Consider the following 57,671-nt stretch of genomic DNA (forward strand, 5'->3'; position numbering starts at 1 on the left):
AGGCCTGGCGCTGCTGGCGGAGGGCGTGGCGCCCGCGCTGATCGAAAACGCCGGCCTGCAGGCTGGCATGCCGGTCGGTCCGCTGGCGCTGACCGATGAAGTCTCGTCCGAATTGATCTGGAAGATCGACCGCCAGACCCGCCTTGACCTGGGCGATGCCTACAAGGCGCGTCCGGGCCACGAAGTCGCCGCACGCATGGTGGAGCTGGGCCGCATCGGCAAGAAGGCCGGCAAGGGTTTCTACGACTATCCGGAAGGTGGCAAAAAGGTCCTGTGGAGCGGTCTGGCGGAGCTTTTCCCCCGTGCCGAAGTTCAGCCCGACGTGAGCCAGGTGGTCGAACGCCTGACCGTGGTGCAGGCCGTCGAAACCGCGCGCTGCATGGACGAAGGCGTGCTGCGTTCTGCGCGCGACGCGGACGTCGGTGCTATTCTCGCATGGGGCTTCCCGCCATTCCGCGGCGGTCCATTGAGCATGATCGACCATGCCGGTTCGGCGGCCTTCGTGGCGCAGTGCGAACGCCTGGCGGCCGCCCACGGCGACCGCTTTGCGCCACCTGCGCAGTTGAAGGCGATGGCCGCTACGGGTGCGGCTTACTACACGGAGCGTTGAGATGGGTGTGCTGTCCGGCGTCAGGATTATCGAAATTGCGGGCATCGGCCCGGGTCCGTTTTGCGGCATGCTGCTGGCGGACCTGGGCGCGGACGTGATCGTCGTGGAGCGTCCCGGCCCGGCGGAGATTCCGACCGCCGGCATCCTGCGCCGTGGCAAGCGTTCGCTGGCGCTGGACCTCAAGGAACCCGGCGCGATCGACACCGTGCTGCAATTGATCGAGGGCGCGGACGGCCTGATCGAAGGCATGCGGCCCGGTGCGATGGAGCGCCTTGGCCTGGGTCCTGAGGTATGCCTGGCGCGCAATCCTCGCCTGGCCTATGGCCGCATGACCGGTTGGGGCCAGGACGGCCCGCTCTCGCAGTCGGCCGGGCACGACAACAACTACATCGCGCTGTCCGGCGCGCTGCATTACGCGGGGAGCGGCGAAGCGCCGCCGGTCGCACCGCCAACGCTGGTAGGCGACCTTGGCGGCGGCGCGCTTTATCTTGCGCTGGGCATTGTCTCCGCTATCCTGCATGCACGCGGCGGCGGCAAGGGACAAGTGATTGATGCCGCCATCGTCGATGGCTCGGCGCACTTGATGAACCTCCTGCTTGATTTGTCCGGCGCGGGCCTGATGCGCGAGCAGCGCGGCACATCGGTGCTGGATGGCCCGCATTGGTTCAATACTTACCGTTGCAAGGACGGGCGCGACATCACGGTCGGTGCCCTGGAAGCCAAGTTCTATAGGCTGCTGCTGGAAAGACTCGGCCTGGCCGGAGATCGCCGCTTTGCGTCCCAGCACGCGGCGGGCCAATGGCCGCTTCAGCGCGCCGCGTTTGCGGAGTTGTTTGCGATGCGCACGCGCGACGAATGGTGTGCCCTGCTGGAGGGCAGCGACGCCTGCTTCGCTCCAGTGCTGGCGCCATCGGAAGCGGCGCAGCATCCGCACATGCAGGCGCGCGGCGTTTATTCCAGCGAAGGCGTATTGCAGGCGAACGCCGCGCCGCGGTTCTCCGCCACGCCGGCACCGGCGGCGCCAAATGCGATTCCCGCCATCGGCCAGCACAACGAGGAAATCTTGTCGCGGCTTCGCTGATGGCGCTAGAATCCCCTATTTCATGAAATTTAAACAACTCCTGCTGGCGCTGCCGCTTGCGTGCCTGATGCACCTCGCCTCCGATGCCATGGCCCAGCCCTCGCCTGAGTCGGCCCTGGCGCAGGCGCGCGCCGGATTCACCACCAAAATTATTCGCCAGGGCGAGAAGTTCCCAGCCCTCCCTGCGCCACCGGCAGGTGTCTTCGAACGCGTGCACTACAAGTCGCCGGCTGGCGCCCTGGCAGCTTATGTCACGCCGAAGCCGGACGGCAATGGCAAGTATCCCGCAATCATCTGGATCGCCGGCGGCGACAGCAGTTCGCTGGAAGAGATGTGGAAGCCGAGGCCGCGCGAAAACGACCAGAGCGCAGCGGCCTATCGCAAGCCCGGCCTCGTGCTGATGCTGCCAAGCCTGCGCGGCGGGAACGACAATCCGGGCCGGCGCGAAGGCTTCTACGGTGAAGTGGATGATGTGATCGCGGCCGCGGATTACTTGGCCAGTTTGCCGTATGTGGACCCGCAGCGTATCTACCTGGGCGGGCACAGTACGGGCGCAACCTTGGTGATGCTGGTCGCTGAAAGCACGAAACGGTTCCGCGGCGTCTTTGCTTTCGGGCCGGTAGCGGCGGCGCATTATTACGGCGAAGACTACAACTACTATGACATCAAGGATATGCGGGAAGCGAAGCGCCGCGCTCCGATCCTGTGGATGGATTCAGTCCGCAGTCCGCTGTTCGTACTGGAGGGGGCCGTTGGCGGCAACGTGCAGGACCTGCAGGAAATGCGACAGAAGAACAAGAACAAGGCCATCCACTTCATGGAAGTGGCGAACAAGTCCCACTTCAGCATCCTTGCTCCCGCCAACGACATGATTGCGGCAAAAATTGTCTCCGCCGCGCGTAGTGGCGGCGAAGTCGATATCAGCCCGGCAGATATCAGCGACCTGTCGCAGCGCCGCTAACGAAACTGCGGAGGAAGTCGAGCAGCACCTGTGCTGCGACTTCCGCATCGTCGGCCGTCATGGTCTCCAGCGGGTTGTGGCTGATGCCGCCGTTGCCGCAGCGTGTGAACAGCATGCACACGTCGGTGATTGCGGCGATTGCCATCGCATCGTGGCCGGCGCCGGACAGCAGGTCGAAGCGTGGCAGGCCGCTGCGCTGGACTGCATCGCCCAGCTGCTGCATCAGCCACGGCGCACATGGGGCGGCCTTGGCTTCGACAATCTTCTCCACCTTGAAATCGATGCTGCGCCGCGCGCAAATTGTCGCCAGGCCGTCCAATACATCGCGCACCGCCGCCTCGCGCACTGCATCGTCGGCAGCGCGGATGTCGAGCGAGAGCTTGCAGGCGCCAGGAATGACGTTGACGGAACCGCCCGGCACCTGGAGCTGTCCGACCGTGCCGACCAATGCTTCACCCCGCGCGCAGCGCTGCTCGACCAGCAACACGATCTCGGCTGCCGCCGCAGCTGCGTCTTTGCGCATATGCATCGGCGTGGTACCGGCATGGCTGGCCACGCCTTGCAGCTCGACCAGGAAGCGCGAACTTCCCGCGATGGCCGTTACAACACCGACTGGCAGGCCCCGTTTCAGCAATACCGGGCCTTGCTCGATGTGGACTTCGACATAGGCGGCGATATCCTCGCGCCGCCGCGCTATCGCAGGAATGGCTGCCGCGTCGTGGCCAGCGGCGGCCAGTGCGTCGCGCATCCTGATGCCGTCGGCGTCCACAGCATCCAGCAGGGACATGTCGAACTTGCCGGTGACCGCATTACTGCCGAGGAAGGTGCTGCGGAAGCGCACGCCTTCTTCTTCCGCAAAGCCGATCACCTCAAAATTGAACGGCAGCCTCTCGCCCTTGGCGTGCAGGTGGCGCACGATTGCGATCGGCAGCAGGATGCCAAGCCGGCCATCGTACTTGCCTCCGTTGCGCACCGTGTCGTAATGGGAGCCGGTGAGGACGGTTTTCGCACCCGGCGCGCCGGACTGGTAGCGGCCAACGACGTTGCCGACAGCATCAATCTCGACCTGCATGCCGGCCTCGCGCATCCAGCTGGCCAACTGCGCGGCGGTGGCGCGGTGAGCATCGGTCATGTAAGCGCAGGTGAGGGCGCCAGCCTCGTCGCTCCACTGTGCCAGGTCTTCCGACCATTGCATGATCTGCGGGCCGAACTCCAGCTTCACGCCCAGCAGGTCGTTCAAGCGTATTTCGGCAATGCGGTGGATCTGGCGCAGGCACTCCGCCATTTCGTCGGCCTTCTGGTTTTTCAGGCGGCGCGCGAAGGCGGCGATGACGGCTTCACGCGTCAAGCCTTGTCCAGTCGGGCCTTTGACCGCCAGGATGAACGGGAAGCCGAACTTCGCGTTGTAGTCGGCGTTCAGCTTGTGCAGGGTGGCGAATTCCTCCGCGCTGCACAGGTTCAAGCCGGACCTGGCCTGTTCGCTGGTTGATTCGGCTGTCAGTTCGCCTGCGATGGCCGCCTTGCCCGCCAGTTCCGGGTGCGCGCGGATCAGGCCAAGCTGCTCGCCTTCAGTCGCGCTGGTGACCACGCCTTGCAAGGCCTGTTTCAACGCCGCCAGCGTCGCAAATGGCCGCTGCGCCGCCGCCCGTTCCGGAATCCAGGGCGAATGCTCATAGATGCCGCGCAGGTGGTCGATAAAAGCAGCCGGACTGCAGGAGTTCAGTTCAGTAAGAGTCGTGGTCATCGCATTTGTCCTATCTTGAACAATCGATCATACCCAGTCCCGAGCGCCCCGCCATAATCGCTCCTTTATACCTGCAATTATGAAAGTCGGGGTCAGGTCTGGCAATCCGCCACATTTTTCGCATAGCGAAAAATGTGGCGGATTGCCAGACCTGACCCCGACTTTCAATTAGAGCGCCTTGGCGGCAGCAGTGACCTGGTCGCGCAGCCATTTGTGCTCGGGGGCCTGGTGCACACGCTCGTGCCACAGCTGGTAGAAGCGCATCGGCGGGAACTTGACCGGGGGCGTAAAGACCTTGAGCGGCAGCGAGTTTTCGTAGAAGCGCAGGAACTGGCGGCCGGTGGTCAGCACCAGGTCGGTCTGCGCCAGCATGTACGGGATCAGGCTGAAATAGGCTGATTCCACCGCCACATTGCGCCGCATGCCCTGGCGTTCCAGGAAGGAGTCGATCACGCCGCCGTAGCCGGGCACCATTTGCGATGGTGCGACGTGGGGGAGGGTGAGGTAGTCGTCCAGCGACATCGCATCGCTGGCGGTGCGCTTGGCATAGGGGCTGCCGGCGTGCATGGCGCAGATGATCGGGTCTTCGAACAGCTTGGAGATGTGCAGGTGCTGCGGCGGCTCGTCCCAGTTGGCGATGACCAGGTCCATGTCGCCGTCCGACAGCAGCCGCAGATAGTCTGTACCGGGACCGATTGAGTGGATCACCACGCGGCTCCTGGGCGAGCCTCGGCGTAACAAGGCCACCACGTTCGGCAGGAACTGGCTGTCCAGGTAGTCGGGTGCGGCGATATTGAAGGTGCGCGCTTCCTCCTGCGCCACGAAGGGCGTCTTCTTCACGAACAGCGATTCCGTTTCGTCCAGGATGCGCTTGGCCGGCTTGAGCAGGCTTTCGCCGTGCTGGGTCGGCACCATGCCGCGCGCGCCGCGCACCAGCAGCGGGTCGCCGGTCAGTTCGCGCAGCTTGCGCAAGGACGCCGAAATGGAGGGTTGCGGCTGGTTCAGCTTGAGCGCCACGCGCGATACGTTCTTCTCGACCAGCAGCAGGTAGAGAATGCGAATGAGGTGAATATCGAGGTGTTGCGGCAGGCCGGACATCTTGCTTACGTATATGAATTCGAATATCTTGAATATACGACATATTTCATGTTGTGGGGGCTCGAAAACGCGTATCTTCGATAGATTGCCACTTCTTCAACTCAAGGATTTACATGGATTACCTGCTGCCCTACGGCCTGGAATGGGCGAACCTGCTGGTACGCTGGCTGCACATCATCACGGGCATTGCCTGGATCGGCGCGTCGTTCTATTTCGTCTGGCTGGACAATTCGATCCGGCCACCGGCGCCGGGCTCGGACCTGGCGAAGAAGGGCGTCTCCGGCGAATTGTGGGCGGTGCACGGCGGCGGTTTCTATAACCCGCAGAAATACCTGGTGGCGCCGGCCGAACTGCCGAAGGAGTTGCACTGGTTCAAGTGGGAGGCTTACAGCACCTGGCTGTCGGGCATCGCGCTGCTGACCTTCGCCTATTATTTCAACGCGCAGGCGATGATGGTGGACAAGCAGGTGGCGGATCTCTCCAGCCTGCAGGCTGTCGGCATTGGCATCGGCTTCCTGGTGGCAGGCTGGGTGGTGTACGACGCGTTGTGCCGCTCGCCGCTGGGCAAGAGCGAGAAGTGGCTTGGCCTGGTGGTATTCCTGCTGCTGGTTGCCGCGGCCTATGCGCTGACTCACCTGCTGAGCGGGCGTGCTGCCTTCATCCACATCGGCGCCATGATCGGCACGATCATGGTGGCCAACGTGGCAATGCTGATCATTCCTGGCCAGCGCAAGATGGTGCAGGCGATGCAGGCGGGCAGCCTGCCGGATCCGATCCATGGCATCAAGGCCAAGCAGCGCAGCGTGCATAACAACTACTTCACGCTGCCGGTGCTGTTCATCATGATCAGCAACCATTATGCGATGACTTACCAGAACAAGAATGCCTGGCTGGTGCTCGGCTTCATCATGGCCGCCGGGGTCTTCATTCGCCATTTCTTCAACCTGCGCCACAAGGGCCGTATAGAATGGCGCTATCCCGTCATTGGCGTAGCGCTGCTGCTGGCGGTTGCTGTGGCGATTGCGCCGTCCAAGCCTGCTGTCGTGAGGCCAGCCGCCGACCCTGCTGCGCAATTCGCGAAAGTGAAAGCGATCGTCGATCAGCGCTGCCTGGCCTGCCATTCGGCCACACCGACGCAGCCCGGCTTTGCCACGGCGCCGGCTGGCGTGATGTTCGATACGGCCGATCAGGTGCACGAGCGTGCAGCCCAGATTCACAAGCGCGCTGTGGAGCAGAAGGACATGCCGATCGGTAACCTGACCAATATGACCGAGGCGGAACGCGCCGAACTGGGCGCATGGTTCGCCGCAGGAGCGAAATAATGAACGACAAACTCACCCAATGGATCGACGACCATTTCGACGAGGAAGTGGCCTTCCTGCAGCAGGTGCTGCGCGTGCCGACCGATACGCCGCCCGGCAACAACACGCCGCATGCGGAAACCGTGGCGGGCATGGTAAAAGCCTATGGCTGGAACGCCGAGAAGCACGCCGTGCCGGAACAGGAAGTGCGGGACTACGGCATGGAGTCGATCACCAACCTGATCATCCGCCGCCCGTACGAAGCCGGCGGCCCGACGATCGCGCTGAATGCCCACGGCGACGTGGTGCCGCCGGGCGAGGGCTGGACGTATCCGCCCTACGGCGGGGTGATCGACGACGGCTATATCTACGGCCGCGCAGCAGCTGTATCGAAATGCGACTTCGCTACCTACATCTTCGCCGTGCGCGCGCTGGAAGCGCTGGGCGTCAAGCTGAAAGGCGGCGTGGAGCTGCATTTCACGTATGACGAGGAATTTGGCGGCCTGCTGGGCCCAGGCTACCTGCTGCGCGAAAAGCTGACCAGGCCGGATTACGTGATCGCGGCAGGCTTCAGCTACAACATCGTTACCGCGCACAATGCCTGCCTCCAGCTTGAGATCACGGTGCACGGCAAGTCTGGCCATGGCGCCATGCCGGAAACCGGGCATGACGCGCTGCAGGCGGCAACGAAGATCCTGAATGCGGTCTACGGCCAGTTGCCTGAGCTGAAAAAGATCAAATCGAAGGTGCCAGGCATCGATTCACCGACCATGCTGGTGGGCCGCATCGACGGCGGCACCAATACCAATGTCGTGCCGGGCAAGGTCGTGATGAAGCTGGACCGCCGCATGATCCCGGAAGAGGACCCGGTGGCGGTGGAGGCGCAGGTGCGCAAGCTGATCGAAGAGGCAGTGCAGGGTGAACCCGGGATTCGTCTCGAGATCAAGCGCCTGTTGCTGTCGCACGCCTTGCGTCCGCTGCCGGCCGGCGAAAAGATGGTGGCCAGGCTGCAGAAGAACGCGCGCGAGGTGCTGGGCGAGGATATCCCGGCGGTCGGCACGCCGCTGTACGCCGATGCGCGACTGTACGGCGAACAAGGCATTCCCGCAGTACTATATGGCGCAGGGCCGCGCAGCGTGCCCGAATCGAATGCCAAGAAGGCAGATGAAAAACTGCTGCTGGAAGATTTGCGCAAGGCGACCAAGATCGTGGCCCTGACTTTGCTGGACTTCCTCGCAGCCGAGTAAGGGGGAGTGGCAATGTTTGAACGCAAGATGCTGGCCGGCTGGGGCGATATGGATTTCAACAGCCATATGGCCAACACGGCATACCTGAACAAGGCGGGCGATATCCGCATGATGTTCCTGGGCGAGAATGGGTTCCCGATGGCGGAATTCAAGCGCCTGAATATCGGCCCGGTCGTGATGAAGGACGATATCGCGTATTTCAAGGAAGTGCTGCTGATGGATACCATCACCGTCACGCTGGCGCTGGCCGGGATGTCTCAGGATGGCAGCCGCTGGATGCTGCGCAGCGACGTGTATCGCAGTGATGGCAAGCTGTCCGCCCGGATCAACAGCTCGGGCGGCTGGCTGGACCTGACGGCGCGCAAGCTGGTCACGCCGCCGCCGGCGCTGCTGGCAGCCTGGCACTCGCTGTATCAGACAGACGACTTCCAGGCGTTGCCAAGCAGCGTGGCGAAACCTACTTGAGGGTGCTCTCGAACAGCTTGTAGATGCGGCGGTACTGGTCGTACCAGCTCTCAGGCTGGACGTAGGCATGGCGTTCCATTGGATACGCCGCCAGTTCCCAGTTGTCCTTTTTCAGTTCGATGAAGCGCTGCGCCATGCGCACCGAATCCTGGAAGAACACATTGTCGTCCACCATGCCGTGGGCGATCAGCAGGTGGCCTTTCAGCTTGTCCGCGTACTCGATCGGCGAAGATTTGCGGTAAGCCTCCGGGTCGATGTCCGGCGTATTCAGGATGTTGGCGGTGTAGCCGTGGTTATAGGTGGTCCAGTCGGTCACCGGGCGCAGCGCGGCGCCGGCCTTGAACAGCTCCGGTTCGCGCAGCAGCGCCATGAAGGTCATGAAGCCGCCATAGCTGCCGCCGTAGATACCGACCTTGTCGATGTCGCCCTGGTGGTTCGCTGCCAGCCATTTGGCGCCGTCCACATAATCGTCCAGTTCAGGATGGCCCATCTGGCGATAGATCGCCGTGCGCCAGTCGCGTCCATAGCCCTTCGACGCGCGGTAATCCATGTCCAGCACGATGTAGCCCTTTTCAACCAGCAGGTTGTGGAACATCTGCTCGCGGAAGTAGTTCGGGAAGCGGTTGTGCGTGTTCTGCAGGTAGCCTGCGCCGTGCACGAACATCACGATCGGGTACTTCTTGCCCGGTTCCAGCGTGGCCGGGCGATACAGCTTGGACCAGATCGGCTGGCCAGCGCCGTGGGTCGACGGCACGGCCACCATCTGCGGCTGGATCCATTCGCGTGTCTTGTATTCGGCGCTGCGGGTATCGGTCAGCCTGGTTGCTGCGCCGCCGGTAGCAGGCACGGTAGCCAGTTGCGAAGGGACGTAGGCCGATGAATAGTGGACCAGCAGCTTGCGCTGGTCAGGCGACAGGTCGAACTGTTCGACGCCTCCATTGAGCTGGGTGACTTCGCGCACGGTGGCGTCCTTGGCTGAAGCGGAGCACACCTCGTATTCGCCGGGCGTGCGGCGGTTGCACAGCATATAGGCCAGGGTGCCGTCGGCGTTCCACTTCACGTTCGATGCTTCCCATTTGCCGCTGGTCAGGGCGCGCTGCTTGCCGTCGGCGCCGAGGGTGTACAGGTGGGCGTATCCGGTTTCCTCGGACATGAACCACAGCGTGTTGTTGTCCGGCAGCCAGCCGAAGTCGTTGTAGCTGTAGTTGATCCAGGCATTGTCGGTCAGGCGGTGCAGGGACTTCAGCTTGGCGCCTTCCAGGTCGATGCCGGCCAGCCAGCGGTCTTTATTGTCCACGGTGCGCAGCATGACGGCGACCTTGGCGCCGTTGTCGCTCCAGGCAATGCCGTCGCCTTCATCGGCTTCCAGGCGGGTGGCGCGGTTGCCCTTCAGGGCCGGCTGCTTGGCTGCTTCGCGCAGGCTGGCCAGCGGGTCGGTGGCGATGCCCGGCAGGGAATCGAAGGACAGGTCCTTGATGGCGCCGGTGCGCAGGTCCACCAGTTTGAGCGATTGCGCCAGCGGCAGGTTGCGGCCAACGCGAGCACGCTGGTCGTCGAATTCTTCGTAGCCCGACTCGGTCACGTAGCGCGGCATCTTGCCGACGCGGCCGTTCTCGCTGCTTTTCGGCGAAGTGGCGACCACCAGCCAGCGCCCATCTGGCGACAGAGATGAGGCATCGATGGATACCTTGTCGCCAAAGTAAAGCGGCGCCGGCGCGCGGGTGGCGTCGGCAGCGCGTTCGGCTTTGGCGCGGGCGCGTGTCTCGTCGCGTTCATCCTTCTGGCGCTTGAGGGTGGTGATCAGGCGCAGCTGCAGGTCGCGCAAGTAGTCTTCATCCGGTGCGGCGGCCGGGTCCTTGGCGGCGCGCGGCAAGGCGACAGGGGAGAGCAGGCGCTCGGCGCGGCTCCAGCTGAACCAGTCGTTGCCGACCTTGAACTGCACGCTGCGGCCATCTGCCGAGTACTGGGGGGAGGAAGCGTTGGCAGTGCCGCGGCTGATCTGCACCAGGGCGCCGGATTTCAGGTCGCGTTCGAACAGGTCGCCGTTGCGCAGCACGATGGCGCGGGTGCGCTCGCGATTGAACACCATGTTCGGGCTGTCCTGGTTGGACAGCTCGGAGTCCGCCACCAGGCGCGGCTTGTCGCCGGCCTGGAAGGTGTCGCGCAGCGAGGAGCCGACGCGCTTTTGTTTATAGAAAATCTGCTTGCCGTCCCAGCTCCACCATGCCGCTTCAACTGGCGTGCCGATCCAGTCCGGGTGGGACATGGCCTGGTCGAGGGTGATGGGGGTTGGGCTAGTGGCAAATGCGGGGGCTGCCAGCAGGGCTGCCAGCAAGGGAAGTGCAAGTGGTCGCATGGTCTCGAAAGGGAAATGAAGAACTTCGAGGAAGGATTCTAACAGCCGCCCCCTGTACGAAAAGTATCAGGCTTGTAACAGGGTAGCGCCGGCGCCGCCGGGCCTCTAGAATGTCGGGCATTCAGCACATTCAGGAGACAAAATGGCAAAAAGCCATGTAGCGGCGCTGGTCCTGGCCTTGATGGCCGCCGGCGCGATGGCGCAGCAGCAGCCTGCCATGCAGTGGGAAACCGCGGCATTGGCGGGCTCTTATAAAGAAAACATCAGCGAGGATGAAAAGGTCGCCGGCCTGTCCAAGCTGTGGTCGGAAGTCAAATACAACTTCGTCGATACCGCCACCCTGGAAAAGCTGGACTGGGACAAGCTGTACCTGGAAGCCCTGCCGCGCGTGCGCGCAACGCGCAGTACTGAAGACTATTACCGCGTGCTGACGGAACTGGTGGCCAGGCTGAAAGATGGTCACACCAACGTGATGGTGCCAAACGAGCTGTCCGACCGCATGGGCGGCCTGCCGCTGCTGGTGACCCGGCCGGTCGAAGGCCGCGTCATCGTGACCGAAGTCCTGGACCCCGGCTTGCGCGCCAAGGGCATCATGCCCGGACTGGAAGTGGTGGCGGTGGATGGCGCCGAAGTGAAGGCTTACGTAGCCCGCGAGATCACGCCGTATGTGAGTGCCTCCTCGCCGCAGGACGAAGCACTGCGCGCCTTCGGCACCCAGTTCCTGCGTGGTGCGGCCGGCTCGGCCGTGCGCGCGACCTTCCGCGATGCTGCTGGTAAGCAGTTCGACCAGCAGCTTGCGCGCGTGGGCCGGGAAGCCCGCAAGGCCGCTGCCGCCAACTTTCCTTCGTTTGAGTTCAGCATGCTGCCGGGCGACGTTGCCTACGTTGCGTTGAACAGCTTCGATGACAACAGTGCGGCAGACGCCTGGATGGCCGCCTTCGCCGACATTGCCAAGTCTTCGGCGCTGGTGATTGATGTGCGCCGCAATGGCGGTGGCAATTCGGAAGTGGGCTACAAGATCCTGTCGACGCTGGATGACAAGGCTTTCCTGACCAGCCGCTGGGCCACCCGCGACTATAAGCCGGCCTGGCGCGCCTGGGAAAAGGCACAGCCGATGTACGCCGAAGCTTCCGATGTGGTGCAGCCCGACCCGCAGCGCCAATACAAAAAGCCGGTGCTGGTGCTGACCAGCGCAGCGACCTTCTCGGCGGCGGAAGATTTTGCCGTGGCTTTCGATGTCATGCAGCGCGGTACCCTGGTGGGCGAGGCGACCGCTGGCAGCACCGGCCAGCCGCTCTTCATCAAACTGCCGGGCGGCGGCAGTGCGCGCATCTGCACGAAACAGGATACTTATCCGGACGGCCGCGCCTTCGTCGGCGTGGGTGTGCAGCCGCAGCACCTGGTCAAGCAAACGGTTGAAGGCGTACGGGCAGGCCGCGACGAAGTCCTGGAAGCAGCCCTGGCTTCACTGCAGCCCAAATAGAAAAAAGCCACCGGACCAGGTCCGGCGGCTCTCTGTGCGAAGCAACAGCTTAGAAGTGGTAAGCCACGCCAGCGCTGATGTTGTTCGAGCCGCTAATTGGACGCTGCCATTCAACACGGCCGCTGATTTCTTTGGTGAACTGGTAGCTCACGCCAACGCCGAACAGCGCTTTGTTTTCGTGTTCTTTTTCGCCAAGAGCCTTGGCTTCAACGCGGTTGTAGCCCACGCGGCCGTACACGGCAACTTGGTCAGCCACTGGTACGGAGCCGATTACGGACAGTGCCAGTTGGTTGGTTTTCAGGTCAACGCCCAGGATGTCCCACTTACCCAGGTTGCGGTAGCCGGCTTCAATGGCGAAGTTCTCGTCGAACTGGTAGCCTGCGAAGATGCCGTAGGAGGCTTTACGGCCGTCCAGGTCTTCGTGCTTGCTCGAGCCCACGTCGCCGCCGACGTAGAACGATGGTTCAGCTGCGGATGCAGCGAAGGATGCTACTGCCAGCAGGGTGGCAGCGGTGATTTGCTTGATCATTTTAAGTGTTCCTATTTCTAGTTAGGTTGCCTGCTCTTGATACAAGGCAACATACTATTCTAGCAATGTTATTTTAATGTTGCAAGTGTACTGTGCTTGCATACAGTATAATTTCAGCATGCCTGGTTTTATCCTCACCCGCGCCTGGCGCGACGCCCGCGACGGCACGGAAATCGAGTTCTGGCTCGCGACCGACGACGGCCCCCGCAAAATATTGCTGACAGCACAAGCTTCGGTGGCTTTCGCCGAGGCTTCGCTGCGCGAAACGATTGCGACCCTGGTGGCGGGCATGCCGGGCATCGACATTCGCGAAGTTGCACTCAAGACATTCCAGCGCGAGCCGGTGGTCGGCATCTACGCCAGCCATTACAAGCAGTTGCTGGCGCTGGAGCGCAAGCTGGGCGAGCGCGGCATCCGCCTGTACGAGGCGGACATCAAGCCGCCGGAACGCTACCTGATGGAACGCTTCATCACGGCCGGCGTGGACTTCGAGGGTGGCAAGCTGCGTCCCGCGCCGGCATACCGCCCGCACCTGCGCATGGTGTCGCTTGATATCGAAACCAGCGCTTTCGGCGACCTGTACTCGATCGCGCTGGAAGGCTGCGGCCAGCGCCAGGTCTACATGCTGGGCGAACAGCCGGCCGCGCCGCCCGCGGTGGATTTCGACCTCGAATACTGCCCGACCCCGCGTCGCGTGATCGAGAAACTCAACGAGTGGTTCCGCGTGCACGATCCGGACGCCATCATCGGCTGGAGCGTGGTGCAGTTCGACCTGCAAACGCTGCAAAAGAATGCCGAAAAATACAAGGTGCCGCTGCTGCTGGGCCGTGAAGGCCGTCCGGTCGAATGGCGTACCCACCAGGCGCGCGACGGCTACGTGTTCGCCACCATTCCTGGCCGCATCGCCATCGACGGCATCGAGGCCTTGCGCGCCGCGTCATGGAGTTTCCCTTCCTTCAGCCTGGAGAACGTGTCGCAAGCCTTGCTGGGGGAGGGCAAGGAAATCGGCAGCGACTACGACAAGATGGCCGAGATCGAGCGCCGCTTCCGTGAAGACAAGCCGGCCCTGGCCACCTACAACCTGAAAGACTGCGAGCTGGTGACGCGCATCTTCGAGAAGACGCGCGTGATGGACTTCATCCTGGAGCGCTCCCACGTGACGGGGCTGGTGCCCGACCATATGGGCGGTTCGATTGCCGCTTTCAGCCACCAGTACCTGCCGCGCATGCATCGCGAAGGCTATGTGGCGCCGAATGTCGGCGAAATTCCGGCCGTGGCGTCGCCCGGCGGCTTCGTGATGGATTCACGCCCCGGCCTGTACGACTCGGTGGTGGTGCTGGACTTCAAGAGCCTGTATCCGTCCATCATCCGCTCCTTCCTTGTCGACCCGGTCGGCATGGTCGAAGGCGAGGCGGAGGCGGAAGCCGGCGGCGATTCCGTACCCGGCATGCGCGGCGCCCAATTCTCGCGTACCCGCCACTGCCTTCCTGCCATCACCACCCAGCTCTGGCAGGGCCGCGATGCCGCCAAGCGCGAAAAGAACGATGCCCTGTCGACCGCGCTCAAGCTGCTGATGAATTCCTTCGTCGGCGTGCTCGGTTCCACCGACTGCCGCTTCTACCACCCGCAGCTGATTTCCTCCGTCACCTTGCGCGGCCACGAACTGCTCAAGCTCACGCGAGAGCTGGTGGAAAAGGAGGGCTATGAAGCGATCTACGGCGATACCGACTCCATCTTCATCTGGCTCAAGCGGCCGCATGAAACGGAGGAGGCGCTTGCAATTGCGCGCGCGCTGGTTGCCAAGATCAACAAATGGTGGAAGGATCGCTTGCACAGGAAATACAAGCTGCAGAGCTACCTGGAGATCGAGTTCGATACGTACTACCGGAAGTTTTTCATGCCGACGATCCGCGGTACCGACATGGGCAGCAAGAAGCGCTATGCGGGACTGACCAGCGACGGCGACATCATTTACCGCGGCCTGGAAGTGGCGCGCAGCGACTGGACCCCGCTGGCGCAGCAATTCCAGCAAGGCCTGTTTGCCCGCATTTTCCGCAACGAGCCTTACCAGGACTTCGTGCGCGAATATGCGCGCGATACGCTGTCCGGCGCCCACGATGAACTGCTGGTGTACCGCAAGCGCTTGCGCCATCGTCTCGACGAATACCAGGTCAACGTGCCGCCGCAGGTGCGCGCCGCGCGCCTGGCCGATGAATTCAACAAGGCACAAGGCCGGCCGCTGCGCTACCAGAACGGAGGCCGTATCAGCTATGTCGTCACCACCAGCGGACCGGAGCCGCTGGAAGTGCAGCGCTCACCGATCGATTACCAGCACTATCTCGACAAGCAACTGCAGCCGATCGCCGACGCCATCCTGCTGCCGCTGCACGACAGTTTCGCTGCCCTGACCACGGCGCAGCAGGCACTGTTTTAGTTGCGCGGCATCGACAGGCGCATGACCCATTTGGTGAAGAACAGCAGCAAGACAGTGCCGGCCAGGTCGCCCAATGCCATCACGGCAAAGCCTTGCAGCAGGTGGCCGCGCCCCTCGTACAGGGCAAACCAGATGTGGTGCAGCAGGGGGCTGGCCACGGAATAGGCGAAAGCGCACGCCAGCACCTGCCAGGCGGCCAGGCTGGCGAGCGAGCCTTGCAGGTCGAGCCAGCGCCTGGCGCCAAGGTAGACCAGGTAGGGCGCCGCGCTGGCCAGGATGCCGCCGGCAAAGGCACGCACAGGATCATGCGGGAAGAGGACGAGGAAGCAGTAAAGCCAGGAAACGGCCAGCAGGCCTATCGCGCCTGCTTCGGCAAAAAGCAGGGTGGCCAGCAAGCGCACGCCGGCCGGCAGGTAGATCCAGTTGATCCCTTCGGCGAACTCGAGTTGCTTGAACAGCAGTTCATTGATCAGCAGCGCGGCGCCGAACATGACCATTGTGGCGAGGATCATGGAAAGGTTCTGGCGGATGCTTGCCATGCTGATAGCTTGTCGTGGACGAATCGCCAAATCTTACCGAAAATGCGTGGCCCGGCGCAATCAGCCGTCAAATGGCCATGACAAATTGCGCGCCCCCAGCAACAGAGCAGCGATCGTGCATCAATGCTGCATTGCGATGCACAAGCTGCCCGGCCGTCGCGCCGGGCGTGCGTCGCCGTCAGCTTGAGGCATTCCTCCCGTGGGCTAGCGCGCAGGTGGCCACGCCTGCCACAAGCAAGGCCATTGCAGCGGTCTCGATTGCGGTTGGCCAGCGCGCTTCCCAAAGGAAGCCATACAGCGCCGCAAACAGCGTCTCGAACACGATCATCTGGCCGGTCAGCGTCAGCGGCAAGGCACGGCTGGCATAGTTCCAGAAACCGTTGCCGATGATGGAACAGAGTATGGCAACGCTGGTCACGACCGCTGCGAAGTACAGCCATTCCGAATTGCTGTGCTGCGGCGCTGCGGACGACAGGGCCGGCACCGCCAGCAGCAGCGCTTCGGCGCCGGTGACCAGGCCGGTGAGCATGCTCCATTCATGCGGCGTGACGGTCCCGAGGCGCGCCAGCCAGCGGCTGTTGCCGACTGCGTAAGCCGTCCAGGAAGCGAGGGCGCCGCTGGCATACAGCACGCCAGCCAGCGATCCGGTTTGAAGGTGCTGCCAGCTGATGCAAAACAGGCCTGCGGTGCTGAGGGCAATCGAAGGCAGCAGGCTGCGCAAGGGGACGGCGCCGGCATCGCGGCTGCCGACCAGGGTGATCACCACCGGCAGCAGGCCGATCACGATCGAGGCCATGGCGATGCCGCCAGTCTGCACCGCCTGCGCCAGGAAAAAGTAGTAGACGATATTGCCCGAGAAACTGAGCCAGGCGAGCGCCTTCCACTCGCGCCAGGCCAGCCTGGCGAACAGGCCGCGCCACGAGCGCGATACCAGGATGGCTGCGATCAGGCCGTAAGCGACGTAGCGCCCAGCCGAGAGCTGGATCGGCGTGAAGCCGCGCGTCAGTTCGGGCGCGAGAAAAACCAGTCCCCAGAATGCACCGGCGATGATGCCGGCAATAATGCCAAGTGAAATATTCAACGTCCATCTCCCAAATGGGACATGGTGGACGTCGCGCACTGCATGGTCTTGGCGCGGCCTACTGGATTTTTGTCGCAGGCTCCCGTCCCTGGCGACGATACGCCGCCGGCGTGGTGTCGAGCCGGCTGCGCATGGCGCGGGTGAGGGCGCTCTGGTCGCCGAAACCGCTATTCAATGCAATGTCCGCAATCGGCAGGCCGGTATGGCGCAGCAGTTCGCAGGCGCGATTGAGGCGCATGGAGAGAAGCCAGGCGCGTGGGCTGGTATTCAGCTGGTCCTGGAACAAGGCGTGCAGGCGGCTTACGCTCATGCACGCAAACTGCGCCATCGACTCGGTCGTCCAGGGCAGTGCAAGATTGGCTTCAGTATGCGCCAGCAGGGCGGCCAGGCGCGATTGCAGGCGTGGCGGCTCAAGCATGAGCGTATCCAGCATCAGCGGAACCCAGCCCTGGAGCAGCGATGGCGGCGCGGCGTGCGCTGCGACGGAAAGCTGCATGAACTCGACCAGTTTGCGCGCCGCAGGGCTGATGTCGGCAAATGGCCGCTGCGCGATGCGCTCCCAGATCGGGTGCACCATGGTGGCTTGGTCGACGTCGACGATCAGGGAGTGATTCGCCACGGCGCTCTGCTGCGAATGCCATGCACCCGCCACGACGACAGCACCTCTCAAGGGATTCAGGAGCGCGCCTTTGCCTTCGATGTCGAGCTCCACTTCGCCGGACAGTGGCAGCACCAGCTGGGCAAACGCGTGCTGGTCCGCCGCCCACCGCTCGCCGTAGCTGCGGATGTCGATAGCGGAGGAAGGCGGATGGATGATAGGCACTGCGACACCTGAAATGCTGGATTGATGGCTCCAGTTTACTAAAGTTCGCTAAAGTGTGGCCAGAATGTGCGGAGCCTGTTGAACAGGTCTTGTCTCCTTGCTATAACTTTTGCCGAGACATGGAGGGACACCTGGATGAAGGAAGTTGTGACAGCATTCGCGGCCCTGCTGGCCGCCGCCATTCCTGCCGTGGCCGCGGATTCCTCGCCGCTTGCCTATGAATGCCTGCGGGCTGCGAGCCCGATCATTATTGACGGAAGGCTGGACGACCCTGCATGGAAAAATGCGCCATGGACTTCCGATTTTGTCGACATCGAAGGCGAGCGCAGGCCCAAGCCGAAATTCCGCACCCGCGTGAGAATGCTGTGGGACGACCAATACCTGTATATCGCGGCCGAACTCGAAGAGCCGGAGGTGAAGGCGACGCTGACCCAGCGCGACTCGGTCATTTTCAAGGACAACGATTTCGAGGTCTTCATCAAGCCGCTGCCTGCCACCAAAAGCTATTACGAATTCGAGATCAACGCCCTCAACACGGGCTGGGACCTGCACCTGCCCAAGCCTTACAACGAAGGCGGACAAGCGGATAACAGCTGGGACATCAAGGGACTGAAGACGGCCACCGCCGTGTACGGAACCCTGAACCGGTCCGGCGACAAGGACCGGGGCTGGAGCGTGGAAATCGCCTATCCGCTGGATGCCTTCGCCTCGCGCCAGGCAGTGCCGCATCCCCGCCCTGGCACCACCTGGCGCATCAATTTCAGCCGAGTGGAATGGACCGCGGGCCAGCCAAAGGAGGACAACTGGGTATGGGCGCCGCAAGGCGTGATCGACATGCACGTGCCCGGCCGCTGGGGCTACCTGCGCTTTTCCGAAAATATTTCCACACTAAACAAATAGTCGCAAATCCGCCGCACTCTTGTTTACTAATCAAAACTAAACTTCATTCATTCTCTGAAAGTTTGTTGAAGTGCCATAGCCTCCTTTGTAAGAATTCTCCTTGAGTGGACGCGATCCCATCGATGTGCAGACGGCATCATCGTCGTTTAGTAAATCGAGGATCCGAGGCTTGCTACCGCGATATAAAGCCCGCAAGAGGGCATAACCAGGAGACCCGCATGACGTTCAGAACCCATCTCGCATCACGGCAGCGCGGCTGCCGCGCGACGCCCATCGCCATGGCGGTGAGCGTGGCACTGCTTTCCCTTGCAAGCGCCCAGGCGCAGACCGCGTCCACCGGGCAGGCGTCCGAGCAAAAGGCCGACCCGAATACCGTGGTCGTTACCGGTTACCGCTATGCGATCGAGAAGAGCCTTGACCAGAAGCGAGACGCCAATTCGATCGTTGAAGTGATCACCGCCGAAGATATCGGCAAGTTCCCGGACAAGAACGTGGCCGACGCGCTGCAGCGCGTGCCGGGCGTGGTGGTGACCCGCAGCGGCGGCGAGGGCAAGAACGTCAGCGTGCGCGGCCTGTCGTCGGAACTGACCCTGACCCAATTGAATGGCAACTATATCGCCACCGCAGAATCGAATGGCGATCCATCGCGCTCGTTCAATTACACGCTGCTGCCATCGAATATGCTGTCCAGCGCGGAACTGTTCAAGACCCCGGAAGCGCGCATCGATGAAGGCGGAGTTGGCGGTACCGTGATCTTGCATACCCGCCGTCCGCTGGAAGTAAAGTCCGGTTCCGGCTTCGTTTCCGCCGAGGGCACCTGGGCCGACACCACCAGGAAGACCGACGGCCAGTTCTCCGGCCAGTACGCCTGGCACGACGAGGACAACCGCTTCGGCATCCTGGTCGGCCTGACCAGCCAGAAGCGCACCACCCGCACCATGGGCGCCAGTACTGAGAACTGGCAATGGTATGGCGACGATTACGACGCCCACCCTGCCACCGACGTCAATGGCAAGCCTTCGGACCTGAGCTCTTACTGGTGGGGCCAGTCGGGCTTCTACGACCAGGGCGGCAAGTACTACGCCAACTTCATGATGCCGACTTCGGTCAACCTGAGCGTGAAGAACGAGGAGCGTGAACGCAAGGGCGGCCAGATGACGCTGCAGTTCAAGCCGGTCCGCAACCTGACCCTGACTGCCAATTACTTCCGTTTCGACCTGAAGCAGAATTCGCAGACCAATATCCTGAAGGTGCCTGAGTGGAATTTGGCCCGCTACAGCGGCGACGGCAACTGGCCGGGCGGCCGCATGCTGGATGGCCTGACTTTCGACCGCAGCGGCACCCTGGTGACCGGTGCGCAGTACAGCGTCCACCCCGGCAAAGCCTATTATTGCAGCGAGGCGCAAGCGGCGGCGGCCGGCCAGCAGCCTGGCGGCTGGGGCCCGGACGATTGCACCATTCCGACGCCGCAAATCACCGGCAGCTACAACCACGAGAAGTCGCTGTCGCAGACCGCCGACTTCGAAGCCGAATGGCGCGGCAAGTCGATGGACGGCATTTTCAAGTTCGGCCGTACCTGGGCCAACGGTGGCCCGCAAATGCAGATGACGATGCCGATCAAGCCGCGTGTCCAGAATGCGGACGGCAGCTGGACCCTCGGCAACTACGCCAGCTCCTGGAACACAGTCGGCACGCCGGCCATGGTGTTCTCGCCGGAGCTGATGGCCAACCTGGCCAAGGGCATCGGCGAAATCGACCTCGGTTCCACCTCATCCTCGTGGACGAAGAACAGCACCCAGCAGAAGTACGCCCAGGCCGACATGACCTGGCATGCCGACAGCAACTGGCTGGATTCGCTGCAGTTCGGCGCCAAGTATCGCAAGGGCGGCACCCATCGCGCCACCGGAAACAACTACTGGGTTTGCAAGGGCGCGGATCCAAAGGATTACGACATGCGCTACCAGGCAGGCTGCGATTCGAGCGCGAACAAGTTCCAGCCGCAGTTCCTGTACGGCCAGTCCCTGGGCAACCTGGCAGGCGGCATCAATGCCAGCGCATTCCCGGCGATTGACTACCCGGCCTATATCTCTTTCCTGAACCAGAACTATGGCCAGATGCAGACGCGTAACGAAGACAACTTCGTCTACAACGTGGACGAAAAGATCTCTTCGGCATATCTGCAGGCCAATGTGAAGGCCGATCGCCTGCGCGGCAACGTCGGCGTGCGCCTGGTGCGTACCCGGCAGCACGCCGATTCGACCGACCAGGTGGAAAGCTACAAAGACTACTTCTTCAACGGCGCCAATGGCAGCCCGGCACCTTGCCAGGCCGGCGGCTTGCCGGCTGCCGGCGCGCCTGCCGGTTCCGGCTGCACCAGCGGCTTTACCCGCCTGCCGGACAGCATCGCCCGTGATTCGTCGTTCGTGGTCAGCTCGCTCGACCGTACCTACAACGACGTGCTGCCAAGCTTTAACCTGGCCTATGACCTGACCTCGAACCTGCTGCTGCGTGCCGCCGCCTCCAAGGTGATCTCGCGTCCAAGCTACAACGACATCGCTTCGCCAGGCGCCCTGCGCTATTACAGCCAGGAGTACGTCAACGACCGCCGCCTGATCGGCGGCGGCGACCAGCAAGGCTGGTTCGGCGAAGGCAGCAACAAGCAGCTCGAGCCCTACAAGGCCAAGCAGGTCGACTTGGGCCTGGAGTGGTATTTCCATCGCGGCTCGGTGCTCGGCATCGACTTGTTCCGCAAGAACGTCAGCAACTTTGCGGTGCCGGTGGTGCGCGACGTGACCCTGAACGTGGGCGGCCAGAACGTGACCGTGCAGCGCTACTCGACCAGCGCCGGCGGCCGCGACGGCGTGTCGAAAGGCGTTGAGCTGTACGCCCAGCATACGCTGGACATGGGCCTGGGCTTCCAGTTCAACTACACCTACAACAAGACCAACCAGGCCGACATCACGATGGAAGATGGCACCAGGATCGGCAAGTCGCCGCTGGTCGGCAGCGCCAGGAACCAGGTGAACCTGACCGTGTTCTACGAGACCGACAAGTTCCTGGCGCGTGCGTCGTACAACCGTCGCGGCGAAGTGGTCGATGGCCTGGTCAACGGCTTGAACGTGTATGAAGAGCCGTACTACCAGGTCGACCTGAACGTGGCCTACAACATCACCAGGGAGTTGAGCCTGACCGCCTCGGTGCTGAACCTGACCAGGGAAGAGACGCGTTCCCACCTGGGTAACGACACCAAGGACCGCTTCTACTCCAACGGTTATGCCGGCCGTATTGCCTACTTTGGCTTGAACTACAAGTTCTGATGCTTCCCTCTTTCCTCCCCATGCCGTGCGGCTGGGGAGGTTTTTTCCTGTTTTGGGCCTGCCATGAACCAGCACAACCGAATCAGCAAGATCACCATCGCCGGCGGAGGGAGCGCAGGCTGGCTGGCCGCGGCAGCCCTGGCCACCTACCTCGGCAAGGGAGCCTCGGTGCGCCTGGTCGAGTCCGAGGAAATCGGCATCGTCGGCGTAGGCGAGGCGAGCGTGCCGCATATCCGCCTGTTCAATGGCCAGATGCTCGGCATCGATGAAGCAGAGTTCATGAAGCGCACCCAGGGCACGATCAAGCTCGGTATTGAATTCAAGGACTGGAGCCGCATCGGCGACAGCTATATCCATGGCTTCGGCACCATAGGCCGCTCGGTCGGGCCGCTGCCTTTCCACCAGTTCTGGCTGAAACTGTTCCAGTCCGGGCGCGCCGCGCCCATTGGAGAATACTCGCCGCAAACCGTGATGGCGCCGCAAGGCAAGTTCGCGCCCGGCGATCGCCGTGCAGCCCAGGGCTCGCCGCTGGCCGACATCGCCTATGCCTACCATTTCGACGCCAGCCTGTATGCGCGCTTCCTGCGCGAGCTGGGCGAGCAGCGCGGAGTGCAGCGCATCGAAGGCAAGATCGTTGGCGTCAAGCAGCGCGCCGACGACGGCTTTATCGAATCGGTGACGCTGGAAAGCGGCCAGGTAGTCGATGGAGAATTGTTCATCGATTGTTCCGGCTTCCGCGCGCTGCTGATCGAGCAGACGCTGAAAACCGGCTATGTGGACTGGTCGCACTGGCTGCCATGCGACCGCGCCATGGCCGTGCCTTGCGAAGGCGTGGCGCCGATCGCACCGTACACGCGTTCCACCGCCCGCACGGCAGGCTGGCAGTGGCGCATCCCGCTGCAGCACCGCACCGGCAATGGCTATGTATATTCGAGCCGGCATATCAGCGATGACGAAGCGGCTGCGACCCTGCTGGCGAACCTGGACGGCAAGGCGCTGGCCGAGCCGCGTGCGCTGCGCTTCACTACCGGCATGCGCCAGAAATTCTGGAACAGTTGGTGGCGCTGGGGCTGGCCAGCGGTTTCCTCGAACCGCTCGAATCCACCAGCATCTACCTGGCGCAATCGGGCATTACCCGCCTGCTGGGGCTTTTCCCCAAGCGCGACTTCAACCCCTTGCTGGCGGAGCGCTTCAACCGCGAATCGGCGTTCGAATATGAACGGGTGCGCGATTTCCTGATCCTGCACTACAACGCCACCGAACGCAACGACTCGCCGTTCTGGGACTACTGCCGCACCATGCCCGTCCCTGACAGCCTGCGCGAGACGGTCGACTTGTTCCGCTGCGATGGCCGCTATTTCCGCAACGGCGAGGATTTCTTCGCCTTGCCAAGCTGGGTGCAGGTGATGCTGGGGCAGCGCATCATGCCGCAAGGCTATCATCCGATCGTCGACGACATGCCCGAAGAAAAGCTGGTTGACGTGGTCGAAAGCATGCGGGCGATGCTGGCCAATGCGGTCGACGCGATGCCGGTCCACCAGGATTGGATTGAGCGCCACTGGAAGGCGGCCGCGCCATGAGCACCCACCTGTACTGGCGTTCCCTGGCGGCCCTGATGCTGGGCCTTTGCCTTGCCGTGGTCGCCGTTGTGGCGACGGCTGCCACGCCAGGGCGCAGCGTAATCGATGGCGGTTGGGCCTTCCGCCTCATGCCCGGCAACGCGCAGCTGGCTGCGCATCCCGAAGCCTTGCCATGGCATGCGGCGAAAGTGCCAGGTACCGTGCATACCGACCTGCTTGCGAACAAGCTGATCCCCGATCCCTACGTTGGCGCGCCGGAAGCCGGCTTGCAATGGATCGGCCTGGCGGACTGGGAATACCGCACCCGTTTCGAGGCACCGCGCAGGGCAAAACGCAGCGACCTGGTATTCGAAGGCCTGGATACCTTCGCCGAGGTTTGGCTGAATGGAGAGAAGTTGTTCGAGGCGGACAATGCCTTCCGCACCTGGCGCATTCCGGTGCAGGACAAGCTGCGCGCGAAGGGCAACGAATTGCGCGTCGTCTTGCGTTCGCCGATCAGCCGCCTGCTGCCGGCCGTGCGGGCCATGCCGCGCAAGCTGGCCGGAAACTATCCCTCGCCCTATGGCGACGAATCGGCGGACGCGATGACAGCCAATTTCGCCCGCAAGCCGGGTTATCACTATGGATGGGATTGGGGGCCGCGCTACGTCAGCGCCGGCATCTGGCAACCGGTTGTGCTGGAAAGTTGGGACGCCGTGCGCATCGATAACCTGCAACTGAGGCAGGACCGCGTCGACCAGGCGCGCGCCGACATTGCCGCGGTCGTGCTGGCCGAAGCGGTGCGCGATGGCGCCTTCGACTTGCGCCTGTGGCAGGTCGCGCCGGACGGCAAGCGCTCGCTGGCGGCACTGCGACGCGTCGAGCTGCGCGCTGGCGACAACCGCATCGAACTTCCCGTGCGCATCGACCGCCCGCAACGCTGGTTCCCCAATGGATATGGGGCGCAGCCGCTGTACCGCTTCGAGCTGGAAATCGGCGACGGCAAGGCGGTTGCGGCCAGGGCCCGCGCCCGCACCGGTTTGCGCAGCGTCGCGCTGCGCCGTGAAGCGGACGACAAGGGCAGGAGTTTCTATTTCGAGGTCAACGGCATTCCGGTATTCGCCAAAGGTGCGAACAGCATCCCGTTCGACATGTTCCAGCCGCGCGTGGGCAAGGCGCAATTGCGCCGCGTGCTGCAATCGGCGCGCGACGCCAATATGAACTTCCTGCGCAGTTGGGGCGGCGGCTATTATGAAAGCGACGATTTCTTCGATCTCGCCGACGAACTTGGCCTGCTGGTATGGCAGGACTTCATGTTCGGCGGAGGCATGCAGCCGGCCTACGACGACGCCTTCCGCGCCAATGTGATCGCGGAAGCGCGCGACAATGTTCGGCGCCTGCGCAACCATCCGAGCCTTGTCCTGTGGTGCGGCAATAACGAGGAAGAAATCGCCTGGAAGTACTGGGGGCCGGGCAAGGCAATGACGGAAGCCGATCCGGAGTTCGCCGGCAAGGTGTGGAATGGCTATGTGCAGCTTTTCGGAACCGACCTGCGCAAGGTCGTGGCGGAAGAGGGGGGCGGGATTTCCTATTGGGCCAGCTCGCCCAGCGACGACCTGGCCGAAGTTGCCAATACGCCGGCCAGCGGCGACATGCATTACTGGGAAGTGTGGGGCAATCCGGCGTATCCGCCGTCGAAGTATCTGGAGATCACGCCGCGCTTCATGTCCGAGTACGGTTTGCAGGCGTGGCCGGTACAGCGCACGATCGAGGCTTTCGCCAGCCGTGGCCAGCAAGGCATCGCCACGCCGCTCATCGAGGCGCACCAGAAATTCATGGCAGGGAAGGGCAATGAACGCCTGATGAAGTACGTGAATTTCGAGTTCGGCGACCCGAAGGACTTTTCCAGTTTTGTCTATTTAAGCCAGGTGGCGCAGGCGGAAGGCATCGAGCTTGCAGCGTTGCACCATCGCGCCAGCCGGCCATACACAATGGGATCGCTGTACTGGCAACTCAATGACGTCTGGCCAGGAGCCTCGTGGTCGAGCGTGGACTGGTTCGGACGCTGGAAGGCGTTGCATTTCCATGCGCGCCGTTTCTACGCGCCTGTGGCCGTGGCAGCCCTGCGGAACGCTGAAGGCAGAACGAGGGTCAGCCTGCTCAACGACCGTACGCACCATGTGCGGGGCGAGCTGCGGCTGCGCCTGATGACGCTGGACGGCAAGCTGCTGCGTGACGAGCGCAAACCGGTGGAACTCGCACCGCTGTCGGCGTCGCAGTTGGCCAACTATAGCGACGCCGAGTTGCTTGGAAATGCTGATCCGGCGTCGACGGTCGCGGTCTTCGATTTGCAGTCGGAGGGCGAACCGGCCTCGCGCCGCGTGGTGTACTTCATGGCTGCCAAGGACATGCGCTGGCCCGATCCCGGCCTGCGCTCGGAATTGCGCCGGGACGGCGGCGGCGCCAGGCTCGCACTGCGCGCGACGAAGTTGGCCCGCGCAGTGTGGATCGACTTCGGCGACACCGATGCAGGGATTGCCGACAACGCGATGACGCTGCTGCCCGGGGAAGCCGTGGACCTGCACATTGCTTCCAGTGCCAGCCTGGCGACGCTGCGCACGGCGCTGCGACTGCGCTCATTGGCCGATGAGCTGCGTGTTTACTAAAACTGGCTAAAGATGATTGCTTCCGGCTGCTTTTGTTGACGCCTGCAAAAGGCGGCTGATATAAAACTTACCTATACCGGGAGCGAGAAAAGGCATTTCCGCTCGACGCTTGAAAGCGCCAGAATAGGCGTTTAATAAACTGAACATTGGAGACTCTTCATGCACTTGATTCCTTGCCCAGGGGTGCAGCCGTGAGCCAGGTCACTTTGCGCGACATCGCCGAAGCTACCGGGCTGTCGATCGGCACGGTCTCGCGCGCGCTGAAGAACCAGGCCGGCATGACCGAAGTCACCCGCAACCAGGTGCGCCAGGCCGCGGAGAAAATGGGCTACGACTTTGGACAGCTCAAGAAAGGGCGCATCCGCCGTATCGCCTTCCTCCTGCACAGCCAGCACAACACGCTGGCATCGAGCCAGTTCTATTCGCCGGTCCTGCATGGCGCGGAAGCGGCGTGCCGGCGCGAGGGTATCGCCCTGTCCTTCATCGCAGTAGGGCCGGCCGAACCGGTGCAGGGCCTGATCCGCGTGCACCAGCCAGACGCCATCCTGTGCGCAGGATTCTTCGAACCGGAAGTGCTGGCTGCCCTGCAGCAGTCCGGCAAGCCTATCGTGCTGGTGGACATGCACCGCCGCGGCTTCACTTCGGTCAACCCGGACAATGTGCGCGGCGGCTACCTCGCCACCCAGCACCTGCTGCGCTGCGGCCGCAAGCGCATCGCAATGATGTCCGGCTCGCTGGCCCACTACAGCATCCAGCAGCGCAACCGCGGCTTCCGCCAGGCGCTGTTCGATGCCAAGGTGTTTGCCGACCCGGAGCTGGAAGTCATCGTCCCTACCATGGGGGAGGGCGACGAGGCGGTGGTGGAAGCCATGCGCAGCCTGCTCAGTCTTCCCAAGCGGCCCGATGCCCTGTTCTGCTACAACGACAGCACCGCATTGGTCGCCATGAAGCATTGCCTGAACGAGGGCATGAAGATCCCGCATGACATTGCCATTGTCGGCTTCGACGATATCAGCAGCGCTGCCGCTGCCATTCCTCCGCTCAGCACTGTCCACGTCGACAAGGAGGACCTGGGGCGGGCGGGCATCGAATTACTGCTCCAGAAACCAGACGAAAACCCCTTTCAGATAACCATGCCAGTCGAATTGATCGTGCGCGAAAGCAGTTGCGACGACTAGCGTACCCACCAGGCCAAACATGAACAAACTCCCGAATTTCCGCAACCCGGACGTCCTGCTCGATCACGCGCGCCACACCATGCGCTTTTACCACCCGCGTGCGCTCGACCCTGCCGGCGGCCTGTATCACTACTTCAAGGATGATGGCACCGTCTACGACGCCGCGCACCGCCACCTGGTCAGCAGCACGCGCTTCGTGTTCACCTATTCCATGGCTTATCGCCATTTCCGCGATCCGGCCTACCTGGAGGGCGCACGCCATGCGTTGCGCTTCCTGCGCGAGGTGCACCGCGACCCGACGGGCAGCGGCTACGCCTGGATGCTCGATGGCCGTGACGTGGAGGACGGCACCCAGCACGCCTATGGCCAGGCCTTCGTGCTCCTGGCTTATTCGCATGCCACCATGGCCGGCCTGGAAGAGGCGCGCGGCTGGATCGGCGAAACCTTCGAGCTGATGGAAAAGCGTTTCTGGAACCAGCAAGACGGCCTGTACGCCGACGAAGCGAGCCGCGACTGGAGCGAGCTTTCGAGCTATCGCGGCCAGAACGCGAACATGCATGCCTGCGAAGCACTGCTGGCGGCGCACCAGGCCACCGGGGAGCTGCGCTACCTGGAACGGGCCTACACCGTGGCCTGCAACATCACCCAGCGCCAGGCTGCCCGTTGCGGCGGCCTGATCTGGGAGCACTACGACGCGAACTGGCAGCCGGACTGGCGCTTCAATATCGACGATCCGGAAAACCTGTTCCGCCCGTGGGGCTACCAGCCGGGCCACTTCACCGAGTGGGCCAAGCTGCTGCTGCAGCTGGAAGCGCGCGGCAGTGTGCTGGGCAAGGACCTGGGCTGGCTGCTGCCGACCGCGGAACGCCTGTTCCAGACCGCTGTGGACAAGGGATGGGATGCCGTGCATGGCGGCCTGGCTTACTCGCTGGCGCCTGACCTGACCGTGTGCGATCCGCACAAGTATTTCTGGGTGCAGGCCGAAAGCACGGCGGCTGCCGCTATGCTGGCCAAGCGCACCGGCAACGACGGGTACTGGGACTGGTACCAGCGCCTGTGGGCCTATAGCTGGACCCACTTCGTCGATCACGAGCATGGCGCCTGGTACCGCATCCTGTCCGGCGACAACCGCAAGCTGAGCGACGAAAAGAGCCCGGCCGGCAAGGTCGATTACCACACCATGGGTGCCTGCTATGACATCGTGGCGGCGCTGGGGGCGGGCGATCATGCATGACGCGCCAGTGATGCTGTGCGCTGGCGAGGCGCTGACCGACATGATTTACCAGGGCGACGAGCGCTGGGTCAGCCGCGTTGGCGGCTCGGTGTGGAACGTGGCGCGCGCGCTGGCCGTGCTGGGCGAGCGCACCGCCTTTGCCGGCGCAATCAGCCGCGATCGTTTCGGCGACGCCTTGTGGAGCGCCAGCGAGGCCGTAGGCCTGGACCTGCGCCTGCTGCAGCGCGTTGAACGCTCGCCGCTGCTGGCGATCGTGGAGCAGGGCGAGCCGCCGAGCTACTTCTTCATTGGCGACGATAGCGCCGACCTGCATTTCGATCCGGAGGCACTGCCTGAATACTGGTCGCGCGATTTGCGCTGGGCGCATTTCGGCGGCATCAGCCTGGCGCGCGAGCCGCTGGCGTCGAACCTGGTCGCGCTGGCCGAGAAGCTGAAAGAGCAGGGCGTGGCCATCAGCTATGACCCGAACTACCGCAACCTGATGGATGACCGCTACGCGCCAACCCTGCGCAGCATGGCCGAACTTGCCGACGTGATCAAGGTTTCCGACGACGACCTGCGCGGCTTGTTCCCCGGCGTGCCGCTGGATTCGGCCCTGCAGCAGCTGCGCGCCGCCGCGCCTTCCGCGTGCTGCTTGCTGACCCGCGGCGGCCAGGGCGCAAGCCTGTTCCATGGCGAGCAGCGTGCCGACGCGCGCGCGCCGGCGGTCTCGGTGGTCGACACGGTCGGCGCGGGCGATGCCAGCGTGGCCGGCCTGCTGCACAGCCTCGCACGCCATCCGGGCCGTTCGCTGCAGTCACACCTGCATGCGGCGCTGGCGGCGGGTTCCGCTGCCTGCCTGCAGTCCGGTGCAACCCCGCCGCCGCCCGCAGCCATGCAGCAGCTGTTCGAATTGCTTGAAGGAGAGGCACCGTAATGAAAGCAATCCGCTTTGCCATTCGCTCCGTCCTGCTGGCGGCATGCGCCCTGCCGCTGGCTGCAGCGCCGGCCGACATGCCGGTCAACACCTTCATCGGCACCCAGGACGAAGGCAATACCTTCCCCGGCGCCTCCGCACCCTTCGGCATGATCCAGGTCAGCCCGACCGGCGAACATTACGCCGGCTGGCACTATAGCGATGCGCGCATCCGCGGCTTTGGCCATTCCTTCCTGTCCGGCGCCGGCTGCTGGGAGCAGGGCGGCCAGCTTTCGGTGCTGCCGGTCACCGGCAGCATCGGCCCCGGCGGCGATTTCGACACCAAAAAGGCGGAAAGCTTCAATTACAAGCGCTATGCAGCCAACTACAGCCACGAAGGCGAAGTTGGCCAGGCAGGCTTCTACAAGGTGCAGCTCACCAGCTATGGCGGCATTACCGCCGAGGCCACAGCGCTGACCCGCGCAGCCGCGGAACGTTATACCTTTGCCCCCGGGACCGCCAGCGGCCACGTGCTGCTCAACCTGGGCCAGGCCAACGAGCGCCATTCCGTGGTCGGCAGCGAAGTGCGCGTACTGGACGAGCGCAGTGTCGAAGGCAAGATCGTCACCAGGAGTTTCTGCGGCGGCGCCCAGTACACCACCTGGTTCCGCATCGTGTTCGACCAGCCCTTCGTGGCCAACGGCATCTGGGATGACCGCGGCGGCTGGCCAGGCGTGAAGGGACCAAGCCAGCAAGGGGACAGCCGTCCGCATGGCGTGTGGCTGACATTCGACCTCAGGAACGGCCAGGCCGTGACGGCGGTCAGCGCCATTTCCCACGTTGACGCGGAAGGCGCACGCATCAACTTGAAGGCGGAAGGCATGGCCGGCGGCAAGCCGCTCACGTTCGACGCAATGCGGGCGCAGGCGCAGGCGGCGTGGCAGAAGGAACTGGGCACGGTCCGCATCGAAGGCGGCAGCAACGATGACCGCACCGTGTTCTACACCGCCCTGTATCATGCGCTGCTGCAGCCGCTGACGGGCAGCGATGCCGATGGCCGTTATCGCGGCTATGACGATGCGCTGCATAGCGCCAGGGACTGGACCTATTACGAGTTCTTCTCTCTGTGGGACACTTACCGCGCGCAGAACCAGTTGCTTGCCTTGCTGCGTCCGCAGCGCTCGCGCGACATCGCCAATTCCGTGCTGAAGATCCGCGAGCAGGGCGGCTGGCTGCCGCGCTGGGGCTACGCCAACTTCGACAGCAATGTGATGACTGGCGACCCGGTCACGCCGTTCCTGGTCGACCTGTGGCGCTTTGGAGCGTTGCAAGGACGTGAGCGCGAAGCGTACGCCGCGCTGCGCGAAAACGCCTTTGGCGTGCCGCCGTCGCGCATCCGCGCCGAGGGCCGCGCAGGCAATCCGAACTACCTGAGCCAGGGCTTTGTCCAGTATGACCGTGGCTTTGTCGCCAAGGGCATGGACATCGACCCGCACCACGGAGCGTCGGCGACGCTGGAATATGCGCTGGCCGACAGCTCGCTCGCGATCATGGCCAGGGCGCTTGGCCAACGCAAGGATGCAAAGCTGCTCGAACAGCGCGCCCTCAACTGGCGCAAGATTTGGGATCCGTCGGTTGTCGACGCACCAACCGGGCAGCGCGGCTTCCCGCGTCCGCGCACGCTGGATGGCAGCTGGTTCACCGACTTGAACGGCAGCTATGACCCGCGCGCCGAGCGCGGCTTCCACGAGGGCACCGCCTGGCAGTACCAATGGCTGGTGCCGCAGGACGTTCCGGGCCTGGCAGAGGCTATGGGCGGACGCGCCAAGGCCTTGCAGCGCCTCGACCAGTTCTTCGATTACGACGCCGTGCTGGCCGATCCGGCGGCCGTGCGCAAGTCGTGGGTGGTGGGCGCCTACAGCTACTACAGCCAGTTCCGCTACAACCCGAATAACGAACCGGACCTGCACGCGCCATGGATGTACACTCTGATGGGGCAGCCGTGGAAAACCACCACCGTGCTGCGCGCGGCGGAAACCCTGTTCGGTAACGGTCCCGGCGGCGTCACCGGCAACGACGACCTGGGCACGATGTCGGCCTGGTACCTGTTCAGTGCCCTGGGCCTGTATCCGGATGTGCCGGGCAGCGGCCGTTTCCTGCTGCACGCGCCGCGCTTTGCGCGCGCCGAGATCGACCTGCCGCAAGGCCGCACCCTGCGCATTGAAGCGCCGCAGGCCAGGCCGGGCGAGCGCCGCTTCGTGCAGTCGGTGCAGTGGGGCGGCCGGCCGCTGTCGCGCGTGTGGCTGGATTGGGAACAACTGCAGGGAGCTGGCACCCTGTCGTTCAAGCTTGCACCGCAGCCTGATACGGCCGGCTGGGGCACGCAGGGCCGTGACCTGCCGCGCCCACCAGCCGGCATGTAAACATAAAAACTGAGGAGACATTCATGGCATCCACCGTACCCAACGCTACGCCAACTGCACCGCCAGCGGCGGCAGGCGGCGCTCAGAACGGAACGAACACCGGCGCGCTGGTCATCGTCACACTGCTGTTCTTCATGTGGGGTTTGATTACCTCGCTGAACGACGTGCTGATTCCGCACCTGAAGGCGATCTATACGCTGTCCTATTTCCAGGCGATGCTGGTGCAGCTTTGCTTCTTCGGCGCTTACTTCATCGTATCGCTGCCGGCGGGCGCCCTGATCCGCCGCATCGGCTACCAGAAGGGTGCGGTAGCCGGCCTGCTGATTGCCGCCGGCGGCTGCGTGCTGTTCTATCCGGCTTCGTTCGGCGGCTACGGCCTGTTCCTGCTGGCGTTCTTTGTCCTGGCGTCGGGCATCACGGTGCTGCAGGTTGCCGCCAACCCGTACGTCACCGTGCTCGGGCCGCCGCGCACGGCCTCCAGCCGCCTGAACCTGACCCAGGCTTTCAATTCCCTCGGCACCACCATCGGCCCTTCCGTTGGCGGCATGCTGATCCTGTCGGCGGCCGGCGTGGCGGGCGCCGCGGCTGATGCAGCCACCGTGCGCGGCCCCTACCTGGCCCTGGCCGGTGCGCTGGCCTTGCTGGCTGTGCTGTTCTTTGTCGCCAAACTGCCGCAGATCGCCGACACCGAAGACGTTTCGCTGGCGGGCGAGGGACACGGTTCGGCCTGGGCCCACCGCCACCTCGTGCTGGGCGCCATCGGCATTTTCCTGTACGTTGGCGCGGAAGTCAGCATCGGTAGCTTCCTCATCAACTTCCTGGGCGAGTCGCACATTGCCGGCCTGGCCCACGCCGAAGCGGCGCATTACGTCAGCATCTACTGGGGCGGCGCCATGGTGGGTCGTTTCATCGGCTTCGTGGTGATGCGCGTGGCCAGCCCGGGCAAGACGCTGGCCGTCAACTCGCTGGTGGCAATCGGCCTGGTGCTGGCGGCGACCTTCGGCAAGGGCAGCGTGGCAATGTGGGCCATCCTGGCGGTGGGCCTGTGCAACTCGATCATGTTCCCGACCATCTTCAGCATGGCGCTGCATGGCCTGGGCAAGTACACCGGCCAGGGCTCTGGCATCCTGTGCATGGCCATTGTCGGCGGCGCGCTGGTGCCGTTCGCGCAGGGCGCGCTGGCGGATGCCATCGGCGTGCAGGCATCGTTCATGCTGCCTGCCGCCTGCTATGCCTTCATCCTTTACTTCGGCGCGAAGTATTCTTCGATGTATGCGGCCCAGTAGTGTCCTGGCCGTCCTCGCGCTGGGCGCAGCAAGTACGCTGCACGCGGAAACCGTGGAGCGCATGGTGCTCTCCCGCGGCGGCGTGGTGCTTGAAGTATCTGCACCGGCCAGCGGCATCGTGCGCATCCGCATGGGCCGCGGGAAATTGCCGGAAGATGCCTCGTGGGCGGTGCCGGCTGCAAGGCGCAGCGCGCGCCTGCCGCTGAAAGTCACGCGCCGTGGCGAACAGGTGCTGCTGCGCACGGCGAACATCGCCGCCCGCATCGATTTGCGTACCTTGCGGACGGACGTGCTCGATGGCGGCGGCCGGCTGCTGCTGGCCGACCTTGCCGGACGGGCCGCGCTTTCACCCGATGGCGGCTTCCGCATGCGTGGGCGCATGGGCGGCGACGATCATGTCTTTGGCCTGGGAGACAAGACCGGGACCTTCGACCGCAAGGGTGGCGCCTACACCATGTGGAATACGGACACCTACAAGTTCACGCAGGCGACAGATCCCCTTTACAAGACCGTTCCATTCTTCCTGGCCGTGAGCGACCGTGGGCAGGCCCATGGCCTGTTCCTCGACAACACCTGGCGCACCACTTTCGATTTCGGCAAGACCGAACGGGGCGTGCTGTCGATCAGCGGCGAGGGTGGACCTGTCGATTACTACGTCATGGCAGGCCCCGCACCGAAGGACGTGCTGCAGCAATATGCCCGGCTGACCGGCTCGGCGCCGCTGATGCCGCAATGGGCGTTGGGCTTCCAGCAGTCCAAGTGGAGCTACAAGACGGACGCCGAAGTGCGCGCGATCGCGCGGCGCCTGCGCAGCGAAAGGCTGCCCTCGGACGTGATCTACATGGATATCGACTATCAGGATCGCTCGCGCCCATTCACCGTCAACCGCCAGGCCTTCCCCCACGTGCGGCGGCTTGCCGACGACCTTCGCACGCAGGGCATCCGCCTGGTGCTGATTACCGACCCGCATATCGCCAATGCTCCAGGCCAGGGCTACGCCGCCTACGACAGCGGTGCGGCGCAAGACCTTTTCCTGAAACTGCCGGGTGGCCGGTACTACTCGGGCGATGTGTGGCCCGGCGCAGCCGTGTTCCCCGACTTCAGCCGCGCCCAGGCGCGCCGCTGGTGGGGCGAGCTGCATGCCGGATTCGTGAGTGACGGCGTGGCGGGCTTCTGGAACGACATGAATGAGCCTTCGATCTTCAATGCTCCGGGCAAGACCATGCCGCTCGAGGTCGTGCACCGGATTGAAAGCGACGACTTCGCGCCGCGCAGCACCTCGCACGCGGAAATGCACAACGTCTATGGCCAGCTCAATTCGCGCGCCACGTACGAAGGCCTGCTGCGGCTGCAGCCGGACGTGCGTCCCTTCGTGCTGACCCGCGCCACCTACGCCGGCGGCCAGCGTTATGCGGCAACGTGGACCGGCGACAACGTCTCGAGCTGGCAGCACCTCAAGATGGGCATGCAGCAGCTGGTCAATCTTGGTCTGAGCGGTTTCTCCTACGCCGGCAACGACATTGGCGGCTACGCCGGCGAGCGGCCGTCGCCCGAATTGCTGACGCGCTGGTTCCAGCTTGGCGCCTTCATGCCGCTGTTTCGCGCCCATGCGGAAACCGGCCGGGCCGACCAGGAACCCTGGGTTGGCGTCGCGGCGCAGGTCGAGATCCGCCGTCGTTTCATCTCGGAGCGCTACCGCCTGATGCCCTACCTGTATGCCGCAGCGGAGGAAAACAGCCGCAGCGGCATTCCTCTGCTGCGGCCAGTCTTCCTCAACTTCCCTTCAGTACTGGCGCATGGCGACCGGCTTGGCGGTTCGGAGGACCAGTTCATGATCGGCGGCGACCTGCTGCTGGCGCCATCGCCGATGCTTGAATCGCCGGGCGACTACAACGTGGAGCTGCCCGGCAAGGGCTGGTACGACTACTGGACGGGACGGCGCCTGGACGGCAAAGGGCTTGTCGTCAAACCGGATATCGCCCAGTTGCCGGTCTATGTGCGCCCGGGTGCGATCATCCCCCGCCAGCCCCTGGTGCAAAGCACGGCCTTCATCCCTGAGGGCAGGCTGGAACTCCATGTTTATCCTGGTGCCGGCTGCCAGGGCGACATCTACGCCGACGATGGCGTCAGCCTGGCATACCAGCGCGGCGGCTTCCTGCGCCAGCGCATCCGCTGCGAGCAAACGCCATCGGGCCTGAAGCTGTTGTTCGAGCAGCGCGAGGGGAGCTGGAGGCCGTGGTGGAATGGCATGGCGCTTTATGTCCATGGATGGGATGCCGAGGCCGCGCCGCAAGCGTATGCGGCCGGCGGCGCACTGGCCACTTCCGTGGATCGCGAGCAGAATGCGGCCGTGATCCTGGCGCCGGACCTGGCAGGCGGGGTGGTCGAAATCGACCGGCAGCGAGCGGTTGACCCTCAGGGGCCGCCCCAGCCACCGGCAAGCGCCTTGTAGACCACGACCAGCGAAACGGCCGCACCGGACTGCGCCTGCGCCAGCCGGTCGCGCGCCGACAGCAGTTCGCGTTCGGCATCCAGCACCACCAGGAAATCGGTCGAACCAACCGCAAAGCGCTCGCGCGCAATTTTGGCCGCCTGCTCGGAAGCGACGACCGCGTCGTACAGCAGCGCGGCCTGCTGCTGCGAGCGCGTGTAGTTGATGAATGCGCCCTCTGTTTCCTCCAGCGCCGCCAGTACGGCGCGCTCGTAGTTCACCACCGCCGCATCGGCGCGTGCATCAGATGCGGCAATATTGGCGCGGATGCGGCCGAAGTCGAGCAGGTTCCACGCCAGTTGCGCGCCGAGGTTATAGGCGTAGGACGCGCCCTTGCCAAGGTCGCTCGCATGAGAGGCGTTCTGCCCCAGCGTCCCGCCCAGCGTGATGGACGGGAACCATGCGCTGCGAGCGACGCCGGCATTGGCTGCCGCCGCGGCCAGTTGCGCTTCCGCCAGCTGCACGTCGGGCCGGCGGCGCAGCAGGTTTTCCGGCGTGCCGATGCCGCCGATATCGAAGGATTTGAGCCCCGGCAGCGGGCGCGGCTCGCCCAGCTCCGCATCCAGCCCGGTCGGCGGCAGGCCGCAAAGCACGGCAAGCCGATAGCGCGTGCGGGCTAGCGCCGATTCGAATGCAGGCACCGAAGCGGCAGTCGAATTCACCAGCGAACGAGCGCGTTCCGTATCGAGCGCGGTGCCGCGCCCAACGCTCTCGCGGGCCTCGACCAGCTGCAAGGCGGCGCGCTGGGTCTCCAGGGAAGCAACGGCAACGCGCAATTGCTCCTGCAATCCCCGCAAGTTGAAATAGTTGCGCGCCACTTCGGCCGCCACGCTTAGCTGCGCTGCCCGATAGCCCGCCTCGCCGGCCAGGACGCCGGCTTGCGCCGCGCGCCGCGCGTCGCCCAGGCGGCCGAACACATCGACTTCCCAAAGCACGTCCAGGCCTACTAAATAAGCATTGTCGGTCTTGGGAACGCCGTTGCTATCCTTGGCCCGCACGCGTGCTGCCCCCGCGTTGAGGTTCACGGTCGGCCACAGGTCGGCGTCGGCGAAGCGTCCGATTGCGCGCGACTCGGCCAGGCTGGCAGCCGCGCTGCGCACGTCGGTATTGGCCTTCAGTGCGCGCAGGACCAGGGAAGACAACTGCTCGTCCTCGAAGCGGCGCCAGAATTCGGCCACCGGTTCGCTGTTCGCTGCCTGGCCGGGGGCGTTGACGAAGCCCGCCTGCGCGGGAGGCTGGTAGCGCGCCAGTTGCGGCGCATGGGAGCAAGCGCCAAGGAGCAGCGCCGCAAGCAAGGATAAGGTGCTTTTCATGATTTTCCCTCGGGCGGCGGACTGGCGTCGTCAATGCCGGCGTGGAAGGGGTGGGCGGCGGCGTCGACCGCGCGCCGCACTTCGGCCGCGTGTTCACGGCGCTTGGCTGTGCTCTTGCGCACCATGCTGTAGAACACCGGCGTCAGGAAGATGCCGAAGAACGTCACGCCAACCATGCCCGAGAAGACCGCAATGCCCATGGCCCGGCGCATTTCGCTGCCTGCGCCGCTGCCGAGTATGAGCGGGACGACGCCGGCGCAGAATGCGATGGACGTCATCAGGATCGGTCGCAGCCGCAGGTGGCAGGCTTCAAGCACCGCTTCGACCATGGGCCTTCCGCGCTCTTCCAGCTCCTTGGCAAACTCCACGATCAGGATCGCATTCTTGCAGGCCAGGCCGACCAGCACCACCAGCGCCACCTGGGTAAAGATATTCAGGTCCCCGGTCTGCCCGAAGGGCGGCCAGTGCGACAGCCAGACCCCGAACAGCGCGCACAGTATGCACATCGGCACGATCAGGATGATCGCCAGCGGCAGGCTCCAGCTCTCATATTGCGCAGTGAGCACCAGCACCACCAGCACAACGGACAGGAACAGGACCGCCGCCAGCGTGGGTATCTTTGCGCCGATCACCGGCAAGGTCACGTCGCGCGTCAGGCGGTCCTGGTAGGTCAGGTCGGTCCATTCAAAGCCCATGCCGCGCGGCAGGCCCTTGATCAGCTTTTCGATTTCCGCTTCCGCCTGGCCGCTGGAGAAACCCGGCTTGGGAGCGCCATTCAGGTCGGCGGCGGGAAAGCCGTTGTAGCGGGTCACGCGTGTCGGTCCAAAGGTAGGCTGGACCTGCATGAGGGCGCCGAGTTGCACCATCTGCCCTGCGTCGTTACGGGTTTCAAGGCGTGCGATGCTATCTGCGCTGGAGCGGTAGGGCGCGTCTGCCTGCACCACCACCTGGTAGGTTTTTCCGAAGCGGGTAAAGTCGTTGACGTACAGGGAGCCCAGGTTGATCTGCAGCGTATCGTAGATCGACTGCAGCGGCACACCCATCTGCTTTGCCTTGGTCCTGTCCACATCGGCGAACAACTGCGGCACATTGATATCGTAAGTCGAGTAAGGCGTCGCGATGGTCGACTTGGGATTGCCGTAGATCGGCCCGAGTATGCCCCACACGCTGCCATAAAGCGCTTGCTCGCCCTGGCTGCTGCGGTCCTGCACCATCAGCTTGAAGCCGCCGGCGGCACCCAGGCCCTCCACGGCTGGTGGCGGCACCACGAAGATACGGGCGCCCTGTATCTGCTGCATGGCGCCGTTCACCTTGCCCAGGATGGCGTCCTTGGACAGTGCGGCCGAGGTTCGCTCTTCGAACGGCGTCAGTCCCAGGAAGACAATGCCCTCGTTTGGCGCCGCCGAGAATCCTGCAATCGAAAGACCGGGGAAGGCGATTGAATCGCGGATGCCCGGCACTTTGCGGGCGATATCGCTCATTTCCCGAATCACCTTCTCCGTGCGATCGAGGGTCGCCCCGGCCGGCAACTGGGCTACGCCGATCAGGTATTGCTTGTCCGGCGCCGGCACGAACCCGCTGGGAATGGCGCCGAACAGCACTGCGGTCAGGGCCAGAAGCACGCCATAGACAAGCAACGCCGCAGATTTTCGCTTCAGGATAGCGTCGACGCCGCGACTGTACTTCTTGCTCTGGCGCTGGAAGAAGCAGTTAAACCAATGGAAGAAGCGTCCGAACAGCTTGTCCATCCAGATCATCACGGTATCCTTGGGCGCATCGTGCGGACGCAGGAGCAGCGCCGCCATCGCGGGCGAAAGAGTCAGCGAGTTGATCGCGGATATGACTGTGGAAATTGCGATGGTGACGGCGAACTGCTTATAGAACTGGCCGGACAGGCCGGGCACGAAGGTCAGAGGGATGAAGACTGCGCACAGCACCAGCGCAATCGCCACGATAGGCCCGCTGACTTCGCTCATCGCCTTGTGCGTTGCGGCGTGCGGCGTAAGTCCGTCCGCGATATTGCGCTCGACGTTCTCCACCACCACGATCGCATCGTCGACGACAATGCCGATTGCCAGCACCAGGCCGAACAGCGTCAGAGTGTTGATCGAATAGCCGAGCAGCAGGAGCACCCCGAAGGTGCCGACAATCGACACCGGCACCGCCAGCAGGGGAATCACCGAAGCGCGCCAGGTCTGGAGGAAGATGATCACCACAAGCACCACCAGCAAGATGGCCTCGACCAGGGTGTGCACCACCTTTTCAATCGAGGTCTGCACGAAGCGTGTCGGGTCGTAGACGATGTCGTAGTCGACGCCCTGCGGGAAGGACTGTTTTAGCCGGGCCATGGTGGCGCGGACATTGTCGGAGAGCGCCAGCGAGTTGGATCCGGGCGCCTGGAAAATACCGATCGCCACGGCATCCTTGTTGTTCAACAGGCTGCGCAAGGCGAAGGTGCTTGCGCTCATCTCGACGCGGCCGATGTCCTTGATCCTCACGACCGCGCCGGTGCGCGTATCGCTGCGAACAATGATGTTTGCAAAATCCTCTTCCTTGACCAGCCGTCCCTGCGCGTTGACCGCCAGCTGGAATTCCGTGTTGTTCACGGCCGGCGGCGACCCGACCACGCCCGCCGCGACTTGCGCGTTCTGCTCGCGAATCGCCTGGATGACGTCGCCCGCAGTCATGCTGCGCGAAGCCAGTTTCTGCGGATCGAGCCAGATGCGCATTGCGTAATCGCCGCCGCCGAAGAACAGCACGGACCCCATGCCGGGAATGCGCAGCAGTTCGTCGCGTACATACAGGTTGGCGTAGTTGCGCAGGTAAAGCGTGTCGTGGCTGTTGTCCGGGCTGGCCATGTGCACCACCATGGTCAGGCTGGAGGACTGCTTCTCCGTCGTCACGCCGATCTGGCGCACGATGTCCGGCAGGCGGGGAAGGGCGCGGTTGATCCGGTTCTGTACTGCCGTTTCGGCTTGCTCCGGCACCGTGCCGATCTTGAACGTGACCGTAATGCTCATGCTGCCGTCGGCCGTGGCCTGGCTCTGGAAGTACAGCACGTTTTCCAGCCCATTGATCTGCTCTTCGAGCGGGGCCGCGACCGTCTCCGCAATCACGCGCGGATTCGCGCCCGGGAATTGCGCGCGTACCACCACCTGCGGCGGCGCCACCTCGGGATATTCCGAAATCGGCAGTTGGAAGATCGCCAGCAGCCCTGTCAGGAAAATGAAGATCGAAATGACGGTTGCAAGGCGCGGATGCTCGATGAAATGTTTTGAGAAGTCCATGGCTCCTCCTCAACCCTTGGCCGGTGCAGGGGCTCCGGGCGGCGGGGCAGGGATGGGCATGCCTTGCTCATTCACTTTCAGCACCTGCGGCGTGACGGGCGCGCCAGGGAAGGCGCGCAGCAAGCCGTCCACGATCACAAGTTCGCCTTCCTTCACGCCTTCCACCACACGCATGCCGTCGATCAGTGCTCCGGGCTTGACCTCGCGCTGTTCGACGATATTGTTCTTGCCTACCACCAGCACGACCTTGCGGGTCTGGTCGGTGGTGAGCGCGCGGTCCGCAATCACGGTGGCCATGTACTTGCCGCTGCCCACCAGCTTCAGGCGCGCGAACAGTCCCGGGGTGAACAGGCCGTCCTTGTTTTCGAATACTGCCCGCCCGCGCAGCGATGCAGTGGCGGGATTCAGCCGGTTGTCGACGAAGTCCATCTTGCCTTCGTGGGGGAAACCCTCTTCATTGGCCAGGCCGAGGTAGATGACGTTCGGCGTATCGCGCGACGAGGCGCGGGTACCATCGCGGGCTGCGCGCATGTATTTGAGGTATAGCGCCTCGCTGGCGTCAAAGTATGCGTAGACCTTGTCGGTCGAGACGACCGTTGTCAGTACCGGCTCGCCCGCATTCACCAGGTTGCCTTCGGTGACGTTGGCGCGCGAAGTGCGGCCTTCCACCGGAGAGGTAATGTTGGTGAATTCCAGGTTGAGGCGCGCCTGCGTGAGCGCCGCCTCCCCGGCACGTATCGACGACTGCGAATTGGCGACGGCAGCGCGCAGCTGGTCCAGTTCCTGCTGGCTGACGCCACGAACGGCGACCAGTTTTTCCGCACGCGCGAATTCGGATTTGTTCAATTCGAACTGGGTGCGGGCGGACTGCAACTGCGCCTCGGCTCGCGCCACCTCGGCCGCGTAGGGGCGGGGATCGATGGTGAAGAGCGGCTCGCCTTTCCTGACGACCTGGCCCTCCTTGAAATGGACTTTGACCAGGTTGCCGGTCACGCGCGAGCGCACGTCGACTGTGTGCGGCGCTTCCAGCCGTCCTGTGAATTCATCGAACTCCTGGACCTGCCGCTTGACGACCGGCGCCACCGAGACGGCGGGCGGACCTCCGGCTTGTTTGGAGGGATCTTCCTTGGCGCCGCAAGCGGCGAGAAGTGCCAGGACGGCAAAGGGGACAAGACGTGCTGCCAGCGTATTCATAGCTCGAACCTTCCAAACTGCGTTGCACAGCGGGGAAACCGATTCTTACAGCGTGATACTTACGGCGGGTTTTCAGGAAAATAGCACAAAAATAGCAGCGTGGGCAGGACACGCTTCCACCTTATTAAGACAGGAAATCGCTCGCGGACATGGTTCCCGCGAGGGCTCCGGGTTTCAGCACATAGGCCGCTGTATCCGGCGGCAGCGCCATGTCGCCATCAGCCTTGTTCGGGGAGCTGGTTTCGCGGTCCACGCAAGAACATGGCGGACAACTGGCCGATCTTTTTGGCGAGCGGCCGTGCGCCGCAATTGGCCCGGGCTTGCCGCCCGACGCAATGGAAGTGCTTGCCCTGCTGGACCCCAAGCAGGATGTCGAAGTTTCGCTGAAAGGCTTCGGCGAGCGCGTGCTCAGAACCTTTTTCACGCCGCAGAAATTCGCCATGCGGCGCATGGTGATTGCGGCCTCAGGCAACAATCCCGAAGTGGGGCGCACATTCTACGAGAACGGCCCAGGCAAGGGCATGAAGCTGGTCGCCGGCTATTTTGAAGCTGTGATGAAAGCAGGGAAGTTGCGCATGGCCGATCCCCATGTGGCAGCAAGCCAGTTCCGTGCCCTGCTCGATTGCGAATTGGAAGAGCGCGGCCTGATGAATGCCTTGCCCGAGTTTCACGATGCGCAGGTTGTTGCAACGGTAGCCCGCGCCGTGGACACCTTCATGCGCGCTTACCGCCCGGACTGAAGCCTGCGGTTATTCGCCCAGCGCTGTTTTTTCTTCGGCGGTCAGGCGCTTCGCCTTCACCACGACGATTGGAGTGGTGCTTGCTTTAACGCTGGCGACTTGAGCGGCCGGTGCCAGCAATTTCGGCACGGCGGCGGTGGCTGCGGCAGACACGCCGATCAGGATCAAAGCGCCCAAGAAGATGAATTCCATATGCTTACTGAGTTCCATACTGTTCTCCATAAAATGTAATTCCTTGGAAACATTATGTGGCAGTGCAGCATATAACTCAAATTCAAAGTTTCGATAATCGTCATTCGCAAAGAGAATGACTCGGTTGGCGCAGGGGAACCCCCAATGTGTTGTTCCGCACAGAACCGCCCAAAGCGTCGAGCCTAAACTGAAACAAAGAAACGCCAAGCTATTCGCGCATGTTCGGCGACCAGTTTATGCCACCAAATAGGCAGACACCATGCCCAGGGTTCCCGCCAATCCGGCGCAAGCCGCCTCACCCCGTTCACCACCGGCTATCGAAGTCAGCGGAGAAGGAGAGCGCCACGCACTGTCGGGCTCGCTCGTCATTGGCACCCTCACCACAGCCAGGAACTCGTTGAAGAGCTGGTCGAAGCCCGGGCCGTCGTGCACCCTTGATGTGGCCGGGATCACGCAGCTCGATACGCCGGGTGCCTTGTTTCTTTCAGCCCTCCGCAAACTGGGCGTGGCGCTCACCGGCGTGCGCCCGGAACACCAGACCCTGTTCGACTTGATCGACTCGCTCGATCTCAAGCCGCTGCCGGCTGTAGCAGCAGTTCCGCGCTGGCGCCAGCGGGTGATAGCGTTGGGAAAAAGTGCCCATGACACCTGGCACGAGGCGCGCTCTTTCATTACTTTTGTCGGCTGTGTCGCAAGCTGGACCTTCCATGCCCTGTTACACCCCACTTGCCTGCGTCCGGCGTCGATCTCGCGCCATGTCCGGGAGACCGGGATCCAGGCCTTGCCCATCATCGGCTTGATGGCGGTCATGATTGCAATCGTCATCGGCTACCAGGGTGTCGCGCAATTGCGCCAATATGGCGGAGAAGACCTCACCATCAACCTGGTCGCCGTCTCGGTGTTGCGTGAAATGGGCGTGTTAATCACCTCCATCATGGTGGCGGGCCGCTCCGGCTCCGCCTACACGGCTGAAATTGGCGTCATGAAGACGCGCGACGAAGTCGACGCGCTCACCGTGATGGGGCTGGAACCGATGCAGATGCTGGTCGTGCCCCGCGTGATCGCACTGGTCCTGACCTTGCCTGTGCTGGCCTTTTTTGCCGACATCATGGGCTTGATCGGCGGAGCGGCCATTGCACAAGTGCTGCTGCAGGTGGCGCCGGCGCAATACCTGGCGCGCTTGCCGCAGGTCGTCAGCCTCAGCGACCTGAATGTCGGCTTGTTCAAGGCGCCGGTATTCGCCTTCTGCATTGCAGTCATCGCGTGCATGCACGGGTTGCGGGTCAAGGGTACTGCCGAAAGCGTTGGCCGCGAAACCACCCGTTCCGTCGTGAAGTCGATTTTCCTGGTGCTGGTGCTTGATGCGCTCTTCTCGATCCTGTTTGAAAAGCTTGGAGTATGAAACCCGCCGCCACGCCCATCCTGTCTGCCCGGGGCATCGTCAACCGCTTCGGCAAACAGCTCATACATGACAAGCTTGACCTTGACGTCAAGCGTGGAGAAATCATTGGCATCGCCGGCGGCTCCGGTTCCGGCAAGTCGGTGCTGCTGAAGACCCTGATTGGCCTGCACCAGCCGGACGGCGGCGAAGTCTTGCTCGACGGCGTGGCGATCAGCACCATTTCAGCCCATGAGCGCGCCTTTGCGTTTGGTGTCCTGTTCCAGCAAGGCGCGCTGTTTTCCTCCCTGTCTGTGGCCGACAACATCATGCTGCCAATGCGCGAACATACGAGCTTGCAGGCCGACGACCGTGAGCAGATCGCCGCGATGAAACTGGCGCTGACCGGCCTGGAGGCGGACAGCGGCCTCAAGTTTCCGTCCGCACTGTCGGGCGGCATGGTCAAGCGCGCCGCGTTTGCCCGTGCCCTGGCGCTCGATCCTCAGATTCTTTTCCTCGATGAACCGAGCTCCGATCTTGATCCGATTGCCGCTGCAGGCATTGACGCCCTGATCCAGCAGCTCAATCGTAGTCTGGGGATCACGGCCGTCATCGTCACTCATGATCTCACGACCCTGGTGACCATCTGCGACCGCATCGCCTTGCTGGTTGACCGGAAGCTGACGATCGATACCGCCAGCCAGTTGCGGAAATCCAAACATCCGTGGATACACGACTTCTTCCACGGGCCGCGCGCCGAGGGCGCAATGTCCGCCAGGGAGGTGAGTCATGGAAACTGACAGGCGCTATTTCATGGAAGGGCTGTTCATCATCGCCTTTGCCGTTGCCGCCGCCTTGTTTGCCGTCTGGCTAGGCAGCCCGGGACAGCGCGATGATGTGCTGTACCGCATCCACTTCCCCGAATCGGTCGGCGGCCTGACCGTCGGCGACCCGGTGAAGTTCCGCGGCGTCGATGCCGGCACGGTCAAGTCGATCATCAATGATCCGGACGACCCGAGCCTGGTGCAGGTAGACGTGCGCTTGCGCAAAAATACACCGGTCAAGACAGACACCCGGGCCAGCCTTGCGCTCAAGGGCATTACCGGCGTCGTTTATGTCGAGCTGAGTGGCGGAGGAAAAACCGCCAAGCCCCTGCTTGCTGTGACGGCTCCGGACAAGATTCCCGAGATCCCGTTCCAGAAATCAGGGCTCAAAGCCATGCTCGATGAACTGCCCAAGGCCGTTGAAAAATTCATGGCGATCGAAAACCAGGCCAAGAAGGTCGTGACGGACGTTGGCGCCTTGACTGAGAAGGTCAAGGCTAATCCCTCTCTGCTGCTGCGCCGTCCTGACAAGGACAGCAATGACGGCGCCAAAAAATAGCGGCAATTTAAGAGCAGTGACAGTGCATCGAGATTTGCAACGGATATCGCGATAAGACTGAAGTCAACACAATTGAAAGACCATTGAGCTTCGTTCGTTTGAGGTGGAGCCGTTGACTTTAGTGCGTTGTCATTCATACTGTCTATATATACAGCATGCGCTCGGGTGTAATTGCAAATTGACAACAATTGCTCTTATTGATCAGCAAATGTCGTAATGCCTAACTCAATGAATGACCTAGCTGTAGTATTGTGACGCGATGGAAACACCAAAAGAACTTGATTTCAGCATTGATGCGTTCAGCCCTGACACCATACCAATGTCTCGGCTAGCTGAATACATGCAGCAGCTGGCCGCCTTGTACGGGAGCGAGCCTGCTGTGCATTTTCGAACAGTTCGACCAGGAAGCGCAATTCTCAGCGTGCTGATCGACACCGCCGCTGTCGATTGTGTTGAATCTAGGCTGCGTATGGTTCACGACGCTTCGGCACCCGATGACCTGAAGAAGGCCTATCAAAACCTCAATAATATGCTGAAGGCTGACAAGGCAATCGGAGAGGTTAGGCAGACGACCGGAGGAGTCGTCTTAGCCTTCCCTGGTAGAGACACCCCGATCCAAAAGACGTTCCGTGTCAAAGAAGCAGGCGTACTTGACGGCGTCGTCATTCGAATTGGTGGCAAAGACAACACTATCCCCGTTTGGTTGAAGGATGTCGACGGCACGATTCACAAATGCGAAGCAAACAGCGATATGGCGCGAGAGTTGATTCGAAATTACCTTTCGACCCCGATTCGCGTTTCGGGGCAAGGCGATTGGCTGCGCGGCGAAGATGGGGTTTGGTCGCTTGAGAAGTTTCGAATCAGTGGCTGGGAACCTTTAGACGATGTGTCGATAACGGACATTCTTAATGCAGCTCGGTTAGCTAAGGGCAATGGATGGAACGAAGTTGATGATCCAATCAAGGAGCACCTGCTGATACGAGGATCGGATTAATGGTAATTTTTGACGCGGGCATTCTCATAAAACTGCTTGATCCGCGCACATCGGATATTCAGCGCGATAAGCTGGACTATCTAGTAGTTCGATTGCAAAGATCGAAGACTAAGATATTGATTCCAACGCCGGCCCTTTCTGAGTTCTACGTCAAGGCTGACCCAGACGTTTTGGCTTCCTTCAAAGGCCGTTCGGCCTTCATCATTGCTCCCTTTGATGAAAAGGCTGCAATCGAGTGCGCGATAAGCGTCAGAGACGCGGTTCGTTCCGGTAAGAAGAAGGGTGTCCAAGATGCCGCACCCTGGCAGAAAGTGAAGTTCGACCATCAGATAGTCGCGATTGCCAAGGTTCACAGGGCTACCTGTATTTACTCCGAAGATGAAGGGCTGCGAAACTTTGCTGCATCACTTGGGCTGAGCGCTCAATGCACAGAAGAATTGCAAGAAAATCCGGAGTCTAAACAGCAGAAACTTGACTTGAACATGGAAGGCGACGGGGCAATCCCCCCACCAAATGATAGCCGCAGAAAGTAGAGATGGCACGACACTATGTCGAAGCTGGGCGCATGACCATCAAGAGCGCTTGCCTGGCGGTTTGCATCAGCCAGACCTGGTTTGTTAGGTGCTACGCGAGGTCAGTAAACCTCGGCTGGCATAAGGGACACTGGGACAACAGATTTACTCCATATCGTTATCAATAACTGATCAGTGTGAGATGGGAAACCGTTTGGGTTTAAAAGTATCTTTGGTCGGGGTGAGAGGATTCGAACCTCCGGCCTCTACGTCCCGAACGTAGCGCTCTACCGGGCTAAGCTACACCCCGACTGGTGTGAGCTAATTCTACACATAATTTTGTGGATTTATCAACTCCCTTGCCGGTGATATAGTGCGGCTTTGAATTAACTTCATTTGCATCATGGGAATCACCATTTATCACAACAATTCGTGCAGCAATTCGCGCGGCGCGCTGGCGCTGATCCGCGAAGCGGGCATTGAGCCGGAAATCGTTGAATACCTGAAGGCGCCGCCATCGCGCGAAGTCCTGATAGACCTGATTGCGCGAGCCGGCCTGACGGCGCGCGGCGCCATGCGCAACAAGGGTGAGCTGTACGACCAGCTTGGCCTGGCAGACGAATCGCTGCCGGAGGATGAGCTGGTTGACGCCATGATGGCGCACCCGGAACTGATCAACCGTCCCTTCGTGGTGACCGACAAGGGCGTGCGCCTGTGCCGTCCGCCGGAAACGGTCAAAGAGATCCTTTAAGTGCGCAAAGCCTTCGTTACCGCTTTGCTGGCGCTGGCCGCCAGCGCGCATGCCGACACTTCGGAATGCGAGATCCACAAGCTGGCCACCTACCCATTTCCGCATCGTCCGACGGCGGAGCAGGCCGCGGCATTGAAGGACTGCAATGCTGACAAGCTGTATTACGGCATCGGCGTGCATTTCGATTATGTGAAGGCGCGGCACTGCGCCTTTGCGGCGGATAGCCAGGATGTCCTGATGATGCTGTACGCGAACGGCCTGGGCGTGCCGCGCAATTATGCGGTGGCGAAGATGGCGGCCTGCCGCGCCGATGCCACCGAGATCGAAGCGCGCCTGGCGCGTTTGGCGCGCATGCAGACCGGCAAGGAAGGCCCATCGCCGAAGATCGACATGTGCGATGACGCGGCAAAAAGCCATCTGCTGTCGCGCTGTGCCGCGATCCGGCTGGACCTGGCCGACCAGGACCGCAACGCACGCATCGACACCATTTCGGCACGCTGGAACGATGCCGAGAAATCCGCTTTGCAGCAGGTGCGGCGTCACGGGACAGACCCTGCGCAAATTGAGGAAATCCTCAACTCCTTGCTGGATTTCGAGGCCGGCAAGCTGCCATCCTTCATGGCAGAAGATGCCGCGGCAGCCGAGCGTGAAATGAGCCAGATGAAGATCCCGGCCGAGAAGCAGCGCAGCTGGCTGGCCTACCGCGATGCATGGCTGGCGCTGGGCAAGCTGCGCTACCCAGCGGTCGCACCGCATGCGTGGAAGGCATACTTCGCCAAGCGGCGCATAGCCGCGGTCAAGGCGCAGTAAGAAAAAAGGCGCCGATTGGCGCCTTGTTCTTTAGTGGCTGCGGTCCACCGAGAAGCGGGCCAGTTGCAGCAAGGCTTGTTTGTAGGTGCCGTCCGGCATGCCTGCAATCGCGTCGATGGCGCGCTGCGCTGCCACTTCGGCGGCGCGACGGGTGTAGTCCAGTGCGCCGCTATTAGTGATCGCGGCCAGGATGGTATCGAAGTGCTGCTCGTCGCCGTTTTCGATGCAGGAACGGACCAGGGCGCGCTGTTCTTCGCTGCCGTTTTCCATCAGCCAGATCAGCGGCAGGGTAGGTTTGCCTTCGCGCAGGTCGTCGCCCACGTTCTTGCCGATCTCGCTTGCGTCGCCTGCGTAATCCAGCACGTCGTCGATCAACTGGAAGGCGGTGCCCAGCGAGCGGCCGTATTCGCCTGCTGCGGCGATGTCGGCGTCGGAAGCGCCCGCCACCAGTGCGCCCAGTTCCGCCGCCGCCTCGAACAGCTTGGCGGTCTTGGAACGGATCACCTGCAGGTAGCTTTCTTCGGTCACGTCCGGGTCGTGCATGTTCAGCAACTGCAGCACTTCGCCCTCGGCGATCACATTGGTCGCATCGGACAGGATCTGCATCACGCGCATGGAATCCAGCGACACCATCATCTGGAAGGCGCGCGAATACAGGAAGTCGCCCACCAGCACGGAAGCGGCATTGCCGAACAGTGCGTTGGCAGTCTGGCGGCCGCGACGCATTGACGATTCGTCAACAACATCATCGTGCAGCAGGGTTGCGGTGTGGATGAACTCCACCACTGCGGCCAGCTCGTGATGGCCGGCGCCCTTGTAGTTGTATGCATTCGCTACCAGCAGGACCAGGACTGGTCGGATACGCTTGCCGCCCGCGCTGATGATATATTCAGCGATCTGGTTGACCAGTGCCACTTCCGAGTGAAGGCGCTGGCGGATCACCGTATTGACCGCGTCCATATCGGCGGCAATGGTGCTCATGATGGTGTTCTGGGCGTTGTTCGACAAGGCAAACCTACTGGTAAGGTTGGTAAGAGTGCCGCGATTATACGTTACTCGTTGCCGACATACCACGACGGCCGCCCGTCGACAATACCTTTTGACCAGTTTCCCGAAACTATGTATAATCAGCGGTTCCCCGGCTTTCGTCTGTTGTTTTTGGGCGTCGAGCAAGCGGGACTTATTAACAATTCAAGAGGTTTCCAATCATGTACGCGGTCATAAAAACCGGCGGCAAACAATACAAAGTTGCTGCTGGCGAAAAAATTAAAGTAGAACAGTTGCCGGCTGACATTGGTTCCGAAATCACTATCGACCAGGTTCTCGCCGTTGGCGCGGGCGACAGCATCAAGTTTGGTGCTCCTCTGGTTGCAGGTGCATCGGTTCTGGTGAAAGTAGTTGCCCAAGGTCGTCACGACAAGGTACGCATCTTCAAGATGCGTCGTCGTAAGCACTACCAGAAGCGTCAAGGCCACCGCCAGAACTTCACCGAAATCCAAATCGTTTCGATCAACGGCTAATTGCTGCTTGCCCGAATTTACCGAGCTATCAAGGAGTAACTAAATGGCACACAAAAAAGGCGGCGGTACTACCCGCAACGGTCGCGACTCTGAATCAAAACGCCTGGGCGTTAAAGTGTACGGCGGCCAGTCCATCAATGCTGGTGGCATCATCATCCGTCAACGCGGCACCCCAGTGTCCGCTGGCGAAAACGTCGGTACCGGCAAGGACCACACCCTGTTCGCACTGGTGGACGGCGTTGTGAAGTTCGTGACCAAGGGTCCGGACAGCAAGAAGTACGTTACCGTCGTAGCTGCTGCTTAAACCAGCAAATACAGGTACAGTAAGGCGAAAGCCTTCTCTCCAAAAGGCTCTGCCAGTGGTAGGGCCTTTTTAGTTTTCAAGGTGGTCTTATGAAGTTTATTGACGAAGCACGCATCGAAGTTATCGCCGGCAGCGGCGGCAATGGCTGCGCCTCTTTTTGCCGTGAAAAATTCCGTCCATTCGGCGGCCCTGATGGCGGCGACGGCGGCAAAGGCGGCAGCATCTGGGCGGTAGCCGACCGTAACGTCAATACGCTGGTGGACTATCGCTATTCCAAGATGCACCGCGCCGGCAACGGCGAATCCGGCCGTGGCTCCGACTGCTACGGCAAGGGCGCAGACGACATCTTCCTGCGCATGCCGGTCGGCACCCTGATCATCGACGAAGTCACCGGCGAAATCATCGCCGACATGACCGAACATGGCCAGATGGAACTGCTGGCCAAGGGCGGCGAGGGCGGCTGGGGCAATATCCACTTCAAGACCTCGACCAACCGCGCACCGCGCCAGAAAACCGACGGCAAGGAAGGCGAACGCCGCGAGCTGCGCCTGGAGCTGAAAGTGCTGGCCGACGTTGGCCTGCTGGGCATGCCGAATGCCGGCAAGTCGACCTTCATCACCGCGGTATCGAATGCCCGTCCGAAGATTGCGGACTACCCGTTCACCACCCTGCACCCGAACCTGGGCGTGGTGCGTGTGTCGCACGAAAAATCGTTCGTGATCGCGGACATTCCTGGCCTGATCGAAGGTGCCGCCGAAGGTGCGGGCCTGGGCCACCAGTTCCTGCGCCACCTGTCGCGCACCGGCCTGCTGCTGCACATCGTCGACCTGGCGCCGTTCGAGGCGACTGTCGATCCGGTCAAGGAAGCCAAGGCCCTGGTCAAGGAACTGCAAAAGTACGATCCTGCGCTGGGCGACAAGCCGCGCTGGCTGGTGCTGAACAAGCTGGACGTGATTCCGGAAGAAGAACGCGCCAAGCGCGTCAAGGACTTCGTCAAGAAGTTCGGCTTCAAGGGTCCGGTATTTGAGATCTCCGCACTGTCGCACGAAGGCACGCAGGAACTGGTCAACGCCATCTACCTGCACCTGGAGCAGCAGCGCTATTCCGAGCAGCGCTCGGAAGAAGTGCAGATGACCGAAGAAGCCCGCGGTATCTCCTCCATCGACCCGGACGACCCACGTTTCAAAGTTCTCGATTAAAATCGAGACAACCTCTTATCTTTGCCGCCCCTGCCAACCGCGGGGGCGAGCATTGTCTGCGGCAAGCCGGCATCACCCCGCCCGGCGCATCACCAGAAGTTTCGCGTACCTTTTGTTTGATCAGACTTTTGCCGTCCTATGAATTCGCTTATCCAGAACTCCACCCGCATCATCATCAAAGTGGGCTCCTCGCTCGTCACCAATGACGGCCGCGGGCTCGATCATGCCGCTATCGCCCGCTGGGCCTCACAGATTTCCGCCCTGCGTGCGCTGGGCAAGGAAGTCGTGCTGGTCAGCTCCGGCGCCGTAGCAGAAGGCATGCTGCGCCTGGGCTTCGAAAAGCGACCGACGGACATACACGAACTGCAGGCATGCGCCGCCGTGGGCCAGATGGGCCTCGCGCAGATTTATGAAACCAGCTTCCGCGAGCACAGCATCGGCACTGCCCAGGTGCTGCTGACCCACGCCGACCTGGCCGACCGCGAACGCTACCTGAACGCGCGCTCCACGCTGACCACCTTGCTGCGCCTGGGCGTGGTCCCGATCATCAACGAGAACGACACCGTCGTCACCGATGAAATCAAGTTCGGCGACAACGACACGCTCGGCGCGCTGGTGGCAAACCTGATCGAAGCCGACGCGCTGATCATCCTGACCGACCAGCGCGGCCTGTTCAGCGCCGACCCGCGTAAGGACCCGGCGGCCTACCTCATCACACATGGCCGCGCCGGCGACCCTGCGCTGGAAGCGATGGCGGGCGGCGCCGGCTCCGCGCTGGGACGCGGCGGCATGCTGACCAAAATCCTGGCCGCCAAGCGTGCGGCCAAGTCCGGCGCCCATACCGTGATCGCCTTTGGCCGCGAAGCAGATGTGCTGACCCGCCTGGCTGCAGGCGAGAATATCGGCACCGAATTGTCCGCGCAGACCGGCCACCTGACGGCGCGCAAGCAGTGGATGGCAGACCACCTGCACACCGCAGGCCAGGTTGTGCTGGATGCCGGTGCCGTACAAAAGCTGGTGAAAGAGGGTAAATCCCTGCTGCCGATTGGCGTGACAGAAGTACACGGTGAATTCGGCCGAGGCGCGGTCGTCACCTGCATCGGCGAGGACGGTCACGCCATCGCGCGCGGCATCAGCAATTACACCAGTGCTGAAACCCGCCGCATCAAGCGCAAGCCCTCCGCCGAGATCGAAGCCATCCTCGGCTATGTCGAAGGACATGAGCTGATCCACCGCGACAATATGGTTTTACTCTAAACCGGTAAATCAGTGTCAGACCCGCGGGGTCTGACACTAACCCGCGGCGGCCGCTGGCCAGGTGTCTGACCCTGCGGGTCGGACACCGAAGTTCCGGTTTTCAGGCGTTGGCGGGGGCGGGCGTCTTGCCCTTGAATTCGCATAGGTCGGCGATGATGCAGTTCCAGCACTTGGGCTTGCGCGCGACACAGGTGTAGCGGCCGTGCAGGATCAGCCAGTGGTGCGCATCCATCAGGAATTCTTTCGGCACGAACTTCATCAGCTTCTGCTCGACGATGTCGACGTTCTTGCCCGGCGCGATGCCGGTGCGGTTGGAGACGCGGAAGATATGCGTGTCGACCGCCATTGCTACCTGCCGGAAGGCGGTATTCAGCACCACGTTGGCGGTCTTGCGGCCTACGCCCGGTAATTGCTCCAGTTCTTCGCGTGTCTGCGGTACTTCGCCGCCGTATTGGTCCACCAGGATCTGGCAGGTCGCAATCACGTTCTTCGCCTTGGTCTTGTACAGGCCAATGGTGCGGATGTATTCGGTGAGTTCGTCGAGGCCCAGGTCCAGGATCGCCTGCGGTGTGTTCGCCACCGGATAGAGCTTGCGCGTGGCCTTGTTCACGCCTACATCGGTCGCCTGCGCTGATAGCAGCACGGCGATCAGCAGCTCGAACGGCGTCGTGTATTCCAGTTCGGTTTCGGGATTGGGATTCGCCTCGCGCAGGCGTTCAAAGATCTGTTGGCGTTTGGCGTTGTTCATTTATTCTTGTCGGCTTCGGCGCGCTGGCGGGCGCGCTCCATGGCGGCGGCGATGATCTGGCGCTTGCGTTCCTTTTCCGCCAGCTCGGCTTCATTTTCCGGCGTCAGGCGTTCCACGGCAGCGGCTTTCGCGTGGGCCTTGGCGGCAAGGCGCGCATCGTTTTCTTCGCGCTCGCGGATCAGGCGCGCCAGGCGGAAGTCGTGGCGATCGCGCGCCTCGTCGGCCTGCGGTTGGGTCCAGGCATCCCAGCCGGTGGTTTCGGTCACCGGGTACATCACGATGCAGTCGACCGGGCAGGCCGGCACGCACAGGTCGCAGCCGGTGCACTGTTCCGGGATGATGGTATGCATCTGCTTGGCCGCGCCCATGATGGCGTCGACCGGGCAGGCCTGGATGCACAGCGTGCAGCCAATGCATAGCGATTCGTCGATGAAGGCCACCGCGCGCGGGCGCTCGAAACCATTGACGGGATTCAGCGGAATGACGGGGCGCCCGGTCACGCTGGATAAGCGGCGGATGCCTTCGGCGCCGCCAGGCGGGCATTGGTTGATGTTCGCTTCACCGGACGCAATCGCTTCTGCATACGGTCGGCAGCCCTTGTAGCTGCACTTCGTGCACTGGGTTTGCGGCAGCACGTCCTCGATGCGGTCGGCCAGGGTTTTCGGATCAGTCACGGCGAAAAGCGGAACGTTAAAGCGCTATTATCCAATATCTGCGCGGGCTTTGCGGAAGTTGCTTCGTATAAACTTGTGTGGAACATGCCGCTTCTTACCGGTCAACGTCTCCACGCTCCGTGAGCTGCGCGAGGAGAGCATCGGCATCGTGACCGCAAATTCGAACGCGACTACCTGCGCCGCCTCGACACCGACCGCCCGACAGCCAATTGACCTGCCTCAAAGCTTGTTAGCTTGGCCTTCCTGCTCGCCTTTCGACAATTTCGAATAGCGCCATCCCGCCAAGCATCGCAATGAAAAAAATCCATGGCTTGCTGCCGCCTGTCGCCAGCGATGCGACTGCCGGACCAGGACAGTAGCCGGCCAGTCCCCAGCCGATGCCGAAGCCAAGATTGCCCAGCACCAGGCGGCGGTCGATGTCGCGTTTGGTGGGAATGTTCATCGGGTTGCCAAGCAGTGCGCGCTGGCGCTTGCTGGCGAAGCGAAACGCGATGGTGCCAACCAGCAGGGCGCCGCCCATCACGAAGGCCAGCGATGGGTCCCATTTCCCGAACAGGTCGAGGAAGCCGATGATTTTGGCCGGGTTGGTCATGCCTGAAACGATCAGGCCAATCCCGAACAGAAGGCCGGCCAGCATGGAAGCCAGCGCGTTCATGCGAAGCTCCTTACGACGGCAACTGTCGCAAAGCCGGCTGCCATGAAGCACAGCGTGGCAACCAGCGAACGGGGCGACAGCCGCGATAGTCCGCACACGCCGTGGCCGCTGGTGCAGCCGGAGCCATAACGCGTCCCCACACCGACCAGCAAGCCGGCGGCGGCCAATGTGAGCGTGCCCGCATCGACCTGCACGGATGGCAATGCGGCGAAGGCGCCATACACTAGCGGTGCGGCCACCAGGCCGCCGAGGAAAGCGAAACGCCAGGCCGCATCGCCTTCCGTGGCCTGGCCAGGGAAGGCGCGCGACAGCAAGCCTCCCACGATTCCGCTGATGCCGGCAATCCGGCCGTTGACCAGCAACAGCATCGCTGTCGCCAGCCCGATCAAGATGCCGCCTGCCAGCGGCGCGTAGTAAGCACTCATTTGCATCACTCCTTGGGACAGTAAAGTTTGTACAGCACCTGCAGCACGGCCATCGCTTCCGCGCTGGCGATGCTGTAGAAAATCTGCTTGCCTTCGCGCCGCGTGGCAACCAGCTCGCCGTTGCGCAATACGGTCAATTGCTGCGACAAGGTCGGCTGCGAGATCCCGGTTGCCGCTTCCAGCTCCCCGACTGAATGCTCGCCTTGCACCAGCTGGCAAAGCAGCAGCAGGCGGTCCTGGTTGGACAGGGACTTCAACAATCCGGACGCGCGACCGGCAGCGGCCTGCAAAGCAACGGGATCAATCTTCATATTATATAAAAAAGTATAATGTATACGGTAATAAAAGCCGGGCACGCAGGCCCGGCCGGCTGAAGGGCAGGCCCTTAGCCGTGTTTCTTGATGAACGCCGCGATCCGCGGGCAGACCATCTCGCGCCAGCGGCGGCCGGAGAAGATGCCGTAGTGGCCGGCGCCCGGCACTACGAAGTCTTCCTGCATATTGGCTGGAATGCCGGAGCACAGGTCGTGCGCCGCCTGCGTCTGGCCGGCGCCGGAAATATCATCCAGTTCGCCTTCGACCGTCATCAGCGCTACGTTCTTGATGTCCTGCGGACGCACGAACACGCCATCGACTTCCCAGGTCCCTTGCGGCAGGCGGAATTCCTGGAATACGGTCTTGATCGTGTCGAGGTAGTACTCGGCCGGCATGTCCAGCACTGCATTGTATTCGTCGTAGAACTTGCGGTGGCTTTCCGCCGGTTCGTCGTCGCCGCGCACCAGGTGCATGTAGAACTCTCGATGCGACTGCGCATGGCGGCCCGGGTTCATGGCGATAAAGCCCGCGTGCTGCAGGAAACCGGGATAGACCTTGCGGCCAAAGCCCGGATAGTTCGGCGGCACAGCATAGATCACGGTGTTTTCGAACCACGAGAACTTCTTTTCCACTGCCAGGTTGTTGACCTGGGTCGGCGACTTGCGCGGATCGATCGGGCCGCCCATCATGGTCATGGTCTTCGGCAGCTTTGGATCCTTGGCCGTCGCCATCAGGGAGATGGCCGCCATGACGGGCACGGTAGGCTGGCAGACGGAAATGACATGCAGGTCAGGGCCGAGCAGGCGGATGAATTCCTGCACATATTTCACATAGTCGTTCAGGTGGAACGGGCCTTCCGACAGCGGCACCAGGCGCGCGTCGATCCAGTCGGTGATGTATACGTCGTGTTCGGACAGCAGCGCCTGCACGGTATCGCGCAGCAGCGTCGCGTGGTGGCCGGACAGCGGCGCCACCAGCAGCACGGTCGGCTGCTTGAGGGCCTTGAACTCCTTCTCGCTCAAGTCCTTGCGGAAGTGGAGCAATTTGCAGAAGGGCTTGTTTTCCACGACGCGTTCATCGATGTGGACTTGCTTGCCATTGACCACAGCCTGCTTGATGCCGAACTCCGGCTTCTCGTATTCCTTGCCCAGGCGGTACATCAATTCGTAGCCCGCTGCGATACGCTGTGAGAACGGTGTGTGCGCAAACGGCGAGACAGGATTGGTGAACAGCTTGGACGAGGCTTCAGCCCACTGCATCAGTGGATGCAGGAGCGAGCGTTGCATTTCGTGCAATTGGTAAAGCATAGTATGTCCCGCCGAAAATTGTGGCAATGCGCAAAGATGGTCCAATTATAGGCCATTTATACATGACCTACAGCATTCCGCAGTACCCCTCAGAAAGTACGTAAACAACGGCTAACACAACATGATTCCAACATAATACGAGGCGGGAAATAAAAAAAGCAGCGTTTCCGCTGCTTTTTTGTAGGATGCGTCCGAAGAACCGGTCGGATCAGTCGAACACCGGAGTTTCCACGCCCAGCACCTTGTGCAGTTTTGGCGACGTGGTGGTGTACTGCATGTGGATCTTCTTGTCCGGGAAGATATATGGTGCAGCGCCGAAAGCGGCCAGCGCGGCTTCGTGGAAGCCCGACAGGATCAGCTTTTTCTTGCCTGGGTAGGTGTTGATGTCGCCCACGGCGAAGATGCCCGGCACATTGGTTTCGAACTTCTCGGTCGACACCACTTTCAGCTGCTTGCGCTCGATATCCAGGCCCCACTCGGCGATCGGGCCCAGCTTTGGCGACAGGCCGTAGAATACCAGCAGCATGTCCAGCGGCACACGGCGGGTCACGCCGTCGGCGCCGGTTACGCGCAGTTCAGACAGCTTGTCATCCTTGGTTTCGATGCCCGACACCTGGCCGATGATCAGCTGCATCTCGTACTCTTCGCACAGCTGCTTCATCTTCGCCACGGAAGCCGGGGCAGCGCGGAAGTCTTCACGGCGGTGCAGCAGCACTACGGACTCGGCCTTGCCGACGAAGTTCAACGCCCAGTCCAGCGCGGAGTCGCCGCCGCCGCAGATGACCAGGTTCTTGCCTTCGAACATGGCCGGGTTTTTCACGCGGTAGAACAGCTGCGAGCCTTCGAAGGCGTCGATGCCGTCCACCTTCATGGTGCGCGGCTGGAACGAACCCACGCCGGCAGCGATGAAGATGGTCTTGGTGATGAACTTGGTGCCCAGCGAGGTCTCGACGTCGAAGCGGCCGTCTTCGCGCTTTTGCACGACAGTCACTTCCTGGCCCAGGTGGTAGGTC

48 protein-coding genes, 1 tRNA gene and 1 pseudogene (2 of these 50 only partly in view) are annotated in these 57,671 nt (G+C 62.4%); 30 read left to right on the top strand and 20 right to left on the bottom strand.

Annotation, left to right across the window (positions count from 1 at the left end; genetic code table 11):
- The 3 genes in view from ACN9MY_RS08375 to ACN9MY_RS08385 are tightly spaced (at most 22 nt apart) and all read left to right on the top strand, a layout consistent with a single transcriptional unit that may run on beyond the window.
- Positions 1-610, top strand: partial view of a 3-hydroxyacyl-CoA dehydrogenase NAD-binding domain-containing protein gene (locus ACN9MY_RS08375; protein WP_426337132.1) — the final stretch only. The gene continues 1,523 nt to the left of window position 1, outside the view; the window shows 610 of its 2,133 coding nt (coding positions 1,524-2,133); its start codon lies off the left edge, out of view; the stop codon is at positions 608-610.
- A gap of 1 nt (position 611) precedes the next feature.
- Positions 612-1,691: a CaiB/BaiF CoA transferase family protein gene (locus ACN9MY_RS08380; protein WP_426337133.1), complete on the top strand. Its 1,080-nt coding sequence runs from the start codon at positions 612-614 to the stop codon at positions 1,689-1,691.
- 22 nt (positions 1,692-1,713) lie between these two features.
- Entirely contained in the window at positions 1,714-2,652 is a 939-nt protein-coding gene (locus tag ACN9MY_RS08385) for an alpha/beta hydrolase family protein (RefSeq protein WP_426337134.1), read from the top strand.
- Here ACN9MY_RS08385 and ACN9MY_RS08390 read toward each other — a convergent pair.
- Positions 2,627-4,396, bottom strand: a complete 1,770-nt coding sequence (locus ACN9MY_RS08390) for an allantoate amidohydrolase (protein WP_426337135.1) — start codon at positions 4,394-4,396, stop codon at positions 2,627-2,629. The two genes, ACN9MY_RS08385 and ACN9MY_RS08390, sit on opposite strands and share 26 nt — an antisense overlap.
- A gap of 168 nt (positions 4,397-4,564) precedes the next feature.
- Positions 4,565-5,494, bottom strand: a complete 930-nt coding sequence (locus ACN9MY_RS08395; protein ID WP_426321657.1) for a LysR family transcriptional regulator — start codon at positions 5,492-5,494, stop codon at positions 4,565-4,567.
- 113 nt (positions 5,495-5,607) lie between these two features.
- On the opposite strand from ACN9MY_RS08395, the gene ACN9MY_RS08400 reads away from it, so the two are divergent.
- The 3 genes from ACN9MY_RS08400 to ACN9MY_RS08410 are packed head-to-tail and all read left to right on the top strand — an operon-like array spanning position 5,608 to position 8,507.
- Positions 5,608-6,816: a urate hydroxylase PuuD gene (locus ACN9MY_RS08400; protein ID WP_426337136.1), complete on the top strand. Its 1,209-nt coding sequence runs from the start codon at positions 5,608-5,610 to the stop codon at positions 6,814-6,816.
- Positions 6,816-8,042 carry an ArgE/DapE family deacylase gene (locus ACN9MY_RS08405; RefSeq protein WP_426337137.1) on the top strand — a complete coding sequence of 409 codons (1,227 nt, stop codon included), beginning with the start codon at positions 6,816-6,818 and terminating at the stop codon, positions 8,040-8,042. Before ACN9MY_RS08400 ends, ACN9MY_RS08405 begins: the two co-directional genes overlap by 1 nt.
- Positions 8,043-8,054: 12 nt before the next feature.
- On the top strand, positions 8,055-8,507 hold the full coding sequence (locus ACN9MY_RS08410; RefSeq protein WP_426169586.1) for an acyl-CoA thioesterase: 453 nt from the start codon (positions 8,055-8,057) through the stop codon (positions 8,505-8,507).
- Here the strand turns inward: ACN9MY_RS08410 and ACN9MY_RS08415 are convergent.
- Positions 8,500-10,863 (bottom strand): prolyl oligopeptidase family serine peptidase, encoded by a 2,364-nt coding sequence (locus tag ACN9MY_RS08415; protein WP_426321663.1) that lies wholly within the window; start codon positions 10,861-10,863, stop codon positions 8,500-8,502. The two genes, ACN9MY_RS08410 and ACN9MY_RS08415, sit on opposite strands and share 8 nt — an antisense overlap.
- Positions 10,864-11,005: 142 nt before the next feature.
- Here ACN9MY_RS08415 and ACN9MY_RS08420 point away from each other — a divergent pair, with 142 nt between their 5' ends.
- Positions 11,006-12,346: a S41 family peptidase gene (locus ACN9MY_RS08420; RefSeq protein WP_426321665.1), complete on the top strand. Its 1,341-nt coding sequence runs from the start codon at positions 11,006-11,008 to the stop codon at positions 12,344-12,346.
- Positions 12,347-12,395: 49 nt separating this feature from the next.
- Here the strand turns inward: ACN9MY_RS08420 and ACN9MY_RS08425 are convergent, their stop codons facing one another.
- Entirely contained in the window at positions 12,396-12,875 is a 480-nt protein-coding gene (locus ACN9MY_RS08425) for an outer membrane beta-barrel protein (RefSeq protein WP_426321667.1), read from the bottom strand.
- Positions 12,876-12,993: 118 nt separating this feature from the next.
- On the opposite strand from ACN9MY_RS08425, the gene ACN9MY_RS08430 reads away from it, so the two are divergent.
- Positions 12,994-15,309, top strand: a complete 2,316-nt coding sequence (locus ACN9MY_RS08430; protein WP_426321669.1) for a DNA polymerase II — start codon at positions 12,994-12,996, stop codon at positions 15,307-15,309.
- On the opposite strand, the gene ACN9MY_RS08435 is transcribed toward ACN9MY_RS08430, so the two are convergent.
- The 3 genes from ACN9MY_RS08435 to ACN9MY_RS08445 form a co-directional block, all read right to left on the bottom strand.
- Positions 15,306-15,848: a hypothetical protein gene (locus ACN9MY_RS08435; RefSeq protein ID WP_426321672.1), complete on the bottom strand. Its 543-nt coding sequence runs from the start codon at positions 15,846-15,848 to the stop codon at positions 15,306-15,308. The two genes, ACN9MY_RS08430 and ACN9MY_RS08435, sit on opposite strands and share 4 nt — an antisense overlap.
- A gap of 178 nt (positions 15,849-16,026) precedes the next feature.
- Positions 16,027-16,929, bottom strand: coding sequence for a DMT family transporter (locus ACN9MY_RS08440; protein WP_426321674.1), 903 nt, complete (start codon positions 16,927-16,929; stop codon positions 16,027-16,029).
- Between the two features lie 58 nt (positions 16,930-16,987).
- A complete protein-coding gene (locus ACN9MY_RS08445) occupies positions 16,988-17,752 on the bottom strand; it encodes a helix-turn-helix domain-containing protein (RefSeq protein ID WP_426321676.1) in 765 nt (254 codons plus the stop codon).
- Between the two features lie 147 nt (positions 17,753-17,899).
- On the opposite strand from ACN9MY_RS08445, the gene ACN9MY_RS08450 reads away from it, so the two are divergent.
- The 10 genes and pseudogenes from ACN9MY_RS08450 (at position 17,900) to ACN9MY_RS08495 (ending at position 35,662) form a co-directional block, all read left to right on the top strand.
- Positions 17,900-18,652: a carbohydrate-binding family 9-like protein gene (locus tag ACN9MY_RS08450; protein ID WP_426321678.1), complete on the top strand. Its 753-nt coding sequence runs from the start codon at positions 17,900-17,902 to the stop codon at positions 18,650-18,652.
- 218 nt (positions 18,653-18,870) lie between these two features.
- On the top strand, positions 18,871-21,969 hold the full coding sequence (locus ACN9MY_RS08455) for a TonB-dependent receptor (RefSeq protein WP_426321680.1): 3,099 nt from the start codon (positions 18,871-18,873) through the stop codon (positions 21,967-21,969).
- A 63-nt stretch (positions 21,970-22,032) separates the two neighbouring features.
- Positions 22,033-23,549 (top strand): annotated as a pseudogene (locus tag ACN9MY_RS08460) (tryptophan halogenase family protein).
- Entirely contained in the window at positions 23,546-26,194 is a 2,649-nt protein-coding gene (locus ACN9MY_RS08465) for a beta-mannosidase (protein ID WP_426321684.1), read from the top strand. Before ACN9MY_RS08460 ends, ACN9MY_RS08465 begins: the two are co-directional and overlap by 4 nt.
- Before the next feature lie 191 nt (positions 26,195-26,385).
- Positions 26,386-27,372: a LacI family DNA-binding transcriptional regulator gene (locus ACN9MY_RS08470; protein WP_426321685.1), complete on the top strand. Its 987-nt coding sequence runs from the start codon at positions 26,386-26,388 to the stop codon at positions 27,370-27,372.
- A 19-nt stretch (positions 27,373-27,391) separates the two neighbouring features.
- Positions 27,392-28,606 carry an AGE family epimerase/isomerase gene (locus ACN9MY_RS08475; RefSeq protein ID WP_426169617.1) on the top strand — a complete coding sequence of 405 codons (1,215 nt, stop codon included), beginning with the start codon at positions 27,392-27,394 and terminating at the stop codon, positions 28,604-28,606.
- Positions 28,599-29,522 (top strand): carbohydrate kinase family protein, encoded by a 924-nt coding sequence (locus ACN9MY_RS08480; RefSeq protein ID WP_426321686.1) that lies wholly within the window; start codon positions 28,599-28,601, stop codon positions 29,520-29,522. The genes ACN9MY_RS08475 and ACN9MY_RS08480 overlap by 8 nt, the downstream gene beginning before the upstream one ends.
- Positions 29,522-31,924, top strand: a complete 2,403-nt coding sequence (locus ACN9MY_RS08485; protein WP_426321688.1) for a GH92 family glycosyl hydrolase — start codon at positions 29,522-29,524, stop codon at positions 31,922-31,924. Before ACN9MY_RS08480 ends, ACN9MY_RS08485 begins: the two co-directional genes overlap by 1 nt.
- Before the next feature lie 23 nt (positions 31,925-31,947).
- Positions 31,948-33,210, top strand: a complete 1,263-nt coding sequence (locus tag ACN9MY_RS08490) for a sugar MFS transporter (RefSeq protein ID WP_426321690.1) — start codon at positions 31,948-31,950, stop codon at positions 33,208-33,210.
- Complete coding sequence (locus ACN9MY_RS08495; RefSeq protein ID WP_426337138.1) at positions 33,197-35,662, top strand: TIM-barrel domain-containing protein; 2,466 nt, start codon at positions 33,197-33,199, stop codon at positions 35,660-35,662. Before ACN9MY_RS08490 ends, ACN9MY_RS08495 begins: the two co-directional genes overlap by 14 nt.
- On the opposite strand, the gene ACN9MY_RS08500 is transcribed toward ACN9MY_RS08495, so the two are convergent.
- The 3 genes from ACN9MY_RS08500 to ACN9MY_RS08510 are packed head-to-tail and all read right to left on the bottom strand — an operon-like array spanning position 35,626 to position 41,495.
- On the bottom strand, positions 35,626-37,014 hold the full coding sequence (locus tag ACN9MY_RS08500; RefSeq protein WP_426169628.1) for a TolC family protein: 1,389 nt from the start codon (positions 37,012-37,014) through the stop codon (positions 35,626-35,628). The genes ACN9MY_RS08495 and ACN9MY_RS08500 overlap by 37 nt on opposite strands.
- On the bottom strand, positions 37,011-40,301 hold the full coding sequence (locus ACN9MY_RS08505; RefSeq protein WP_426169631.1) for an efflux RND transporter permease subunit: 3,291 nt from the start codon (positions 40,299-40,301) through the stop codon (positions 37,011-37,013). The genes ACN9MY_RS08500 and ACN9MY_RS08505 overlap by 4 nt, the downstream gene beginning before the upstream one ends.
- A 9-nt stretch (positions 40,302-40,310) precedes the next feature.
- Positions 40,311-41,495: an efflux RND transporter periplasmic adaptor subunit gene (locus ACN9MY_RS08510; RefSeq protein ID WP_426169634.1), complete on the bottom strand. Its 1,185-nt coding sequence runs from the start codon at positions 41,493-41,495 to the stop codon at positions 40,311-40,313.
- Between the two features lie 209 nt (positions 41,496-41,704).
- Between ACN9MY_RS08510 and ACN9MY_RS08515 the strand changes: the two genes are divergently transcribed.
- On the top strand, positions 41,705-42,235 hold the full coding sequence (locus ACN9MY_RS08515) for a TetR/AcrR family transcriptional regulator C-terminal domain-containing protein (protein WP_426321693.1): 531 nt from the start codon (positions 41,705-41,707) through the stop codon (positions 42,233-42,235).
- Positions 42,236-42,244: 9 nt separating this feature from the next.
- Here the strand turns inward: ACN9MY_RS08515 and ACN9MY_RS08520 are convergent, their stop codons facing one another.
- On the bottom strand, positions 42,245-42,457 hold the full coding sequence (locus ACN9MY_RS08520) for a hypothetical protein (RefSeq protein WP_426321695.1): 213 nt from the start codon (positions 42,455-42,457) through the stop codon (positions 42,245-42,247).
- Between the two features lie 229 nt (positions 42,458-42,686).
- Here ACN9MY_RS08520 and ACN9MY_RS08525 point away from each other — a divergent pair, with 229 nt between their 5' ends.
- The 5 genes from ACN9MY_RS08525 (at position 42,687) to ACN9MY_RS08545 (ending at position 46,715) form a co-directional block, all read left to right on the top strand.
- Positions 42,687-43,829, top strand: a complete 1,143-nt coding sequence (locus tag ACN9MY_RS08525) for an MlaE family lipid ABC transporter permease subunit (protein WP_426321697.1) — start codon at positions 42,687-42,689, stop codon at positions 43,827-43,829.
- A complete protein-coding gene (locus ACN9MY_RS08530) occupies positions 43,826-44,605 on the top strand; it encodes an ABC transporter ATP-binding protein (RefSeq protein WP_426169645.1) in 780 nt (259 codons plus the stop codon). Before ACN9MY_RS08525 ends, ACN9MY_RS08530 begins: the two co-directional genes overlap by 4 nt.
- A complete protein-coding gene (locus ACN9MY_RS08535; protein WP_426169648.1) occupies positions 44,595-45,188 on the top strand; it encodes an MlaD family protein in 594 nt (197 codons plus the stop codon). Before ACN9MY_RS08530 ends, ACN9MY_RS08535 begins: the two co-directional genes overlap by 11 nt.
- Before the next feature lie 259 nt (positions 45,189-45,447).
- Positions 45,448-46,182 carry an MFS transporter gene (locus tag ACN9MY_RS08540; RefSeq protein ID WP_426169651.1) on the top strand — a complete coding sequence of 245 codons (735 nt, stop codon included), beginning with the start codon at positions 45,448-45,450 and terminating at the stop codon, positions 46,180-46,182.
- On the top strand, positions 46,182-46,715 hold the full coding sequence (locus ACN9MY_RS08545) for a hypothetical protein (RefSeq protein WP_426321700.1): 534 nt from the start codon (positions 46,182-46,184) through the stop codon (positions 46,713-46,715). The genes ACN9MY_RS08540 and ACN9MY_RS08545 overlap by 1 nt, the downstream gene beginning before the upstream one ends.
- A 212-nt stretch (positions 46,716-46,927) precedes the next feature.
- Here ACN9MY_RS08545 and ACN9MY_RS08550 read toward each other — a convergent pair.
- Positions 46,928-47,004: transfer RNA gene (locus tag ACN9MY_RS08550), tRNA-Pro, on the bottom strand.
- 93 nt (positions 47,005-47,097) lie between these two features.
- Here ACN9MY_RS08550 and arsC point away from each other — a divergent pair.
- Together arsC and ACN9MY_RS08560 are read left to right on the top strand one after the other, a co-directional pair.
- Positions 47,098-47,445, top strand: coding sequence for an arsenate reductase (glutaredoxin) (gene arsC / locus ACN9MY_RS08555; protein WP_426169656.1), 348 nt, complete (start codon positions 47,098-47,100; stop codon positions 47,443-47,445).
- Complete coding sequence (locus ACN9MY_RS08560) at positions 47,446-48,255, top strand: hypothetical protein (RefSeq protein WP_426321702.1); 810 nt, start codon at positions 47,446-47,448, stop codon at positions 48,253-48,255.
- A 30-nt stretch (positions 48,256-48,285) separates the two neighbouring features.
- Here the strand turns inward: ACN9MY_RS08560 and ispB are convergent, their stop codons facing one another.
- Entirely contained in the window at positions 48,286-49,236 is a 951-nt protein-coding gene (gene ispB, locus ACN9MY_RS08565) for an octaprenyl diphosphate synthase (RefSeq protein ID WP_426323712.1), read from the bottom strand.
- 227 nt (positions 49,237-49,463) lie between these two features.
- Here ispB and rplU point away from each other — a divergent pair, with 227 nt between their 5' ends.
- The 4 genes from rplU (at position 49,464) to proB (ending at position 52,535) form a co-directional block, all read left to right on the top strand.
- Positions 49,464-49,775: a 50S ribosomal protein L21 gene (rplU, locus tag ACN9MY_RS08570; RefSeq protein ID WP_055933037.1), complete on the top strand. Its 312-nt coding sequence runs from the start codon at positions 49,464-49,466 to the stop codon at positions 49,773-49,775.
- A gap of 43 nt (positions 49,776-49,818) precedes the next feature.
- The gene (rpmA, locus tag ACN9MY_RS08575) at positions 49,819-50,079 is read left to right on the top strand and encodes a 50S ribosomal protein L27 (protein ID WP_155456463.1); all 261 of its coding nucleotides are present in this window, start codon (positions 49,819-49,821) and stop codon (positions 50,077-50,079) included.
- An 89-nt stretch (positions 50,080-50,168) separates the two neighbouring features.
- Complete coding sequence (obgE, locus tag ACN9MY_RS08580) at positions 50,169-51,278, top strand: GTPase ObgE (protein WP_426169663.1); 1,110 nt, start codon at positions 50,169-50,171, stop codon at positions 51,276-51,278.
- 138 nt (positions 51,279-51,416) lie between these two features.
- Positions 51,417-52,535: a glutamate 5-kinase gene (proB, locus tag ACN9MY_RS08585; protein WP_426321705.1), complete on the top strand. Its 1,119-nt coding sequence runs from the start codon at positions 51,417-51,419 to the stop codon at positions 52,533-52,535.
- A 100-nt stretch (positions 52,536-52,635) separates the two neighbouring features.
- Here proB and nth read toward each other — a convergent pair whose 3' ends face one another.
- From nth to ACN9MY_RS08620, 7 genes are all read right to left on the bottom strand, one after another.
- Positions 52,636-53,283: an endonuclease III gene (gene nth, locus ACN9MY_RS08590; RefSeq protein ID WP_426169667.1), complete on the bottom strand. Its 648-nt coding sequence runs from the start codon at positions 53,281-53,283 to the stop codon at positions 52,636-52,638.
- Positions 53,280-53,957, bottom strand: a complete 678-nt coding sequence (rsxB, locus tag ACN9MY_RS08595; RefSeq protein WP_426169669.1) for an electron transport complex subunit RsxB — start codon at positions 53,955-53,957, stop codon at positions 53,280-53,282. The genes nth and rsxB overlap by 4 nt, the downstream gene beginning before the upstream one ends.
- A gap of 229 nt (positions 53,958-54,186) precedes the next feature.
- Positions 54,187-54,612: a YeeE/YedE family protein gene (locus ACN9MY_RS08600; protein WP_426169672.1), complete on the bottom strand. Its 426-nt coding sequence runs from the start codon at positions 54,610-54,612 to the stop codon at positions 54,187-54,189.
- On the bottom strand, positions 54,609-55,037 hold the full coding sequence (locus ACN9MY_RS08605) for a YeeE/YedE family protein (protein WP_426169675.1): 429 nt from the start codon (positions 55,035-55,037) through the stop codon (positions 54,609-54,611). The genes ACN9MY_RS08600 and ACN9MY_RS08605 overlap by 4 nt, the downstream gene beginning before the upstream one ends.
- A gap of 5 nt (positions 55,038-55,042) precedes the next feature.
- Complete coding sequence (locus ACN9MY_RS08610) at positions 55,043-55,348, bottom strand: metalloregulator ArsR/SmtB family transcription factor (RefSeq protein WP_426169677.1); 306 nt, start codon at positions 55,346-55,348, stop codon at positions 55,043-55,045.
- Between the two features lie 74 nt (positions 55,349-55,422).
- Positions 55,423-56,658 carry a polyhydroxyalkanoate depolymerase gene (locus ACN9MY_RS08615; protein WP_426169680.1) on the bottom strand — a complete coding sequence of 412 codons (1,236 nt, stop codon included), beginning with the start codon at positions 56,656-56,658 and terminating at the stop codon, positions 55,423-55,425.
- 208 nt (positions 56,659-56,866) lie between these two features.
- Positions 56,867-57,671, bottom strand: the 3' portion of a protein-coding gene (locus ACN9MY_RS08620) for an NAD(P)/FAD-dependent oxidoreductase (RefSeq protein ID WP_426169682.1). It continues 263 nt past the right edge of the window; 805 of the gene's 1,068 nt are visible here — the last part of the coding sequence; the start codon falls outside the window, past its right edge; its stop codon occupies positions 56,867-56,869.

It is taken from the genome of Pseudoduganella sp. R-31, from assembly GCF_049913235.1.
GTDB lineage: Bacteria > Pseudomonadota > Gammaproteobacteria > Burkholderiales > Burkholderiaceae_D > Rugamonas.

Bases quoted from the DNA above. Each gene is read 5' to 3' on its own strand.
- ACN9MY_RS08380 (WP_426337133.1), top strand. From the start codon at position 612: ATGGGTGTGCTGTCCGGCGTCAGGATTATCGAAATTGCGGGCATCGGC.
- ACN9MY_RS08385 (WP_426337134.1), top strand. From the start codon at position 1,714: ATGAAATTTAAACAACTCCTGCTGGCGCTGCCGCTTGCGTGCCTGATG.
- ACN9MY_RS08390 (WP_426337135.1), bottom strand. From the start codon at position 4,396: ATGACCACGACTCTTACTGAACTGAACTCCTGCAGTCCGGCTGCTTTT.
- ACN9MY_RS08395 (WP_426321657.1), bottom strand. From the start codon at position 5,494: ATGTCCGGCCTGCCGCAACACCTCGATATTCACCTCATTCGCATTCTC.
- ACN9MY_RS08400 (WP_426337136.1), top strand. From the start codon at position 5,608: ATGGATTACCTGCTGCCCTACGGCCTGGAATGGGCGAACCTGCTGGTA.
- ACN9MY_RS08405 (WP_426337137.1), top strand. From the start codon at position 6,816: ATGAACGACAAACTCACCCAATGGATCGACGACCATTTCGACGAGGAA.
- ACN9MY_RS08410 (WP_426169586.1), top strand. From the start codon at position 8,055: ATGTTTGAACGCAAGATGCTGGCCGGCTGGGGCGATATGGATTTCAAC.
- ACN9MY_RS08415 (WP_426321663.1), bottom strand. From the start codon at position 10,863: ATGCGACCACTTGCACTTCCCTTGCTGGCAGCCCTGCTGGCAGCCCCC.
- ACN9MY_RS08420 (WP_426321665.1), top strand. From the start codon at position 11,006: ATGGCAAAAAGCCATGTAGCGGCGCTGGTCCTGGCCTTGATGGCCGCC.
- ACN9MY_RS08425 (WP_426321667.1), bottom strand. From the start codon at position 12,875: ATGATCAAGCAAATCACCGCTGCCACCCTGCTGGCAGTAGCATCCTTC.
- ACN9MY_RS08430 (WP_426321669.1), top strand. From the start codon at position 12,994: ATGCCTGGTTTTATCCTCACCCGCGCCTGGCGCGACGCCCGCGACGGC.
- ACN9MY_RS08435 (WP_426321672.1), bottom strand. From the start codon at position 15,848: ATGGCAAGCATCCGCCAGAACCTTTCCATGATCCTCGCCACAATGGTC.
- ACN9MY_RS08455 (WP_426321680.1), top strand. From the start codon at position 18,871: ATGACGTTCAGAACCCATCTCGCATCACGGCAGCGCGGCTGCCGCGCG.
- ACN9MY_RS08465 (WP_426321684.1), top strand. From the start codon at position 23,546: ATGAGCACCCACCTGTACTGGCGTTCCCTGGCGGCCCTGATGCTGGGC.
- ACN9MY_RS08475 (WP_426169617.1), top strand. From the start codon at position 27,392: ATGAACAAACTCCCGAATTTCCGCAACCCGGACGTCCTGCTCGATCAC.
- ACN9MY_RS08480 (WP_426321686.1), top strand. From the start codon at position 28,599: ATGCATGACGCGCCAGTGATGCTGTGCGCTGGCGAGGCGCTGACCGAC.
- ACN9MY_RS08485 (WP_426321688.1), top strand. From the start codon at position 29,522: ATGAAAGCAATCCGCTTTGCCATTCGCTCCGTCCTGCTGGCGGCATGC.
- ACN9MY_RS08490 (WP_426321690.1), top strand. From the start codon at position 31,948: ATGGCATCCACCGTACCCAACGCTACGCCAACTGCACCGCCAGCGGCG.
- ACN9MY_RS08495 (WP_426337138.1), top strand. From the start codon at position 33,197: ATGCGGCCCAGTAGTGTCCTGGCCGTCCTCGCGCTGGGCGCAGCAAGT.
- ACN9MY_RS08500 (WP_426169628.1), bottom strand. From the start codon at position 37,014: ATGAAAAGCACCTTATCCTTGCTTGCGGCGCTGCTCCTTGGCGCTTGC.
- ACN9MY_RS08505 (WP_426169631.1), bottom strand. From the start codon at position 40,301: ATGGACTTCTCAAAACATTTCATCGAGCATCCGCGCCTTGCAACCGTC.
- ACN9MY_RS08510 (WP_426169634.1), bottom strand. From the start codon at position 41,495: ATGAATACGCTGGCAGCACGTCTTGTCCCCTTTGCCGTCCTGGCACTT.
- ACN9MY_RS08515 (WP_426321693.1), top strand. From the start codon at position 41,705: ATGTCGCCATCAGCCTTGTTCGGGGAGCTGGTTTCGCGGTCCACGCAA.
- ACN9MY_RS08520 (WP_426321695.1), bottom strand. From the start codon at position 42,457: ATGGAGAACAGTATGGAACTCAGTAAGCATATGGAATTCATCTTCTTG.
- ACN9MY_RS08525 (WP_426321697.1), top strand. From the start codon at position 42,687: ATGCCCAGGGTTCCCGCCAATCCGGCGCAAGCCGCCTCACCCCGTTCA.
- ACN9MY_RS08530 (WP_426169645.1), top strand. From the start codon at position 43,826: ATGAAACCCGCCGCCACGCCCATCCTGTCTGCCCGGGGCATCGTCAAC.
- ACN9MY_RS08535 (WP_426169648.1), top strand. From the start codon at position 44,595: ATGGAAACTGACAGGCGCTATTTCATGGAAGGGCTGTTCATCATCGCC.
- ACN9MY_RS08540 (WP_426169651.1), top strand. From the start codon at position 45,448: ATGGAAACACCAAAAGAACTTGATTTCAGCATTGATGCGTTCAGCCCT.
- ACN9MY_RS08545 (WP_426321700.1), top strand. From the start codon at position 46,182: ATGGTAATTTTTGACGCGGGCATTCTCATAAAACTGCTTGATCCGCGC.
- arsC (WP_426169656.1), top strand. From the start codon at position 47,098: ATGGGAATCACCATTTATCACAACAATTCGTGCAGCAATTCGCGCGGC.
- ispB (WP_426323712.1), bottom strand. From the start codon at position 49,236: ATGAGCACCATTGCCGCCGATATGGACGCGGTCAATACGGTGATCCGC.
- rplU (WP_055933037.1), top strand. From the start codon at position 49,464: ATGTACGCGGTCATAAAAACCGGCGGCAAACAATACAAAGTTGCTGCT.
- rpmA (WP_155456463.1), top strand. From the start codon at position 49,819: ATGGCACACAAAAAAGGCGGCGGTACTACCCGCAACGGTCGCGACTCT.
- obgE (WP_426169663.1), top strand. From the start codon at position 50,169: ATGAAGTTTATTGACGAAGCACGCATCGAAGTTATCGCCGGCAGCGGC.
- proB (WP_426321705.1), top strand. From the start codon at position 51,417: ATGAATTCGCTTATCCAGAACTCCACCCGCATCATCATCAAAGTGGGC.
- nth (WP_426169667.1), bottom strand. From the start codon at position 53,283: ATGAACAACGCCAAACGCCAACAGATCTTTGAACGCCTGCGCGAGGCG.
- ACN9MY_RS08600 (WP_426169672.1), bottom strand. From the start codon at position 54,612: ATGAACGCGCTGGCTTCCATGCTGGCCGGCCTTCTGTTCGGGATTGGC.
- ACN9MY_RS08605 (WP_426169675.1), bottom strand. From the start codon at position 55,037: ATGAGTGCTTACTACGCGCCGCTGGCAGGCGGCATCTTGATCGGGCTG.
- ACN9MY_RS08610 (WP_426169677.1), bottom strand. From the start codon at position 55,348: ATGAAGATTGATCCCGTTGCTTTGCAGGCCGCTGCCGGTCGCGCGTCC.
- ACN9MY_RS08615 (WP_426169680.1), bottom strand. From the start codon at position 56,658: ATGCTTTACCAATTGCACGAAATGCAACGCTCGCTCCTGCATCCACTG.